At 62.4% G+C, this 46,338-nt stretch carries 39 protein-coding genes; 18 read left to right on the top strand and 21 right to left on the bottom strand.

All coding sequences use genetic code 11. The annotated features are described in order from the left end of the window. Positions 1-498: 498 nt before the first annotated feature. Complete coding sequence (locus tag F4Z81_06845) at positions 499-1,959, top strand: sulfatase-like hydrolase/transferase (GenBank protein MXW04771.1); 1,461 nt, start codon at positions 499-501, stop codon at positions 1,957-1,959. A 50-nt stretch (positions 1,960-2,009) separates the two neighbouring features. Here F4Z81_06845 and F4Z81_06840 read toward each other — a convergent pair whose 3' ends face one another. The 5 genes from F4Z81_06840 to F4Z81_06820 form a co-directional block, all read right to left on the bottom strand. After that, positions 2,010-2,924, bottom strand: coding sequence for a phytanoyl-CoA dioxygenase family protein (locus F4Z81_06840; protein ID MXW04770.1), 915 nt, complete (start codon positions 2,922-2,924; stop codon positions 2,010-2,012). Between the two features lie 19 nt (positions 2,925-2,943). Then, entirely contained in the window at positions 2,944-4,146 is a 1,203-nt protein-coding gene (locus tag F4Z81_06835) for an ABC transporter substrate-binding protein (GenBank protein ID MXW04769.1), read from the bottom strand. Further along, entirely contained in the window at positions 4,086-5,198 is a 1,113-nt protein-coding gene (locus F4Z81_06830) for an ABC transporter substrate-binding protein (GenBank protein MXW04768.1), read from the bottom strand. Before F4Z81_06830 ends, F4Z81_06835 begins: the two co-directional genes overlap by 61 nt. Positions 5,199-5,319: 121 nt before the next feature. Then, complete coding sequence (locus tag F4Z81_06825) at positions 5,320-6,201, bottom strand: DUF3883 domain-containing protein (GenBank protein MXW04767.1); 882 nt, start codon at positions 6,199-6,201, stop codon at positions 5,320-5,322. A gap of 220 nt (positions 6,202-6,421) precedes the next feature. Further along, positions 6,422-7,207: a phytanoyl-CoA dioxygenase family protein gene (locus F4Z81_06820; protein MXW04766.1), complete on the bottom strand. Its 786-nt coding sequence runs from the start codon at positions 7,205-7,207 to the stop codon at positions 6,422-6,424. A 371-nt stretch (positions 7,208-7,578) separates the two neighbouring features. Between F4Z81_06820 and F4Z81_06815 the strand changes: the two genes are divergently transcribed. The 3 genes from F4Z81_06815 (at position 7,579) to F4Z81_06805 (ending at position 8,523) form a co-directional block, all read left to right on the top strand. Next, positions 7,579-7,803, top strand: a complete 225-nt coding sequence (locus F4Z81_06815) for a hypothetical protein (protein ID MXW04765.1) — start codon at positions 7,579-7,581, stop codon at positions 7,801-7,803. 85 nt (positions 7,804-7,888) lie between these two features. After that, positions 7,889-8,179, top strand: coding sequence for a hypothetical protein (locus F4Z81_06810; GenBank protein MXW04764.1), 291 nt, complete (start codon positions 7,889-7,891; stop codon positions 8,177-8,179). Between the two features lie 86 nt (positions 8,180-8,265). Beyond that, a complete protein-coding gene (locus tag F4Z81_06805; GenBank protein MXW04763.1) occupies positions 8,266-8,523 on the top strand; it encodes a hypothetical protein in 258 nt (85 codons plus the stop codon). Positions 8,524-8,538: 15 nt separating this feature from the next. Here the strand turns inward: F4Z81_06805 and gatB are convergent, their stop codons facing one another. The 7 genes from gatB to F4Z81_06770 all read right to left on the bottom strand — a co-directional run bounded on the left by gatB (position 8,539) and on the right by F4Z81_06770 (position 16,599). Beyond that, positions 8,539-9,996: an Asp-tRNA(Asn)/Glu-tRNA(Gln) amidotransferase subunit GatB gene (gatB, locus tag F4Z81_06800; protein ID MXW04762.1), complete on the bottom strand. Its 1,458-nt coding sequence runs from the start codon at positions 9,994-9,996 to the stop codon at positions 8,539-8,541. Between the two features lie 11 nt (positions 9,997-10,007). Continuing rightward, positions 10,008-11,522 (bottom strand): Asp-tRNA(Asn)/Glu-tRNA(Gln) amidotransferase subunit GatA, encoded by a 1,515-nt coding sequence (gatA, locus tag F4Z81_06795; protein ID MXW04761.1) that lies wholly within the window; start codon positions 11,520-11,522, stop codon positions 10,008-10,010. Between the two features lie 57 nt (positions 11,523-11,579). Continuing rightward, on the bottom strand, positions 11,580-13,400 hold the full coding sequence (locus F4Z81_06790) for a VCBS repeat-containing protein (protein ID MXW04760.1): 1,821 nt from the start codon (positions 13,398-13,400) through the stop codon (positions 11,580-11,582). A 129-nt stretch (positions 13,401-13,529) separates the two neighbouring features. Continuing rightward, a complete protein-coding gene (locus F4Z81_06785; protein ID MXW04759.1) occupies positions 13,530-13,805 on the bottom strand; it encodes a DUF4321 domain-containing protein in 276 nt (91 codons plus the stop codon). Positions 13,806-13,817: 12 nt separating this feature from the next. Next, entirely contained in the window at positions 13,818-14,576 is a 759-nt protein-coding gene (gene pssA, locus F4Z81_06780) for a CDP-diacylglycerol--serine O-phosphatidyltransferase (GenBank protein MXW04758.1), read from the bottom strand. Further along, a complete protein-coding gene (locus F4Z81_06775) occupies positions 14,573-15,214 on the bottom strand; it encodes a phosphatidylserine decarboxylase (GenBank protein MXW04757.1) in 642 nt (213 codons plus the stop codon). Before F4Z81_06775 ends, pssA begins: the two co-directional genes overlap by 4 nt. Positions 15,215-15,222: 8 nt before the next feature. After that, the gene (locus F4Z81_06770; protein ID MXW04756.1) at positions 15,223-16,599 is read right to left on the bottom strand and encodes a trypsin-like serine protease; all 1,377 of its coding nucleotides are present in this window, start codon (positions 16,597-16,599) and stop codon (positions 15,223-15,225) included. Between the two features lie 523 nt (positions 16,600-17,122). On the opposite strand from F4Z81_06770, the gene glnA reads away from it, so the two are divergent. The 3 genes from glnA to F4Z81_06755 all read left to right on the top strand — a co-directional run bounded on the left by glnA (position 17,123) and on the right by F4Z81_06755 (position 22,543). Further along, the gene (glnA, locus tag F4Z81_06765; GenBank protein ID MXW04755.1) at positions 17,123-18,538 is read left to right on the top strand and encodes a type I glutamate--ammonia ligase; all 1,416 of its coding nucleotides are present in this window, start codon (positions 17,123-17,125) and stop codon (positions 18,536-18,538) included. 88 nt (positions 18,539-18,626) lie between these two features. Next, a complete protein-coding gene (locus F4Z81_06760; protein ID MXW04754.1) occupies positions 18,627-20,222 on the top strand; it encodes a hypothetical protein in 1,596 nt (531 codons plus the stop codon). Between the two features lie 68 nt (positions 20,223-20,290). Next, the gene (locus F4Z81_06755; GenBank protein MXW04753.1) at positions 20,291-22,543 is read left to right on the top strand and encodes a sigma-70 family RNA polymerase sigma factor; all 2,253 of its coding nucleotides are present in this window, start codon (positions 20,291-20,293) and stop codon (positions 22,541-22,543) included. A gap of 112 nt (positions 22,544-22,655) precedes the next feature. On the opposite strand, the gene F4Z81_06750 is transcribed toward F4Z81_06755, so the two are convergent. From F4Z81_06750 to F4Z81_06720, 7 genes are all read right to left on the bottom strand, one after another. Further along, positions 22,656-25,736 (bottom strand): efflux RND transporter permease subunit, encoded by a 3,081-nt coding sequence (locus F4Z81_06750; GenBank protein MXW04752.1) that lies wholly within the window; start codon positions 25,734-25,736, stop codon positions 22,656-22,658. Continuing rightward, positions 25,733-29,023, bottom strand: coding sequence for an efflux RND transporter permease subunit (locus F4Z81_06745; GenBank protein MXW04751.1), 3,291 nt, complete (start codon positions 29,021-29,023; stop codon positions 25,733-25,735). The genes F4Z81_06750 and F4Z81_06745 overlap by 4 nt, the downstream gene beginning before the upstream one ends. Before the next feature lie 26 nt (positions 29,024-29,049). Then, positions 29,050-29,484 (bottom strand): hypothetical protein, encoded by a 435-nt coding sequence (locus tag F4Z81_06740; protein MXW04750.1) that lies wholly within the window; start codon positions 29,482-29,484, stop codon positions 29,050-29,052. Positions 29,485-29,556: 72 nt separating this feature from the next. Then, positions 29,557-31,029 carry an efflux RND transporter periplasmic adaptor subunit gene (locus F4Z81_06735; GenBank protein ID MXW04749.1) on the bottom strand — a complete coding sequence of 491 codons (1,473 nt, stop codon included), beginning with the start codon at positions 31,027-31,029 and terminating at the stop codon, positions 29,557-29,559. Between the two features lie 26 nt (positions 31,030-31,055). Next, positions 31,056-31,514: a periplasmic heavy metal sensor gene (locus tag F4Z81_06730; protein MXW04748.1), complete on the bottom strand. Its 459-nt coding sequence runs from the start codon at positions 31,512-31,514 to the stop codon at positions 31,056-31,058. Further along, entirely contained in the window at positions 31,511-32,005 is a 495-nt protein-coding gene (locus F4Z81_06725; GenBank protein ID MXW04747.1) for a hypothetical protein, read from the bottom strand. The genes F4Z81_06730 and F4Z81_06725 overlap by 4 nt, the downstream gene beginning before the upstream one ends. Positions 32,006-32,176: 171 nt before the next feature. Then, the gene (locus F4Z81_06720) at positions 32,177-32,767 is read right to left on the bottom strand and encodes an RNA polymerase sigma factor (protein MXW04746.1); all 591 of its coding nucleotides are present in this window, start codon (positions 32,765-32,767) and stop codon (positions 32,177-32,179) included. Positions 32,768-33,065: 298 nt separating this feature from the next. Between F4Z81_06720 and F4Z81_06715 the strand changes: the two genes are divergently transcribed. Beyond that, entirely contained in the window at positions 33,066-34,037 is a 972-nt protein-coding gene (locus F4Z81_06715; protein ID MXW04745.1) for a phytanoyl-CoA dioxygenase family protein, read from the top strand. 45 nt (positions 34,038-34,082) lie between these two features. Here the strand turns inward: F4Z81_06715 and F4Z81_06710 are convergent, their stop codons facing one another. Next, entirely contained in the window at positions 34,083-34,937 is an 855-nt protein-coding gene (locus tag F4Z81_06710) for a sugar phosphate isomerase/epimerase (GenBank protein ID MXW04744.1), read from the bottom strand. Between the two features lie 188 nt (positions 34,938-35,125). Here F4Z81_06710 and F4Z81_06705 point away from each other — a divergent pair, with 188 nt between their 5' ends. From F4Z81_06705 to F4Z81_06660, 10 genes are all read left to right on the top strand, one after another. Next, the gene (locus F4Z81_06705) at positions 35,126-35,758 is read left to right on the top strand and encodes a methyltransferase domain-containing protein (GenBank protein MXW04743.1); all 633 of its coding nucleotides are present in this window, start codon (positions 35,126-35,128) and stop codon (positions 35,756-35,758) included. Positions 35,759-35,819: 61 nt separating this feature from the next. Further along, positions 35,820-37,670 carry a glucosamine-6-phosphate deaminase gene (gene nagB, locus F4Z81_06700; GenBank protein ID MXW04742.1) on the top strand — a complete coding sequence of 617 codons (1,851 nt, stop codon included), beginning with the start codon at positions 35,820-35,822 and terminating at the stop codon, positions 37,668-37,670. Positions 37,671-37,904: 234 nt separating this feature from the next. Beyond that, complete coding sequence (locus tag F4Z81_06695; GenBank protein MXW04741.1) at positions 37,905-38,852, top strand: 2-dehydropantoate 2-reductase; 948 nt, start codon at positions 37,905-37,907, stop codon at positions 38,850-38,852. Between the two features lie 15 nt (positions 38,853-38,867). Then, the gene (locus tag F4Z81_06690) at positions 38,868-39,932 is read left to right on the top strand and encodes a homocysteine S-methyltransferase family protein (GenBank protein MXW04740.1); all 1,065 of its coding nucleotides are present in this window, start codon (positions 38,868-38,870) and stop codon (positions 39,930-39,932) included. A 94-nt stretch (positions 39,933-40,026) separates the two neighbouring features. Next, on the top strand, positions 40,027-40,308 hold the full coding sequence (locus F4Z81_06685; protein MXW04739.1) for a hypothetical protein: 282 nt from the start codon (positions 40,027-40,029) through the stop codon (positions 40,306-40,308). 103 nt (positions 40,309-40,411) lie between these two features. Then, on the top strand, positions 40,412-41,050 hold the full coding sequence (locus F4Z81_06680) for a hypothetical protein (GenBank protein MXW04738.1): 639 nt from the start codon (positions 40,412-40,414) through the stop codon (positions 41,048-41,050). Between the two features lie 35 nt (positions 41,051-41,085). Continuing rightward, on the top strand, positions 41,086-42,105 hold the full coding sequence (locus F4Z81_06675) for an MtaA/CmuA family methyltransferase (protein ID MXW04737.1): 1,020 nt from the start codon (positions 41,086-41,088) through the stop codon (positions 42,103-42,105). Positions 42,106-42,247: 142 nt separating this feature from the next. Then, positions 42,248-42,895, top strand: a complete 648-nt coding sequence (locus F4Z81_06670) for a cobalamin-binding protein (protein MXW04736.1) — start codon at positions 42,248-42,250, stop codon at positions 42,893-42,895. Between the two features lie 34 nt (positions 42,896-42,929). Next, positions 42,930-44,894 carry a DUF4445 domain-containing protein gene (locus tag F4Z81_06665; protein ID MXW04735.1) on the top strand — a complete coding sequence of 655 codons (1,965 nt, stop codon included), beginning with the start codon at positions 42,930-42,932 and terminating at the stop codon, positions 44,892-44,894. Between the two features lie 54 nt (positions 44,895-44,948). After that, complete coding sequence (locus F4Z81_06660; protein MXW04734.1) at positions 44,949-45,893, top strand: GNAT family N-acetyltransferase; 945 nt, start codon at positions 44,949-44,951, stop codon at positions 45,891-45,893. A gap of 23 nt (positions 45,894-45,916) precedes the next feature. On the opposite strand, the gene F4Z81_06655 is transcribed toward F4Z81_06660, so the two are convergent. After that, positions 45,917-46,180 carry a hypothetical protein gene (locus F4Z81_06655; protein ID MXW04733.1) on the bottom strand — a complete coding sequence of 88 codons (264 nt, stop codon included), beginning with the start codon at positions 46,178-46,180 and terminating at the stop codon, positions 45,917-45,919. Positions 46,181-46,338 lie beyond the last annotated feature (158 nt).

Genomic DNA, 46,338 nt, shown 5'->3' with positions numbered 1-46,338 from the left:
GTTTCTTCGAAATCCGGCGATTCCTGGGCGGTAACGCTGATGGTAACGCAGACGGCACAGGTAATCAGCGTCGATAGTGCAAGGTAGATTTGCCATTTAATCAAGTGGCGAACTCCGTGAATTACGAACTCCACGCGATACGTTCTGGGCAGCGGGGTTTTCAGGATATTCAGGATGTAAATAGGTTCAACTGGTAATAAGTGGGGTGCTCTACGTTTCGGCAACTCGAATAATACCGTATGCCGGATTTCATTCGTGATTGGCGGGTTTACGAGGCAGTGAATATGAGTGAGCATCCTTGACCGGGACAACTAGTTTAAGTTCATTGATTGAAATGCGTTAATCAGAACACTGAATACTAAAAAAGTAAAAGCGCCCGTCGCCTTCGCCGAGTGGGCACCCATGCCTACGTAGCATGGTCACCCATCACTTCGTCTGGTGGGCGCCCATTACCTTCGTTAGAATAAAACCGACCACCGCCGCAGAGAGGAGAACCCATTGCCCAAGCAACCCAATATCGTCGTCCTGATGTCCGACCAGCAACGGCTAGACACGGTGAGTTGCTACGGGCTGAACGAGGTGTGCCGGACGCCGCATATCGACGCCCTGGCCGCGCGGGGCGTGCGTTTCGACTGGGCGTTCACGCCGACGGCGATCTGCTCGCCGGCCCGCGCCTCCTTCTACACGGGGCTCTATCCGCACAGGCACGGGGTCACGGCCAACGGCCTGTGCCTGAACGAGGGCGTGCGCGGCATAAACCACTACCTGTCGGATGCAGGTTACCGCTGCGGGTATGCCGGAAAGTGGCACGTGGACCAGGAAACCGGTCCCACGGGCTACGGGTTCACCGGCAAGGATTTCATGGGCTACGGCTTCCCCGGGGGGAATCTGCTCCCTGGCCTGCAGTTCGGCGGCAGTCTAAGCAGCCACAACTATTACGCCGACTATCTGAAAGAGCACGGTTTCGACCCGCCGCCCACGGTTTCGCACCGCTACGTCGGCACGAATCCCTCGAACCAGCGCCAGGAGATGTTCGCCCTGCACGAAGGGCCGGTCGAGTCGTGCATCGAGTACTTCGTCGCGGAGGAAGCCATCCGCGTGCTCGACGAGGTGGCCGGCAGCGAGGAACCCTTCTTCCTGTGGGCCAATTTCTGGGGTCCGCACAGCCCTTCGCTGGTCCCGGAGCCGTACTTCTCCATGTACGACCCGAAGTCTATTCCTGAGCATCCGGGGTACGCCGAGACCTTCGAGAAGAAGCCCTATCGTCAGAAGCTCATCGAAAACCTCTGGGGGCTGGGCGACTACGGCTGGGAAGGATTCCAGGAAATCGGCGCACGCTATTTCGGGCACTGCACACTCCTCGACGACATGGTGGGACGCGTCGTGGCGCACCTGGAGAAACTGGGCGAACTCGACAACACCATCATCGTATACACCGCCGACCACGGCGACTGCCTCGGCGCGCACAAGCTGATCGAGAAGGGCGAATTCATGTACGACGAGATCTACCGCATCCCCCTCGTCATTGCCCATCCCGGCTGTCATGCGCCCGGCACGGCCTGCGAGGAGTTCGTCTACCTCCACGAAATCATGCTCTCGTCCCTCGACGCTGCGGGTGTCGAAGTGCCCGCCGATCTCGATGGCCAGTCCTTTCTCCCGGCCATCGAAGGTCGCCCCTTTGCGAATGGGCGCGAGGAAGTCTACTGCGTATTCGACCGCCACTTCACCGTCGCCAATCAGCGCATGGTCCGCACCCGAACCCACCAGTTCACCTTTAATTCGGCCGATCCCGGCGAGCTGTACGATCTGCTGCGCGACCCCTACCAGCTCGACAACGTGTACGGGGAACCGGAATATGAAACTGTAAGACAGGATTTAATGGGTCGGATGGATCGCTACATGGAGAAAATGGGTGATCCACTGCACGGATGGTTCGGGCGAATCAAGGGGGCGTATTAGCCGGGGCCATGCATATTAACCCGGGCTATTCGCGAAGCGGGAACTGGAATCTAACCTTCGGCGATGCGCTCGGCCCACTCGCGGAGCGGAACGTCGTCCTTGTCTTCCGACATCCAATGCCGGGACGCGGGATGGTAATAGGGATCCGGTCCCATCGGGTCGCCCTTCGGGGACAGGGCGCCCAGCAGCTGCCGCCGGATGGGCGGGCTTCTTTCGATGAGTCCGGGATCCTGCTCGTTGAAGTCGGTCGGCCGAAGCCAGCGGTAGTGGTATCCCACGTGCATGATCTTGCGCGTCTTCCGCGAGAGGTTGGGGCCGACGCAGTGCCACACCGCAGTGCGCCACAACACGGCCGAGCCGATCGGCAACTTGAGCTCGACCGCCCCTTCCGGATCCGTCCCGTTTTCCCGTCCGAACAGTTCCGCGGGCCGGCGCCGGTGGCTGCCCGGCACCAGCCACAGGTTGCCGCAATCGGATTCGGTCATGTCGTATAGCACGTAGAAGACCTTGACCTCCATGTACGGCAGGCGTCCATCGAGGGACGGCGCCATGAACAGGTCGTCGCTCGCCAGGTCGGGATGCCAGCCGACATTGCGGTATCCCGCCTCGTGGTCTTCACCCTTGCCGACGCCTGAAATCCGCGCCTTCAGGTCCTCGGGATACGGAGGCCGGACGTCCAGGTGCGTAGTGCGGATCTGGATGTTCCAGCCGATCGCGTCCACCACCAGGGGCAGCATACGCGGGTGATCGATGAGATCGAGAAACGCATCGTGATGCGCCAGGGCATTGCGCACGGCATAGGGGTCATCGGGACCGAGGTTCTTCTCTGATCTTATCCGTTCGCCGACCTCTTCGATGGCGCTGAGCAGCCGGTCGAGTTCGGAAGGATCGAAGAACTCCTCGAGAACGATAAAGCCCCCCTCGTCAAAGTCTTGGGCCTGTTTTGGCGTCATCGCGAGAGGCATCTAAGTCTCCCTTGTCTCCTCACCGCGCCAGCCATGTGCTGAACCGCTCGTTCATCTCTTCGCCGTTGTCGCTCCACCATTCCCAGTCGTTGTGCAGGGCGCGCGCCACGTTTTCCGGACTCGTGGGCATATGCGGTTTCATGTCCACGCCAGTCTCTACGTGGGTCGAAATCAGGGGCATGGCGGAACGGCGCGTCGGGCTGTAGGCGATGTAACGGGCAAGGTTGGCCATGGACTCCGCTTTGCTGGCATACCTGAGAAACCGGCGTGCGGCTTCGAGGTTGCGCGTACCCTCGACGATGCCATAGCCGCTCGTATACAGAATCTGGCTGTTCCAGAGTATGACGAAGGGTTGTCCCTCAAGCTCCTGGGCATTGAAGATACGTCCATTGGCTGCCGTGGTCATCGTTACCTCGCCATCGGCCAGCATCTGAGGGGGATGGGCAGCCGTCTCCCACCATACGATCTGTTCCTTGATCGTGTCCAGTTTGCGGAACGCGCGGCGAACACCTTCCTCGGTGTCCAGCGTGTTATATACGTCCTCCTGTGGAACGCCGTCAGCCATAAGGGCAAACTCGAGATTGGCCACGGGCGAACGTTTCATTCCCCGTCTTCCCGGAAACTTTTCCAGATCGAAGAAGTCGGCTGTTGTGGTGGGTTTCAGGTCGCCGATACGCTCGTCGTTGTATGCGATCATCCTCGAAAAGAACAACTTGGTCGCACCGCATTCGGTGATCGTACCCTCGACGAAATCATCTGTTACGGACGCGCCGTCGGCGCCCTTTGGCAGGTCGTCGATGCTGACGGGAACGAGCAGCCCTTCGTCGCAACCCCGGACGAGTTCGGGCATGTTCAGATCAACAACATCCCAGAACACGTTACCCATCTCCACCTGGGCACGGATCTGCGCCAATCCTCCGGTGTAGTCCTCCAGGTTGATCCTGATGCCTGTTTCCGCCTCGAACCGATCGTGGTAGCTTCTATCACAGGCCCGGGCGTAAGATCCGCCGAAACTGACGACGGTGATCGTCTGGTTTTGGGCGGATACCTGGCCCGGAGGATATGCAGAGAGCCAGGCTAACACCACCAGGGCCGAAAGGACTATACGAATCATGGGGGAACTGCTCGGTCTTCTGTCTTCTGTCTCCTCACCGCGCCGACTCACCGCGCCAGCCACGTGCTGAAACGCTCGTTCATTTCTTCGCCGTTGTCGCTCCACCATTCCCAGTCGTTGTGCAAGGCGCGCGCGGCGTTCTCCGGGGTCGTGGGCATATACGGTCTCATGTCCACGCCCGTCTCGGCGTGGGTCGAGATCAGCGGCATGGCGGAACGGCGCGTCGGACTGTAGGCGATGTACCGGGCGAGGCCGGCCATGGACTCCGCCGTGGCGGCGAAGTCGAAAAACCGGAGTGCGGCTTCGAGGTTGCGCGTGCCTTCGACGATGCCGAACCCGCTCGTATCCAGGACCTGGCCGTCCCAGACGATGACGAAAGGCTGATCTTCCAGCACCTGCGCGTTGAAGATGCGCCCGTTGTAGGCCGTGGTCATCACGACCTCGCCGTCGGCCAGCAACTGCGGCGGATGGGCCCCGGTCTCCCACCATATGATGTGTTCCTTGATGGTATCCAGCTTGCGGAAGGCCCGCGCGATGCCCGCCTCCGTGTCCAGCGTGGCATATACCTCGTCCAGCGGCACCCCGTCCGCCATCAGCGCGAATTCGAGATTGACCCGCGGAACCCGCCGCATGCCCCGGCGGCCCGGGAACTTTTCCAGATCGAAGAAGTCGTCGACGGTCTTGGGCTTCACGTCGCCGATGCGTTCGTCGTTGTACGCGATAACCGTCGAAAAGAAGAGGGTCGTCACGCCGCATTCCGAGACCGTACCCTCAACGAAATCATCCGCGGCCGGCGTGCCATCAGCGCCCGGAGAAAAATCGTCGATGTTGATTGGAACGAGCAGTCCTTCATCGCAACCCCGGACGATATCGGCCACATTCATGTCAACTACGTCCCAGTATACGTTTCCCACGTCCACCTGCGCGCGGATCTGCGCCAGCCCGCCATTGTAGTCCTCGAAATTGATCTTGATGCCCGTTTCCGCTTCGAACCGCTCGTGGTATCCCTTCTCACAGGCACGGGAGTAGGAGCCGCCGAAGCTGACGACGGTGATGGTTTGGTTCTGGGCCGATGCCTGGCTTGGGGGATATGCGGCGAGCAAGGCCAATGCCACCAGGGCTGAAAGGAGGACTCGAATCTTCGGGGTGTTTCTCGACATGCGGAATGTTCTCCGGTTGATCGGGATGGGAACGTGATGGTTGGTAGGATGTACGGTTAGTTGACCTGCTGACGCTAAGTTAGGTCAATTGGCCTGATTATCAATACAATACGGGCAGGATTCATGGATAGGCCCTGTATATCGCAGGTGTAAGCCGAACACGTTCCTCCAGCGGCGGTTCCAGACGATAAGCTCGCGCTCTTCTGCGAAAGTCGAATAACCTCACAATCCTGAAGATCTTGGGATTTTCTGCGGATACACTCAATTCGTTCCTCGTAATGAAGAACGGGGTAGTCTTCGGACCGTTCGTCGTTTTGATCTCCAGCCAGCGCTCGCGGCTGGCCTCGTCACCTGTGCCTGTTCCGTGGAATGATCGGATGTCGTAGCCGTAACCGTCTCCGTCGTCCCGAGCGACCCAACGTACATCGTCTGCCAGGTCCTGCTTGCCAAGCATGGACAACCTCTTCCGCTCCAATTCGAACACGAACTCCTCGCCTGCCTTTCCAAGCATTCGATTGCGGGCATCCCGCTCGGCGGGAGATTCGAACTTCCGTACAATCCTGCTGATGTCTTCCGGTAATTGCGGCACTGTGACTTCCAGAGGTAGCGGCGCGTCTATGTAAACCTGTTCCGGGTCAATTACCTGTTCCGTATCTATGCGAAACTCGGCTAAAGGTTCCCCTACTACAGCAGCCTCTCCCGTCAAAGACGCATAAAGAACAGTGTCATCATGAAGTCGTGCCTGCACCGCCTCGAACAACGCCTGTTGGAAATTGCTGTAAGGTTTATACCCATTGATATAGGGAAGACCGAGAACGGCCAACACCGCGCTGATGTTCATATGCTTGCGCTCAATCGATCCCTTGGTGCGATCAACCGTGTCCATGAGCGCAAGACGATGCTCGGTCTTGTTGTAACGGCGTCCCTCCAGTTCGAGCGCGAGCATCTCGAAATAGTCTTCTACGATGGCGAAGATTTCGGCTTCGGACCAGTTACGGGGCATGTTTAGTCGGTTTTATTGGTCGTTAGTTGCCAGACAATTCCATTGTCAAGCAACTGCAACTGTTTGTGATCTTGAAAGTACGCCTATTTAGACTATGCGTTCGTTTGTATGAAAAACGTATACCATGTCGTAAAAAAACTATGAAATCTGACGACATGGTATACACATTTCACATTTGCTTCAGTCGAGTTCCCGCCTTTTCGACTAACCCTCTTCACACCTACCGCAGAAGCTCCCCCGGAATCCTGGATCCTGGATACTCCGCATCAGCGTCGCGTTCGGCGATGATCGCCGGCACCGGATCAGTCCAATAGGCTGGCACGGTGTCCGGGCGTCGGTGCCAGGCCAGAACCAGGGTGCGGCGCTCGTCGGTCAGGTTCCGATGCGCCGAGTGCAGCACACGGGCATCAGCCAGTACCAGGTCACCGGCCTTTACGTAGACCTCGACCTGGTCGGGGTGGTCGCTGAACATGGTGGGATGGTCTTCGGCAATGAAGCGGGCGCCTTGTTCATGAGCCGGCACCAGCTGGTCGTGCAACGGAATACGCTTCAGGTGGGTGCCGGGGATGATCTTCAGGCATCCGTTCTCACGCGACGTATCGCTCAGGTAATACGATACGAAGATGATCTGCGGCCAGGGCGAACAGCTCATCGGATCGTTCCACTGCATCCAGTCCTGGTGCCAATACAGTGCCGGTTCTCCGGGATCCTTGGTGAGGAGGATGACCCCACCGGTGCTGGCAAAGTCGCCCAGACCCATCTGTTCAAGGGCGCGCCGTGTGGCGGGCCAGTCGAGCAGCTTCTGAATGGTTGGGTTCTCAGTCCCCTGCGCGGTGACGTGCTGGCCCTGGTACTTGAAATCCGGTGGCGGCACCCAGTCTTCCATCATGCGCTCGGTCTCGATGCGCAACTCTTGAAGGAAAGTACTGCCGAGGATATCGTCGACCACGCAGAATCCGTCGCGTATTAGTTGTTGGCGTTTCTCAATAGCTTTTTCGGGGGACATGGGATCCTCGTAAGAGTGTGGTGAAGCCAGGAACTTTCGGTCTAACCCATCCAGGGATACGGTAAACAAGGTATCTACAAAGTATACACGAAACAAGATCGTCTAGTGACCCAATCGTAGATTCCCACTACCGGGTTCGCTTTTTCTTCTCCTATTACGCCCGCAGTATAACGCTCGCCCAAATCCGCTTTGTGAATCCGCACAACAGTCGCCTCAGTTACGCCAGCCCGAACGAAAAACCCCATTTTCGCACGATTGTTACCAGATTTGCCGCGATTTCTACGACTGATTCGTTATGAAGCGTTGGTCACTCACATCGATTCTACGTGCGAATGAGACCACTCACCCGAACTACATCGAAGGAGTAAACCATGGAACTTGCTCAACTTCTCATAACGCCAGGCACGTTACTGGCGGCCTTCATCTTCTTCTGGAAACAGACCAGAACCATCGGCGACGAACTGAAAAGAGATATCGTGTCGCTGCGCGAGGAGATCACATCCATCCGGGTAGAAATGCACGACATGAACGGACGCCTCGGCCGCGTTGAGGGTCTGTTGATGACCCTGGACTTTGAAAAACTGCGTAAGAAGTAGTCGAATCCCAACTGGCGCAACGGCCGGGACGAAAGCGTCTGGAACGACTGCCGGATTACGTCCCTTACAAATAGGAGGTAAGGCCATGGAACTCGCTCAACTTCTTGTCACACCAACCACGTTGTTGATGGCCTTCATCTTCTTTTGGAAGCAGGCCAAAACCGGCAGAGAAGAACTGAGACGTGAATTGAAGTCGGACATTAAGGACTTGAAGTCAGATATGAAGGGAATGAAGGAGGAGTTAAAGGAAGAAATAGCTTCGGTTCGCAACGATGTCGCTTCCATCCGGGAAGAAATGCACGACATGAACGGACGGCTCGGCCGCGTCGAGGGTCTGCTGATGACCTCCGACGTTGTTCGATCGAGCAAAGAGTAACGACAGTAAAAAAGGTGTAAGTATATGACAAACGGACCTGGAATAACCGCCGGACTGCGCCCCCAATCTAAGAAGGAGGGAAGACTATGATGGAACTCGCCCAGCTTCTCCTGACACCCGTTACGCTGCTGACGGCTTTCATCTTCTTCTGGAAACAGACCAAGGCCATAACCAACGAACTGAGAAGGGAACTGAAGGCAGATATGAAGGAATTGAAGGAGGAGTTAAAGGAAGAGATTGGATCCGTTCGTACCGAAGTTACCGCCATCCGGAAAGAGATGCACGACATGAACGGAAGGCTCGGCCGCGTCGAGGGCCTGCTGAAGATCACGGATTCCGGGTGATTCCCGGGAACGGTCTCAACCTTCCGCCAGTTTCTTCCGGAGTAATTCGTTCACCATCCTCGGATTCGCCTTGCCCTGGGTCGCGCGCATGACCTGACCCATGAAGAAGCCGAGAAGCTTGGTCTTGCCGGCCCGGTATTCGGCGACGTCGTCGGGATGTTCGGCTAGGATGCCGGCGACGACGCCCTCGAGTTCGCCGGTATCCGAGATCTGCACAAGGCCCTGTTCCTCGATGACTGAGGCCGGCGTTTCTCCGGTTTTGGCCATGATGTCCAGGACGTCCTTGCCGATCTTGCCGCTGATCTTGCCTTCCTTGATCTGTCCTAAAAGCTGGGCGAGGTGATCGGGCGGTATACGGGCTTCGAGGGTCTCTTGGGCCATGCGGTTCTCGTGCTGGACGCGCAGGAGTTCGCTGAGCATCCAGTTGCTGACGGTGCGTGCTTCGCCGGCCGCATGGGAAACGCATGCCTCGAAGTAGTCGGCCCGGGCGCGGTTCTCCGTCAGTTGCCGCGCCATGTCCTGCGGCAGTCCGTATTCGTCGACGAAGCGCCGCATGCGCGCGTCGGGGAGTTCGGGCAGGTCTTCGCCGATCTCGTCCACCCAGGCGCGGGCGATCTCGACGGTGACGAGGTCGGGGTCGGGGAAGTACCGGTAGTCGTGGGCTTCCTCCTTCGAACGCATGGGGAAGGTCTCCCGTTTCTCCTCGTCCCAGAGGCGGGTCTGGCGCACGACCCTGCCGCCGTCATCGAGCAACTCGGATTGCCGATCGATTTCGAACTCCAGGGCTCGTTCCATGGACCGCATGGAGTTCATGTTCTTGATCTCGACGAGTTCGCCCAGGGGATCGCCGGGCTTTCGGATGGACACGTTGGCGTCGCAGCGCAGGCTGCCTTCCTCCATGTTGCCGTCGCAGACGCCGATGTACTGCAGGATCTGACGCAGCCGGGCGAGATAGGCCGAGGCTTCGCGGGGGCTGCGGATGTCCGGTTCGCTGACGATCTCCATCAGGGGCACGCCCGTCCGGTTGAAATCGATGTAGCTCAGATCCGGATCGTACCCGGGTTCGTTGTGGATGGACTTGCCGGCTTCTTCTTCTAGGTGGATCCGCCGGAGCCGGACGAAGCGGGGGCCGTCCTCGCCCTCGATCTCGATGCCGCCGGCCAGGGAGATGGGTTCGCCCGCCCGGTCGTACTGCGAGATCTGGTAGCCCTTGGGCAGGTCCGGATAGAAGTAGTTCTTGCGGGCGAAGGCGCTGGTTTCGGCCACGTGGCCGTCCACGGCCAGGGCCATGCGGATCGTGTATTCGACGGCGCGGCGGTTCAGGACGGGCAGGACGCCGGGCATGCCGAGACAGATGGGGCAGACGCGGGTGTTGGGCTCACCGCCGAAGGCCACGGAGCATCCGCAGAAGATCTTCGAATTGGTGAGGAGCTGGGCGTGCACTTCCAACCCGATTACGGATTCGTATTTCATGGCCGCATCGCTCATGACCGCGTCGCCTCCTCGAAGGCGTAGGCCGCCCGCAGGATCCGCTCCTCCCCGAAGTGCGGCCCGATGATCTGCAGGCCGATGGGCATGCCGTCCGGATCCGTACCGCAGGGCAGGGAGATAGCCGGCACGCCGGCGAGGTTGATGGGCACGGTATATACGTCGGACAGGTACATCTGCAGTGGATCGTCGATCTTCTCGCCGATGCGGAAGGCGGTGGTGGGCGTGGTGGGCGCCACCAGGAGATCGACCTTCTCGAAGGCCTGGTCGAAGTCGTCCTTGATGAGCGTGCGCACGCGCTGGGCCTTGTCGTAGTAGGCGTCGTAGTAGCCGGCGCTGAGTACGTAGGTGCCGAGCATAATGCGGCGCTTCACCTCCAGGCCGAACCCCCCGCTGCGGGTCGATCCGTACATGGCGTCCAGCCGGTCATCGGGCGCGAGCGGCTGCGCGGCCGTCCCATCGCCTGATCCTCCGGCCGTCGCATCAACGGCAGGTGCGCCCCCATCCTCACCCCGGTACCCGTACTTCACCCCGTCATACCGGGCCAGGTTGGAGGAGGCTTCCGCGGTGACCAGGATATAGTACGCGGCCACGGCGTATTCGGTGTGGGGCAGGTGGACGCTTTCCACGCGGGCGCCCAGGGATTCCATGCGTTCGATCGCCCGGCTTACGCTCTCTTTAACGGATGGGTCGAGGCCCTCCGCCAGGTATTCTTCGGGTACGCCGATGCGCAGGCCAGCAATGTCCTGTTTGAGAGTGGCCGTGTAGTCCGGCACCGCTTCCGATGCCGACGTGGTATCCATGGGGTCGTGACCCGCGATGACACCCAGGAGGCGCGCACAGTCTTCCACGTTCCGGGCCATGGGACCGACCTGGTCGAAGGAGGATCCGTAGGCGATGATGCCGTAGCGGGAGACCCGTCCGTAGGTGGGCTTGAGTCCCACGACGCCGCAGAAAGCCGCGGGCTGGCGGATCGAACCGCCCGTGTCCTCTCCCAGGGCCAGGACCGCCGTGCCCGCCGCCAGGGCCGCGGCGGAACCCCCGCTCGAGCCGCCCGGTACACGGGAGGTGTCCAGGGGATTCCGGCAGATGTCGAACCCGGTGTTCTCGTTGGAGGACCCCATGCCGAACTGATCCATGTTGGTCTTGCCGACGATCACGGCATCCGCCGCGCGCAGCCGCGCGATGACGGTAGCGTCGTAGGGCGGCACGAATCCCTCGAGGATCCGGGAAGCGCAGGTGGTTTCCAGGCCCTTCGTGCAGATGGCGTCCTTGATGGCGATGGGCATGCCGGCCAGCGGTCCGGTGGCTTCGCCGGCGGCGATACGACGGTCGACGTCCCGCGCGTCTTCGATCACCGACTCCCGATCGACCGCGAGAAAGGCGTTTATGGCGGGGTCTTTCTCTTCGATCAGACGCAGGACTTCACGGGCTACCTCTTCCGCGGTCACTTCGCCGGACCTGATCCGAGGCGCCAGGTCGTGGGCTGCCAACTCGTTTAGGTGTTCCAATTCACACTCCTGAACAGCCAGCAAATTGTGCGCTGTTCGATATTCCCCATCAGCCTTTTACCGAGCGATCAACAGGGTCACGCGCTGAGACTCCGAACCGGGCAGCTCCATCGGCGCGCCATGCGCGTCCCGTTTCGTAAATGGATGGTGCATGACGATGTCCTGGCGGCCGTCCCGGTTGAGATCGGTCATCCAGGCGAATTCCTCGTCATTGGGCAGTTCGATCGCTACCTTCCGCGGCACGTCGGCGAACAGGCCTGGACCGGGGATGCCCTCGTAGACATGCAGTTCCCGGTGGGTCCACTCGATCAGCAGGTCGGCGCGGCCGTTTCCCGTCACGTCCCCGATGAACAGGTTCTTGTTGAACGCGCGTGAGTACTGCTCGCGGTCCCTCCGCCGTGCGTGTTTTCCGCCCTGCAGCACGACGTCCAGGGGAACCCAACCCGGCTCCCGCGGACTCGGAGCGCCGTCCAGCTGGATGCGCCGCATGACCGTAGCGCGGTCCGGGATGCGGCCGTCACGCACGTGGTAGAAGTCGAGATTCAACCAGACGTCATCACCCATGAAGCCCTTGATTCGTTTGAAGAGGCTGCCTTCGAGGTACTTGTTCTCGATCGAGGTGACGATGAGGTCGCCTTCGCCGTCCCCGTCGAGATCGCGGCGCTCCATGACAAGCTGAACCTGATTTTCGGTCTGGATCGTGACATCTGGCATGGACGCGAATCGGATGGGGCTGCCGGGCCCACGTGCATCAGGACCACGGGCGCCGGATCCGCTGTCACCAGTTCCGAGCGTGCCACCTGGTCCACCCGCGCCATCGACTCCGTGCGCGCCAAAGTGCACTTCGTAAGCGGACCGTTTGTCTTTGATCCGTGCTCCCTCGAGGACGTAGACCACCATGTCGGCGATGCTGTCGCCGTTCAGGTCATCGAACGAGTGAAGCGCCCGGCCCGTCATTTCCCCGACGGCAAGCGCGGTAACTTCGTCGGTGTCGAATCGCACGTCGGTGGTAAAGGTTAACGGTTGGGGGCCAAAGAGGCCCTGACTGTCCTGGACCTGCGCTTCGAAGTGGTCCCCGTTCCAGGACACCAGATCGATCCGGCCGTCGCCGTTGAAGTCGAATTCGTGGATCCGGCTCACGCTCCAGGGGTCGTATCGGTATCCGTCGGCGCCGAGAATCGGATCCAGGCCGGGCGGATGGCCGACTACCACCGGATCGGCGAAGGTGCCGCTTTCCAATTGTACGTAAACCTGGAATCCACTGTCGCCGGGAACGACCAGGTCGATCCGGCCATCGCCGTTCGCGTCCCGGGTGACGTCCACGTGAGGTACCTCACCCTCGCGAGGTGCCTGGAAACCGGCCGTGGCATTCGCGACGGACACGAGTTCGTGCTCCGTGCCCGAGTCGGGATCCCACACGTTAAGCCGTCCCGGTTCGCCGGTAATCAGGCGGTCGAGGTCTCCGATGCGAGCAACGTCGACGAAGGTCACACCGGAACGCAGCCGCGTATCCATCCGCAGTGCCCAGGTACCATCTGCAGGGGGCGACGAGCGTGCTTCAGCCATCCCCGGTCCACCATCATCGGGTTCTTCCTCTAACGCATAGACACGCAGGCGGCGACCGCCATCTTCATCGACCTTTACCACCGCCAGGTCCGCCACTTCGCCACCCAGCAGGAATCCCGTCAGCACCGTCTGCCGGACCGCCGGCCCAATGTTGATCTCGTGCCGGTCGAATGCGTAACTGGCGGATTGTGCGGCGGCGACGTTAGCGTGATCAAGATCACCGGCGTTGCCCTGAGCACCACGAGCCGGGCTGGCCTCGCCCCTGTCCCACGCGAGAAACACCGCAACGACCGCAACAACAATCGGCAGCATGACCGCCCGCCCGAAAACGCGCCCATTAGTTTGCCTGGACGAACGCCGCTGGTGATGGTGTGTCGAAGGAAGGGAACTGCAGTTTGGAATGATACTGCTGGAAAGTGGTTTCGTCATCTCGTCAGGGTGCTAGTACCAGCGATAGTAATAGGTGGCGAAACCGATCCCGAGGAGGCTGATGACGTTCACCTTGACCGTGAAGCCGAAGGTGAGGGAGAAGATGACGAGCGGCAGCGTGGCGGGCGGGAAAGTGTAGACGAAGGCTTCCAGGAAAAACTTCTCCACCATGCTGCCGGGCATGAAGTGTCCGAACAGGAGTCCGATCAATTCACCGACCACCCCTCCGACGATGGCGCCTACCAGGATGTAGAACACCAGCAGGCCCATCCCTTTACGCTGTGCCATGAACGGACTCCCTTACTCTTCCACGGATAGCGCCATGTCCTCGTCGTGACGGACCATGTGGACGCCCCAGGCCGCGATGCCGGAGAGGATGTACAGCAGCACGATGGGGAAGATCGTGAGCTGCGGATTCCAGACCAGGGCCGCCAGGGCCACGGCGATGGCGAACAGCTTCAGGATGGACCACTTGCTCTTGAAGGCGAGGGAAGGCAGGGTGCGGTAGGACAGGGGACTGATCATGAGAATGGACAGGAGGAGCATGAATCCCATGAACGGGCCTTCCAGGTGCAGTTCCTCCCACCGGTCCCAGCAGAAGATGACGTAGGACGCCACGGCGATGGCCGCCACGGGAATCGGCAGGCCCATGAAGTTGTCCTTCTCCTGGTTGATCCGCTCGACGCGGCGCAGCGTCATCACGTTGTATCGGGCCAGGCGTATGGCGCCGCACATCAGGAAGAGGAGGCATAGCACCCAGGTGATCTCGCCGAAAGGCTTCAGCGTATACACGAGAACTATGGGCGCGACCCCGAAGGAGATCACGTCCGCCAGCGAATCCAGTTCGATGCCGAAGCGGGTCGCCCCCTGGCTGTAGCGCGCGACCTTGCCGTCGATGCTGTCCAGGAGGGCGGCGGCTATGATGAGCCATGGCGCGCGGCCGGGGTCGCCGGTAAGTGCGTTAAACCCGTCGATACAGTAGAAGATGGCGGAAACCCCGCAGAAGATGCTGCCCAGCGTGAACACGTTCGGTAACGCGACGCGCACCCAGTTTTTCATTGAAGTACTCCCAGTATCGTTTCACCGCCCCGGACCCGGTCTCCGTTCTTAACCCGGATCTCAGCGCCGGCCGGCACGATGACGTCTATCCTCGATCCGAAGCGTATCAGGCCGAACCGGTCGCCTATACGCACTTCGTCGCCCTCGTTTACGTTGCAGACGATCCGCCGGGCCACGAAACCGACGATCTGCTTGATCAGGACGCGGCCCTTTTCTCCTTCGATGCCCAAGACCATCTGGGCGTTGTCGCCCGAGGCCTCGTCCTTGAAGGCGAGTTTGAACTTCCCTTCGATCCGCCGGCGCAATCTGACCACTCCGGTGATGGGAATCCGGTTGACGTGCACGTCCACGATGGACAGGAACACGCTGATCTGCGTGGCCGGTCCGCCGATGAAGGCGTCGTGCTCAATATCCTCGACGGTCACGACCTTGCCGTCGCCGCCGGAAATCACCAGGCCGTCGCCCGGAGGCACCTGCCTGACCGGGTCCCGGAAGAAGAACCCGACGAACAGGGCCAGGCCGCCAAACACCGCCGCCAGTATGATCCAGACCGCACCGGGGGCCAGGAATCCGATCACCACACTGACGGCCGCAAGCGCAGCCAGGGGGATGACCATGACCCAACCGTCACGTACCATTCAATTCCTCACAACTCGGCGATATGCAGGACCAGGGGCATGAGGCGGCCGTCCCGCTCGACCTCCAGTTCGATGGAATCGCCCACCAGGCTGCCGTACAGCGCTTCCCGCGCTTCGGGGTAGCTGGCGACTACTTCCCCGTTGATCTTCCTGATCACGTCCATGACCAGGATGCCGGCCGCGTCCGCCGGGCTGTCCGGATCAATCTCGTTCACCAGCACGCCCTGTCGATTGGCGATGTTCAACTCCTGGGCCACGTACTCCGTGATGTCGATCACCGACAAGCCCGTCCATCCCCGTCTCGGTCCGCCGTACTGGATCAGCTCGTCCGCGACGCGCCGGACCCGGTCGATGGGTATGGCGAAACCCACGCCCTCCGAGCCGCCGCTTTCGGACAGGATGAACGTGTTGATACCGATGACCTCGCCGAAGGCGTTGACCAGCGGACCGCCGCTGTTGCCCGGATTGATGGTCGCGTCGGTCTGTATCATGTCCCGGTAGACCGTCCTCGATCCCTGCTGCCGGCGGAAGTTCCGTCCCAGCGCACTGACCACGCCGACGGCCACGGCCGGTTGGGCGTCCTCCACGGCCAGACCCAGCGGATTGCCGATGGTTATAGCCCACTCGCCGGTCATGATGTCGTCGGACCGGCCCAGCGCCGCCACCGGGATGTCTTCACCTTCCACGTGGAGCACGGCCAGGTCCGACATGACGTCCACGCCAACCAGGGTGCAGGCCAGGCTTCGGCCGTCGGTCAGGACGGCCCGGATCCGCCTGGCCGTGTAGTCGCCAAGCTGAACCACGTGGGCGTTGGTGACGATGTAGCCCGCTTCGTCGATAATTACGCCCGACCCCGTGTTCGGCTCTTCTCGGGTGTACAACCGCGGCACCACGAAATGGCCGAAGAAGGGGTCGTCGAACATCGAGGAGAATCCGCGCCGCTGCATCTGGAACGTCGCGACGATGCTCACGACGGCTGGTCCCGCCCGTTCCACCGCGGATACGATGGAAGTGCGCCGGGACGTGGTGATCGCTTCGTTTGCGGCGATCAGTCTCGCCGGCGAACGCCGGGATTCCGCACGGGGGTCCGCGATTCCACCGGTCCCTGGCGCCCCGAAAGCACTGCCGCGCCCGGGCTGGCCAGTTTGACCATCCGATCCAGGCTGACCGGACGATGCCGGGCTTTCATGTATAGACGTTTGCGTTGAATTCGCGTTCCCGGCGGCCGGTCCCCCGCCGAGCGTACTCAACGCTTCGGGATAGGCCACGACCAGGAAGACGATACCCAACAACGCGCCAACGAAGGCCGCCAGGATGTACCACACCGCCATCGGGGTCCGTCTGGCCGTCGCGTAGCCCGAATGGCGTTCTCCCAAGTTCTGCATCGATCGGCACCGGGCATCCGCACCGCAACCATGCAGGGCTGAACAACGCTGATTTCAGTCGGAAATGCCTGGAAAAGTCGTGCGTTTGAAAGACCCGGAAACACCATGCTCCAATCGGTTTTCCGGCTCCTGAAACAGTTACCTCATTATATGCGCGGAGGGGTATGGAGTCAATACCTTTTTCCGGGGTCCGGAGCACCGTCAACCGCGCCGCGACCGGCATGATACCGCGCCACAGACCGGCATTATGCTCGGTATCCAATCCGGGCCGGCAACGGTGAAATATCCACGAGGTGCAAAATAAAAAAATCGCGAATTAACAAGGATTTAACCTCGGGGAAACACTTGCGAAACAATGACCGTATACATTAAGTTTGCTAAGTTGTTCCAGCTGAGTTCGTGTACGAGGATGTGCAAATTGCCGCGGTGATCCGGCGGCCCGGTTTGGATCCACCTGGTCCTTTCCGGGCTCGGTTTCCCGGTCATCGATTCATCGAATAATCAACAGGGAGGAGCAATACTCGTGACCCCAATTGACGTAATCGCATTTGCAAGGGACCAGGGCGCGGAAATGGTCGACTTCCGGTTCATCGACGTACCGGGAACCTGGCAGCATTTCTCGGCGCCGATCGAAACGCTGGAGGAAGACACGTTCGAGGAAGGTGTCGGGTTCGACGGTTCGAGCGTCCGGGGATTCCAGACCATCGACAAGAGCGACATGATCCTGATCCCGGATCCGCTGTCGGCCAAGATCGATCCCTTCATGGAGGCGAAGACGCTGATCCTGGTCTGCAATGTCAAGGACCCGGTGACGCTTGAGATGTATACACGCGACCCGCGGTACGTCGCCCAGAAGGCCGAGGCCTACATGCAGTCCGTGGGCATTGCCGACACGGCCTACTTCGGCCCGGAAGCCGAGTTCTACATCTTCGACGACGTGCGGTTCGCCCAGAAGCCGAACGCCAGTTTCCACCGGGTCGACGCTGGCGAGGGCTGGTGGAACACGGGACGGAACGAGGGACCGAACCTCGGCAACAAGATCCCGTACAAGCGCGGGTATTTCCCCGTGCCCCCCAACGACACCCACCAGGACCTGCGCACGCGCATGGTGCTGACGCTCCGGAGCATGGGCATCGAGTCGGAAGTGCACCACCACGAGGTGGGCACGGCGGGGCAGGCCGAGATCGACATCCGCTTCAACACGCTGCTGCGCATGTCCGACGACTTGCTCATGTACAAATACATCGTCAAGAACGTCGCCCGGCAGGCGGGCAAGACGGTGACCTTCATGCCGAAGCCGATCTTCGAAGACAACGGCTCGGGCATGCACGTGCACCAGAGCCTCTGGAAGGAAGGCAAGAACCTCTTCTTCGAGGCCGGCACGTACGCCGACCTGAGCGACATGGCACGGCACTACATCGGCGGCCTGCTCCATCACTGCGCCTCCGTGCTGGCCTTCGCCGCGCCGACGACGAACTCCTACCGGAGGCTCGTCCCGGGTTACGAAGCGCCGATCAACCTGATCTACTCGCAGCGCAACCGAAGCGCCTGCGTGCGGATCCCCATGTATTCGAAGAGCGAGAAGGCCAAGCGGATCGAGTTCCGCACGCCGGATCCGGGCGCCAATCCCTATCTGGCCTTCACGGCCATGATGATGGCCGGCCTGGACGGTATCGAGAACCGGATCGAGCCGCCGGAGCCGATCGACCTCGACCTCTACGATCTCGAGCCGGAACAGGCCGCGGAAGTGGCCCACACGCCGCAGGACCTCGGCGAGGCGCTGGACGCCCTGGAGGACGATCACGACTACCTCCTCAAGGGTGACGTGTTCACGCCGGACCTGGTCGAGACCTACCTCGATTACAAGCGGGAGAACGAGCTGGACCAGATTCGCCTGCGTCCGCACCCGTGGGAGTTCGGTCTCTACTACGATATCTAGTCCGGATCGCAGGGCAGTAGCGTTTCATCGTAACGCGCGCCTCCTCCGTTTCGACGCGGGGAGGCGCGGTCTTTTTCAGGCCACGACCATGACGACCCTCTCATTTGACCGCGACGCGCTTTCCTCGCCGTTGCCGGCCGCGGTATCCGACCATCTGCGCACCTCCGGGTTCGAGCAGCCGGAAGACACCTGGCGCATGCTGGGACAGATCGATGCGCGGCTGGCCCCGCTGGGCGCGGGCGCTCGGCAAGGCGAAGGCGCCCCGGAGCACCTCATGCCGGCGCTGGTCGAGGCAGCGGGCAGTTCCCTGCAACCCGACCGGGCCCTCATCAGTCTGCACACGCTCATTACGCGAAGCGATGATGAAAAGATCCCGGCCCTGATGGACCTGCTGGCCGTACCGTCGGCGTCCCGGGACGCGCTGCTCACTATCCTTTCGGCCAGTCCGTATCTCACCACGACACTCGTCCAGGACGTGGGGTTCCTGCTCGGCACTTTCGCGGGCGACGCGTGGCGCACGCTGCAGCCGGCAGAGGAACTGGACGCGGTACTGACGGGCATGCTCGACGGCGCGTCAACACCCGACGAGGCCATGAAACCCCTGCGCACGTTCAAGCAGCAGGCCTACCTGCGCATCGCCGTGTGCGACCTGATGCGGCAGTCCGGAACGCCGGCGGTCCTGGAACGGCTCACGGACGTGGCCGACCTCTGCCTGCAGGCGGCCCACGACGTGTGCGGCGCGAAACTGCAGGCCCGTCACGGCCGGCCGATGCTCGAGGAATCGAAGCCGAGCGGCTTCGCCGTCATCGGCATGGGGAAACTCGGCGGCCGGGACCTGAACTTCAGCTCGGACATCGACCTGCTCTATGTCTACGACGTCACGAACGGGCGCACCGAGAAGGACGGGACCTCCACCTACGAGTACTATCCCAAGCTGGCCCGGACCATCACCGACCTCATCAGCCGGCTCACGCCGGACGGCCAGGTGTTCCGCGTCGATCTGCGCCTGCGACCGGAGGGTCGGGCCGGCGACATCGCCAACTCCATCGAAGGCTACCGCTGGCACTACGAAATCCAGGGACAGGCCTGGCAGCGCCAGGCGCTCCTGAAGGCCCGGCACTCGGCAGGGAGCAGGGAGGTCGGCGAACGGTTCCTCGATACGATCCAGCCCTTCGTGTTCTACCCCGCCCTCGACCAGCCGTTGATCCTGGAAGATATCAACCACATGCGGGAACGTATCGCGAAGGCGTTGATCGAACGGGGCAGCGGCGACTACCACGTCAAACTGGGTAAGGGCGGCATCCGGGAGATCGAGTTCATCGCCCAGGGATTCCAGCTGGTGTACGGCGGGTTCCAGGGCTGGCCCTGGGAACGGGGCACCCGAAGGATGCTGGCCGCGCTGGAGGAAAAGGGGTATCTGTCCGATGAAGAAGCGTCCGACCTGGACGAAGCCTATCTCTTCCTGCGGGACCTGGAGAACCGCATCCAGATGACCTCGGGCCACCAGACCCACGAGATCCCCCGGGAACACGGCGCCCAGGCCGTCCTGGCCGGCATGATGGGGCTGTCCGGACCGACCCCCCGGGAACGGCAGGCCGGACCCGGACGTATGCTCGAAGCCTACGGGAAGCACACCGCCCGCGTCCACCAGATCTACGACCGGGTCTTCCATTCGGCGATGTGACGGTACGATCGCCCGGCCATTCCAAAAAATCCTACCAGAACGCCATTGTCGACGGTGCTTATGGGTGTATGCCTATGAGCGACACCAATCTCTCTTCCCTGGTCGTTCGTGCCCAGACCGGCGACCGCGCGGCCTACGACGACATCGTCCTCCGGTTCCAGGACATGGCGGTGGGCTACGCCTCCGCGCTGCTGGGCGATTTCCACCTGGCCGAAGACGCCGCGCAGGAGGCCTTTGTCGGCGCCTGGACCGAACTGCCGCGCCTGCACGAACCGGCGGCATTCCCCGGATGGTTCAAGCGGATCGTCTTCATGCGCTGCAGCCGCGTATTGCGCAAGCGGCAAACCGTGGCCATTGAGCACGCCGCGGCAATCGAACACGCGGCGGCGGAATCGCTCGCGGGAAGCGATCCGGTGGAGGAACTGGAAACGCGCGACGAGAAAACCCGCGTCATGGCCGCGATCGGCCGGCTGCCCGATGAAGAGCGCATGGCGACGCTGCTCTATTACATTTCGACCTATACACACCGGGAAGTCGGCTCGTTTCTGGACCTGTCGGCGTCGACGGTCAACAACCGGCTGCGCTCGGCCCGCAAACGGCTAAGAAAGGAGATGCTGAAAATGGCTGAAAGGGAAATACCCGGACAGGCACCCTCGCGTGACGATCGCTTCGCGCAACGGATCGCAAGTCTGCTCCAGCCCGATGACCTGAAGACCGAACGCTACCAGTATGGTATTGAAGCCGTGGACGGCCACCAGGCCTGGGCGCTATTCTGCGCCAGCGGGGCCGGCGACCTGGCGCGGGTCAGCGCGATGCTGGACCGCGACCCCCGGCTGGTCAATGCCCAGTACTGGTACCAGTTTCCCATCCACATGGCGGTGCGCGAGGGCCATGCCGAGGTGGTCCAACTGCTGTTGCAGGCCGGTGCCGACCCGGGCCAGTCGCGATACACGTACAATTCGTGGGACAAGCTGCTGGACATCTCGCTGGAGCGCGGCTTCAACAGCGTACAGGCGCTGCTCGAGGCGGCGATGCGGGAACGATTCGGGTACGATCCAGCTTTCGAGGAGCTGGCGGACGCGATAAAAAGCCGTGACCAGGCGCGTGTGGAGGCGGTGCTGGCCGCCCGGGCCGACTTGATGCACGCATCAGACGCATTGGGCAACGGCCCCCTTCACTGGGCGGTGATCACGCGGCAGAACGACCTGGTGGATATCTTCGTTGCTCGGGGCGCCAGCCTGGAAGCCCGCCGCGCCGACGGCCAGACCCCATTGCTGGTCTCACTCAACGGGGACTACTGGTTCCGATCGCGCGATCTGCCGGCGGAGGCTCCGAAAGACACCTGGGTCATCACACGGCACCTTCTCGCCTGCGGCGCGGAATACGCCCTGAGCGTCGCCTGTGCGGCCGGTGATGTAGAACGGGTCGAGGCGGTACTGGTATCCGATCCGGTCCAGGCCCGCACGCTCGATGCCGGCAGACGCAGTCCGCTTGCCTATGCCGCCGGCAGGGGACACACACAGATCGTCGAAACGCTGCTGGACCTGGGTGCCGACCCCAACCTGCCGGAAGAAAACGCACCGCGCGGCGGGGCACTATTCGGCGCCTGCTCGGGCAACCACATTGAGACGGCGAGACTGCTGCTCGAACGCGGGGCCGATCCAAACGCCGAGGTGGACTCATCCGGATCTTGTTTGACTACTGTCGAGTACAATCATGGCACAGACGGCCATCGGATGCAGGCCATGTTGCACGAGTATGGCGCCGTGGCGCCACCCTTTGCCATGGTGGACGACGCGGAACTGGAACGGGCCGTGCGCGAGGGCGGAGCCGTCGTTTCGCATCCTCAGTTTCTGCATGAACTGATGGGACGGAACAACAAAGAACTCATCACCGCCTTCCTGGAGTCCACGCCGGACGTCGGCGGTCTTTTCCGCCTGACGGACATCTGGGGCGGCAACTACCCTTCGGATCCCGATACGATCCGGGCCCTGGCCAGCCACGGAGTCGACCTGTGCCGCGCCAACTGGATCGGCCGGACCTTTCTGCATGGCTGTGCGGAGAAAGGCGATGTCGAAGCCGCCCGTGTTTTCCTGGAACTTGGGGCCGATATTGACGCCATCGAGTTGGAATACGGGGGAACACCCCTGGCGGCAGCGGCGCGCAGCGGGAAGGCGGAAATGGTGCGTTATCTGCTGGACCAGGGCGCCAATCCGACCGTACCGGCCGAGTCGGTTTGGGCCCAACCGCTCTACGGTGCCGAGAAGGAAGGGCATGACGAGGTTGCGGCTTTGATCAAAAACCGCATCAATCCTGAATAGGATGGTGTTTGGGAGAGTGACGAAAACCAAAACGCCCGGTCCTGGTTTCAACGATTCCAGGACCGGGCGTTTTTCTGAATTCAGACCGTGCTTGCGCGCTACCCCTCCACGCCTACGCCCAGGCCCGCTTGACGCTTGATGTGACCCAGTTGCTCAGGTCGTTGAAGATGGTTTTTATCGTCGGCAGCAGGATGAGCGTCAGGATGCCGGAGGTGGTCAGGCCGCCCACCAGGGCCAGGCTCACCGGGCCCCACTGATTTGCGCCACGGTCTTCCACGGGTCCAAAGAACTCGGGGAAGAAGAGGGGGGCCACCATGGGCAGCAGGCCGAAGATGGTCGTCAGCGACGTCATCAGGATCGGCCGCAGCCGGTGCCGGCCGCCCAGGAGCAGGGCCTCCGTGCGGGTCATCCCCTCCCGGCGCAAATGGTTCACGTGGTCGATGAGCACAATGGCATTGTTGACCGCCAGCCCGGACAGGACGATGACACCGAGGTACGAGTTCGTGTTCAGCGTCGTCCCCGACAGGTAGAACACGATGAAGGCGCCCACCAGTCCGCAGAGCACCGACAACAGGATCGTGAAGGGCTGGATGAAGGACTCCGATATGGCCGCCATGATCAGGTAGATGAGGACCACGGACAGCATGATGGCGAAGAGGAACTCGCCCTGGGATTCCCGCATCATGTTCCAGTTCCGGCCCATGCTCCACGAATAGCCCGGCGGCAGTTCCATGTTTTCCATCATCTCCGTCACCTGGGTGTTAATGGCACGTGTGCCCGGTCCCGTCGTGTTGCCGCCCACTTCCACCTGCGATTCCCGATCCTTCCGCTCGATGGCGTCGGGTCCTTTCTGCTTGGTAAAACTGGCCAGGTTCCCCACGGGAATCATGCCGCCTTCGGCCCGCTCGAACGTCATGTTCTGGAGCTTCTGCATGCTCGCGCGGTCCGCTTCCTCGAGTTGCAGCAGGATGTCCACCTCGCGGTCGTCGGCCTTGAACTTGCCCCGCGCCCGGCTGCTCAGCGCCGCCTGCACCGTACGGGCCGCCTGTCTCGGCGAAATCCCGTACGTCTGCGCCACGGCACGGTCGACCTGTACCTGGATCTCTTCGTCGCCCCGCTCCAGGCTCGTATCCACGTCCTTGAGGCCCGGGATGACCTCCATCCGGTTCCGGATATCCTCGGCGATATTGGAAAGTACCGCCATGTTGTCGCCCTTCAGCTCGACGTCCACACCCGATTGCCCGCCGCCGTAACGCCGCATGCGGCCGGGTCTCCACTGTACGCCGGCGATTTCAGGCAGCGCGCTGGTGATCCGGGTCTGAAGCTGCGTGGCCGACTCCTGCCGTTCCTCCGGCGGGGTCAGCACGATACGGATATTGGCCCGGCGCAGGCTGCCGTAGGACGAGATGGATTCGATGTGAAAGTCCTCCTTGCGGTCCAGCAGGAGCGTCTCCACGTCCGTGAAGACGGCCTTGACGTCCTCGATGCTGTAGCTGCTCGGCAGGTCCGCGGCGATCGCGATGTCCCGCGTAGGCGCCATGGGCTGAAACTCCATCTCGATGTTCTGGTACAGCCAGTAGCTGCCGTAGAGTATCGCGGCAAAAGAGACCACCGTGACGAACCGGTGCTTGAGGTTCCAGGCCAGGACCGACGTGTACAGCCCCGACATCCTCGCGAAGAACGCCGAGGGCTTGCCCAGCGGCCTGTTGAACAACCTCGACGAAACCAGTGGAATGAGCGTCAGCGCGATGAAGACGGCCGCCACCATGACGATGCAGAAGGTGACGACGAAGTCCTTCATGAAAAGCATGAACCGGCTGCCGCCGCCCAGGAAGACCAGGGGCATGAAAACGCAGAGGGTCGTCGCCGTTGCCGCGATGATGGCCATGGTCACCTCGCGGGTGCCCACGACGGCCGCGATCCGCGCCGGCAGGTTGCCCTCCTGGCGATGGCGGTAGATGCTTTCGAGCACCACCACGGCGGCGTCCACGAGCATGCCCACCGCCAGCATCAGGCCCATGAGCGAGATCAGGTTGATGGAAACCGTGGACCCGGCGCCCTGGCGCAGCAGGTACATGAAGGTGAAGGTGCAGATGATCGAAATGGGGATGGCCAGGCTGATGATCAAGGTGCTCCGCACGTTCCGCAGGAAGAGGAACAGCACGATGACGGCCAGCATGCCGCCCAGCAGTCCCGTGTTCCGCAGGTCCGAAAGCCGGTCCCGGATGCTCTGCGACTGGTCGAAGAAGACCCGCGTTTCCAGGTCCGCGAACTGGGGCTGTGTCTGGAGTTCATCCAGCACGAGCTGGGTGCGCTGCGCCACGTCCACGATGTTGGCAGTGGACGTCTTGTACACCCGGATCGTGACCGCGTCGACCCCGTTCAGCCGCTGGAAACTGTTGTCTTCCGGGTAGTCGAAGGTCACCTCCGCCACGTCGCGGAGCGACAGGGTCGTGCCCGGTATGGGCAGGTTCGCCACCTCTTCGGCGGCCCGGTATTCGTTCACGGAGCGCACCGAGTACTTCTTTCCGCCCTCGGTGACGGTCCCGGCCGTCATGGTGACGTTGTTCTGCGTCAGGGTCTGGCTGAGATTGAACAGATCCAGGTTGTGGGACTGCAGCTTCTCGCTGTCCACGTGCACGAGCAGCTGCTTGTCGATCATCCCGCTGATTTCCACGTTCGCCACGCCGTCCACGCGCTGGATGCGCGGCTGGATCACCTTGGTGACGATGTTGTAGAACTCGGCGGGGTCCCCGCTCCATGCGACGCTGAAATTGTAGATGGGCATATCGTTCGGGTTCCAGCGACGGATGCGGATGCGTTCCACGTCGGCGGGCAGCTCGCCCCGGACCTGGTCGATCCGGTCCCGGACCTCCATGGCCGCCATGTTCATGTCCGTCCCGGTCTCGAACTCGATGCGGACCCGCGCATTGTCGTCACTGGAATTGGACTCCATGCTCTTCATGTTGCTGAGCGTCCCGAAGGCGTCCTCCAGCGGTCGCGTGATCAGCCGTTCCACTTCCTCGGGCGACGAGGACGGATACGGCACGCTGACGTTCAGGGACGGGAAGGACATGTCCGGCAGGAACATCAGCGGCAGTCTGGTATAGGAAATCATACCCAGGGTGACGACACTGACGATGATCATGATCGTCGTCACCGGTCGGTTCACGGAAAACTCGGCAATGCTCATGCCTCTACCACCTCCTGGGACACCGGTTGCCCGGCGGTTCTTGTAAACAGCCCGTACACGCTTGCCATAGCCGATTCTATCGTCATGTAGATGAGCGGTACCAGGACCAGCGTCACCATCGTTCCGGCAATCAGGCCGCCGATCACGGTGATGGCCATAGGCGCGCGCAACTCGGCGCCTTCACCGACGCCGATGGCCATCGGCAGCAGGCCGAGGACCGTGGTCGCCGTCGTCATCATGATGGGCCAGAGGCGCGTCTGCGCCGCCTCGACGATGGCCTCCTGCAGTTCCGTGCCCCTGCGCCGAAGCTGGTTGATATAGTCCACCAGTACGATGGCGTTGTTCACCACGATCCCGCAGAGCATGATCACCCCGATCAGTACGACGACGCTGATCGTCTGGCCCGTGAGCACCAGCGTCGCGATGACGCCGATGATCGAGAAGGGGAAAGTGAACATGATCACGAAGGGATGGAGCAGCGATTCGAACTGGGACGCCATGACCAGGTAGACGAGAAAGATCGAGAGCAGAATGGCGAATTGCAGGCTCGCGAAGGCCACCTGCATTTCCTCGTTCTGCCCCTTGATGCCCACGACGAAATCGATGGGCAACATGAAGCCGTCGATGATCCCCTGGATGTCTTCGGCCGCGTCACCGAGCGAACGGCCCGTTAGACCCGCGGACACGATGGCCACCCGCTGCTGGTTGACCCGCCGGATCTCACTCGGTCCCTGGGCGACGCGGACTTCCGCCACGGCCGCCAGCGGTACGGGCACCGTGCCTTCCGGGTTCACCACCAGCCGCCGTATGGCGTCCAGGCTGAGCCGGGTCTCGTCCTCCGCCCACACGCGGATGTCGATCTTCCGGTCGCGGCGGGTGAGTTCCGTGGCCACGTTGCCCTGGACCTTGTTCTGCACGATCTGCGTGACCGTGCCCAGGTTGAGTCCCAGGTTGGCGAGCTTCCGGCGGTCGAAGAGGATCTGCACTTCCGGATTCCCGCCCTCCATGCTGGCTTTCACGTCGGTCAAGCCGGGTACCGTGGACATCTCCGCCGCGAGTTCCTCGGAAACTTCCGTGAGCCGGGTCAGGTTGTACCCGCTGACTTCCACCTCCACCGGGTTCTTGAAGCTGAAGAGCGCGGGACGGGCGAACTCGGGCGCCTCGATGCCCGGAATGGGCGCGAAGCTGTCCCGCAGGCGGTTCATGACGCCCTCTTCCGCCGCGCCGCGAAGGCCCGGCTCCAGCCGGATGTGCAACTGCCCGATGTTCTCCCGCTCCTCGCCCGCGTTGCCGCCGGACTGGCCCATGGTTCCCGCCAGTACGTACACCGTGCTTACTTCAGGGTAGTCCCGGGCAATTTCCGACATGCGATTCAACGCGTCCTCGGTAGCGGGCAGCGGCGTGCCCACGGGCAGCTTAACGTTGACGAAGAACTCGCCCTGGCTCATCTGGGGGATCAGCTCGATGCCGATCGTGGGAACGACATAGAGGGAGCCCGCCAGCAAGGCAGTCCCGGTGAACAGGGTAAGCACGCGGTTGGCCAGTGCCCAGCGGAGGAAGGGCGGGTAGGCCCGGCGGATGATCGGAAAGATCCGGTCGAACACCCAGCCCGCGGGCCAGAGCAGGACGCGCACCAGTCCCCAGGCCGTGAATAGCACCCACCTGACGAGGTAGAATACGCCGGTTACGACGTACCCCAGTCCGCTGGAGAATACGTTCCAGACGGTCCCGATCACGGACCGGACCTTGCCCATCACCGTGGTCGGATCCTGTGCGGACGGTTCGTCCCCGCCGACCGGGAGCACTTCCCGGTCGCGATGCAGGATCGACGATATGACCGGAATCAGGGTGACGGCCACCAGGGTGGCCACGATGAGCGAGAAGGTGACGGCCAGCGCCAGGTCCCGGAACAGCTGCCCGGCGATGCCTTCCACGAAGACGATGGGCACGAACACGCACACCGTGGTCAGCGTCGCGGCCACGACGGCCTGTCCCACCTCGGACGCGCCGAGGCGCACCCGTTCCGCAACGGGCTGGTCGCCCCCTCGCCTCCGGTGCCGGTCGATGCCTTCCAGGACCACGATGGAGTTGTCCACCAGCATCCCGACCCCCAGGGCCAGGCCGCCGAGGGACATGATGTTCAGCGAGACATCGAAGGCGTAGAGGAAGAAAAAGGTGGTGACCACCGAAATGGGGATGGACACGCCGATGATGAGACTGCTCGAACTGCGCAGGAACAGGTACAGGACCAGGATGGCGAGTATGCCGCCGTACATGGCCGTCTTGAGCACCTCGTCCACCGACTGCTGGATGAAGATCGACTGGTCGAAGACGACCTCCAGGTTCACTCCGGAGGTGAGTCCCGTCACGGTTTCCCGCACCGAATCCAACCGGTCCTTGACCACGCGACCCACCTGGATGGTATTGGTCCCGGCTTCCTTGTAGATGGCGATCTCGATGCTCTCCCGGCTGTTGATGCGGGCGGAAAGCTTGCGTTCCTTGTGACTCTTCGTAACCGAGGCGACGTCGGAAAGCAGGATCGGCACGGTGTTGACCTGCCCGACGATGATGTCGCCGATCTCGTCCACGGCCTGGAACTCGTTCAGGATGCGCACCAGGTATTCCGTCTCGCCGTCCTTGATGGTGCCGCCCGCGAGATTGACGTTCTCCTGTTCGAGCCGAGTGGCCACCTGGGTGATGGGTATGCCGAGGCTCGCCAGCCTGGACTCGTCCAGCTCCACGTGGATTTCCTCTTCCAGGCCGCCGCTGATCTTGACGGCGGCGACGCCCTCGAGGGCTTCCAGCTCGCGCTTGATCTCCTCTTCCGCCATGATCCGCAGGGCGGTGAGACTCTCATTGCCGGAAAGGGCGATGCGCAGGATGGGGTCGAGGCTCGGATCGAACCGAAGCAGGATGGGTTTCTCCGCCGCCTGGGGCAGGTTGAGCAGGTCGATCTTCTCCCGCACGTTCAGGCTGGCGAAATCCATGTTGGTGCCCCACTCGAACTCCAGGATGACGTCGGACCGCTCGGGACGGGAAACGGAGCTGACGCGCACCACGCCGGTGACCACGCCCACCGCTTCCTCGATGGGCTCGGAGATGAGGTTCTCGATCTCGTTCGGCGCGGCGCCGACGTACTCGGTGCGCACCGTCAGGGTCGGGTACGTGATGTCCGGGAGCAGATTGATGGGCAGCCGCGAGAAGGCGATGGTGCCGAAGAGCAGCATCGCCGTCATCAGCATGATGATCGTCACGGGCCTGCCGATGGAGAAACCGATGATTTTCATGAATCCTCTACCGTGTTACTTTTCGTTTAATGCTCGTCGCCGATCAGATTGTGGATCATCTCAACCAGCGCCTTTCTCGCGTCATCCATGGTCGCCGACTCGCGGCGGGCGGAGACGTAGAGATTTGCATACTGCTGACAGATTTCAAGTGACGGCGTGTAGGCGCCGGCCGAATCCAGCTCGCTGCGAACGCCGTCCAGCGTCAGTTGAAACATCTCCACCGTCTCGAGGAAACCGTCCTTGAGTTCCGCCTTTCGTACTTCATCCCATGCCTTGGCCAGCACATCGCCTATATCGGCCGGTTCGCAGTTGCATAGGTCGTGCAGTTTCGCATAGGCGGTCCGAAACTGTTTTTCGACCGCTTCGCGCTGGGCCGGATCGGGGCTTTCCATGGTCAGGGACCGCTGGATCAGTTCCTCGAGTTTCTGGTCGTCCTGGGCCGCGGCCGGTAACGCAATCACCAATATGAGTGCAGTAATCAAACAACGCATAACTCACCTCCCACGAATGTGAAAGTTGATAGAGCGTACATGCTACTGCTGCCGTCCCCCTCCGCGCTGCGCACGCATCTGGCGCATCTGCTGGATAAGGAACGTACGTTGCCTTTCTTCGTCTTCCGCGAAGCTCGGATCTTCTTCCACCTGCTTGTCATAAGCCGCCTTGATGTCCGGGTTCTGGAACATCCGCTCCTTCATCTGATCGAGGTCCATGGCCATCATGCGTCCGCCGCCCGTACCTCCGGGCCGGCCGCTGTCTTGGTTCTCGCCGGCCATGCCGGGCCTGCCGGACCCGCCGGACCCGCCGGTTCCTTCTCCTGCGCTCGCCGGCCGCGCGGCGGGCGCCTGGGACGCTTCACCGGCTGAACCGCCCATGCCCGCCGGTCCACCGCCCATGCCTTCCGCGGCGGGCGGGATCTGTCCCGCGATGCGGACGGGCGCGCCGTTTCGGAGTCCCTCCTGGCCCACGGTGATGATGGAGTCGCCGTCGGACAGACCCGACAGCACCTCCACGTAATCCCCTTCCGCGATGCCGATTTCAAGGAGCCGCTTTTCGGCCGTACCGTCCTGGAACAGGAAGGCGTAGGATCCCTCGGCCTCGGCTACCAGGGCCTTCTTCTCGACCTGCAGCACGTTCTCCTGGATCGCGATCACCAGGTTCACCGTGGTAAACATTCCCGGTCTCAACGTGCCCATCCTGTCCCGGATTTCCACCGTGACCTTCACCGTACCGCTCTCGGGATCCACGATGGGACTGATCAGAGCGACCCGGCCCGTGTGGGTCTGGTCCGACCCTTCCACGTTGATGCGCACCGACTGCCCCGGCCGAACCTGTCCGATGTCCTTCTCGGGCACGTGAATGCGGGCGAGCAGCGGATCGAGGTCCGCCGTCCGGAATACCACGTCATTCGCGTTCACCAGGTTGCCGACCTCGACCAGCCGCTCCGTGACGATGCCGGAGAAAGGGCTGCGGACCGTGGCGTATTCCAGTTGAAGCTTCGCCGACTCGTACTGGGTCGCGGCGGCCTCGTACTGGAACTTGGTCTGCTCGAATTCCTGGCTGCTGAGCAGCTCCTGCTCCACCAGTTCCTGGGACCGCTTGTAGTTCGATTCCAGGCTGTTCATGTTCACTTCCCGCTCCCTGAGCGTCAATTCCAGTGCGTCGGTGTCGAGCTGGGCCAGCGGCTGCCCCTCCGTCACCCGGTCTCCTTCCTCGACCAGGATCGATTTCACGAGCCCCTGCGTGCGCGAGACCACGTCCACGTGCCGCTCCGCTTCGAGCGAGGTGTAGGTCAGCAGCGTCGCGGCGATGTTGCCGCGGCCCACGGTCTTCACCTCCACCGGTATGGAAGCGCCGGTACGCGCCATGGCGCCCATCCCGGGCCGACCGCCGCGCTGACTCTGCGCCGTGTCTTCCGCTTCCTCCTCGCCGCCGCAGGCGAGCGCGCCTGCGATCGCCAGCACAACGGGCAAGTACGCCAGTTTCCTTATCCCAAGCCGCTTGAACATGAACTGCTCCTCCGATGGTAGATCCTTCACCTCCGACGGTATCCGCTTCGGAACCGTTCCTTGATCATCGTAAAAAACGTCGTCTGCTGTTCCGGGGTAAGCACTTCCTTGTGCGCCACGATGTAGTCGAAGACGATGGCTTCCCGCTCCGCCTGGAGCGAATCCATCTGCGCTTTCACGCGGTCGATCTCCCCGCGGTCGACGTCCGGCGCCATGAGCAGATCGTACAACTGGTCCCGTTTTTCGCGGTAACCATCCCGGTAGGGCGTCAGTTGATCTCCGAGTTCGGTCCGCATCTGCCTGACCTGCTCCGCCTGGGCCTCGGTGAGGCCGAGCCGTTCGGTGATGGACATCCTTGCCTCGCGCCGGTCACCCCGGCTGCGGCGATCGTCGTCGCCCCAGCGATGGTATGCGCGCGTCGCCAGCGAAGCCAGGTTGATGACCGTCAGCAAGACCACGCCCCATATGATCAGCTTCTTCTTCATCGTCCGGTATCGTCCGCGTTTTCGACCCAGTCCAGCAGCAGGAATTCCTGCTCCACCGGCTCGGACGAGATTTCCTGCAGGTCATTGGCAAAAGAGTAAGCCACTACGCCGGTTTGCACGGGTAACGGTTCGATCCCCGCCGTATCTCCGTTGGTGCCACTGCCGAGATAGGCCCCGATCAGTATGCCCGCGACCAGCGTAACGGCCATCAGCGCCGGACGGGCAAGCCAGGCGATCCGCGTCCCCACCGTCGGTCCGGTTTCGATGATGTCTTCGCCCCGGAGTGCGGCCTCGAAACGCGTCCGCAGACGCAGGGTAGGCCCGGTCACGTTAAGCAGGTTATCCGAATACCAGGCCTGACGAAGCGCGTCGACCCGCTCGCGGAATCGCGGATGGGTACGCAGGTATTCTTCGCACCGGGCCCTTTCATCGGGCGGAAGATCTCCGTCGATATAGAGCATGATCCGGTCTTCGAAGTACCGTTGATTCATGATGTTCGCCCGCCTGTTGATGATCCTGTGGGTCCGTGGGACGGTGCGGTCGCTTCACGGACTGTCCCTGTCTGTACGCTTAGACAACCCGATCGCCCGATCCATTCGTTTTTTGTGCAACTCGATGCGGCTGGACCGGCCAACGTATTCCGGCGGAGCCGCGCGAACGAATCACAATTCCCCCAGGTGCGGACGCAGGCGCCTGGCGAGATTGGTCTTGGCCCGGTGCAGCAGGGACTCCACCGCGGAGGGCGTGCAGTCCATGGTTTCGGCGATGGACTTGTAGGACATCCTCTCGAAATGGGAGAGGATCAGGGCTGTGCGCTGCCGTTCGGGGAGTGCGTCGATGGCCTTCCCGACGATGCGCTCCCGGTCCGACTGCTGAAGGTCGTCCTCGACCCCGCCGCTCCTGTTCCCGGTCCATGTCGTCTCGTCAACGCCTTCGTTCCAGAAGTCCAGGGCCAGCCACTGCAGCCGGCGTTTTCGGCGCCGGACGTTGAGGCACTGGTTCACCGCGATACGGTAAAGCCACGTGCCCGGGTCGGCGTCGCCCCGGAACCGGTCGTAAGCCTGCATGGCCCGTACGAAGACGTCCTGTGTGATGTCCTCGGCCTCCTGCGGGTGTCCCATGAGCCGGAAGCAGGTCTGGTAGATGCGTCCGTGCCACGCGTCGAAGAGTCTTTGAAAGACCTCCTGCCGGTCATCCGGCGCATCATCCCGTCCCGGTCCGGATCGATGGTTTTCGGCCACGGTCAACGGCACCTTTCAGTCAATGCGGCGGATCGGGCATGACGCGGGCGCCGCCAACACAAACAACGGTTGCGAAATTAGGGAACCGCTATCGACAACCGCGAGCCATCTTCCCTTGCGCGCGGTCCGAACGGCCGCTATAATAAGACCGGCAGACTACACTTGCAGACTATACAATATGAATAGTACAGCGTCGAACCCGGTTCCACCCAGAATATACCGCTGACGCGCCGAATTCTTGTCTATATGTTGACGCGTCCTGACGCGGACGACCCGCCAGACCCCGGCGAAAGGCGACAGGGAGGTTGTAATGTCACCCATTTCCGACGAACAGATGGCCTTCTTCGAAGACCAGGGATACCTGATGGTGCGGGGCCTGCTGGACCAGGAATCTGTACTCGACCCCGTGATCGAGGAGTACGGAACCGTGCTCGATCAACTGGCGGAAGAGCTCTTCCTGGCCGGTAGGATCGAATCCAGGTACGAAGACCTGCCGTTCGGCGAACGCATCACGAAAGTCTGGGGTGAGAGCGGCATGGTTCACCAGCAGTATTTCGATTTCACCTTGCCCCAGGGTAATATCAAGGAAGACACACCGTTCTGGTGCGGTCCGGCGGTGTTCAACGTCCTGACCAACCCCCGGCTGCTCGACGCCGTAGAGGCCTTTATCGGCCCCGAAATCTACTCCAACCCGGTCCAGCACGTGCGCATCAAGCTGCCCGAGCACCTGACGCCGATCAACCCCAACACGGGACGCATTCAACTCGGCATCTCGCCGTGGCACCAGGACAATGGGGTCGTCACGAAGGAGGCCGACGACACCGACATGCTGACCGTCTGGTTCTCGCTGAAGGAGGCGACTGCCGAGCAGGGATGCCTGACCGTCATCCCCGAAAGCCACCGCGACGGCCTGCTCCACCACTGCCCCGATATCTGGGGCCTCGAAATCCCCGAGAAAGTGAAGGACCGGTCCGCCGCCGTTCCCCAGCCGACAAAGCCCGGCGACGTGCTCTTCCTGCACAAGCACACCTGCCACTCGTCGCTGCCCAACAAGAGCAACGAGATCCGGTGGAGCTACGACTTGCGCTACAACCCCATCGGCCAGGCGTCCGGACGAGGCGCTTTCCCGGGATTCGTGGCCCGCAGTCAGGCCAACCCGGAGCGTATCCTGACTGATCCCGTGGCCTGGAACCAGATGTGGGTGGATGCCAGGGACGCCCTCGCCGGTCTGCCCAACCCGTCCTTCAACCGGTGGAGCAAAGACCACGAGCTCTGCGCGTAGGAGCAAAGACCACGAGTTCTGCGCGCAGGAGCCGCCCGCGGCCGGTTACTCGAACCGCACGCCCGCCTTTTCGGCCGTTTCCACCAGGAACCGCCTCACCGCATCCACCTGTCCGTAATCGGTCAGGTGCTCCACGACGATGCACGTCCACTCCGGCAGAGATGCCGCGCGGCGCAACAGGCGATCGTAGTCCAGCACGCCCTGTCCGGCGGGCAGTTCCTCGAGATGCACGATGAGCGGCACGTTCCGGGCCGCCGCGTCCTTGGCGTGGACGTTCACGATTCGGCTTCCCAGGCGGTTGATGGCATCGTCCACGAACGCGCCGGAATCGAACAGGGACAGGGGATCCAGTATGTTGGCGGGATCGAAGTTGACCCCGACGCCGGGGTGGCCGACTTCCGCAACCATGGCTTCCGCCCGGGCTACCGTAGACAGGATCGTCATCAGCGACATCTCCGGCGCGATGATAACGCCGTGGTCCGCGGCGAGTGACGCGACCTCCTTTAACGCCGCGACGAGGCGTGCCAGCGCTTCTTCGCCGTGGTTCTCCGGGTGGGGATACCAGGCGTTCGCCGGGTGCATGCCGCCGGCCTCCGTGAGCAGCACCCGGCAGCCGAGAGCCGCGGCCAGGGACACGCGCTCGCGCAGGACCTCGAGATGGGTCGCGGATTCATCGGGATCCGGACGCACGAGCGGCGTGCCCACGCTCCAGACCTGTCCGATGGAGACGCCTTCCCCCTCGAGGATCGTGCGGACTGCGCGGCAGGCGTTCCCATCGACCGGCACGTCCGGTTCCAGGTCCACGCCGATGACGTCGAAACCCAGCTCCCCGACCCAGCTTGCGGTCCCCTTCGTGATCCGGTCGAGCGGCGGGACGAAACTATCCAGGCAAAGTCTCATGAGGGATGGTAAATGAAGAGTTAACTCTTGTTGTTTATATCAGTTACGTGAACGACCGGGCACGGGTACGCGAAGGAATTGACACTTTTGCGTGTAATTTCATACTATATGTATATTGAACGTAAGCAACTATATCAAGGTGCCGGTTGCGATTCCGCAGGAAGGCGCACTCAGGGAAAGGCTTACCATTGAGCAGCAAGGACTTCTTCGATCGCGTCGCCCAGGACTGGGACGAAATGCGCGAAGGGTATTACTCCGACGACGTCCGGGTTAGCGCTCTTGCGGCCGCCTCGGTCGAACCGGGCAAAGTCGCCGCCGACATCGGCGCCGGCACGGGTTTTATCTCGCAGGGCCTGATCGAGGAAGGGCTGCGGGTGATCGCCGTCGACCAGTCCGAAGTCATCCTGGACGAAATGAAGACGAAATTCGCCGGGTACCCGGCGATCGACTATCGCGTCGGAAACGCCGAGGACCTGCCCATTTCCGGTGAAGCGGTCGACTACGCCTTCGCCAACATGTGTCTCCATCACGTTGAATCCCCGCCGGACGCCGTCCGGGAAATGGCAAGAATCCTGAAACCGGGCGGAAAACTGGTGATCACGGACGCGGACGAGCACGAGTTCGAGTTTCTGCGCGAAGAGCACCACGACCGCTGGCTGGGGTTCAAGCGAACCGATCTCAGGACCTGGTTCGAGGCGGCGGGGCTGCGGGACGTCCGCGTGGGCGACGCCGGCACCTGCTGCGAAGTGCAGTCGACCTGCCGTGAAGATTTCGCCCGCATCGGGATCTTCGTGGCCTCGGGGCAGAAACCCACGGCGTAACCGTCGCCGCACGGCGTAACCGTCGCCACACATTGTCAGACGTTTGACCGGATCGTTGTTTATGCATCCTGACACCGAACACATTCCCGTCGCCATCTGTCCCGACCACAAGGCGCTTTCGCGGACCGTCGCCAGGGAGATCGTCGATTACGCGCAGGCGCGCGCCGAGGCGGGGAAGACGGCCGTGCTGGGTCTCTGTACGGGTTCCACGCCCATCGACGTGTACGGGGAACTGATCGCGCTGCACCGCGGCGGCGTCAGTTTCGAGAACATCGTCACCTTCAACCTCGACGAGTACTACCCCATGTCGCGGCAGTCGGCCCAGAGCTATCACCGCTACATGCACGAGTATCTCTTCGACCACGTCGACATACCCTCGGACCAGGTCCACATCCCCCTGGGCGACCTGGCCCCGGAGGAAATCGAGGATCACTGCGCCTGGTTCGAGGAACGGATCCGGTCCGTGGGCGGCATCGGCATCCAGCTCCTGGGCATCGGGCGCACTGGCCACATCGGATTCAACGAGCCAGGCTCCCTGCCGAACACCCGCACCCGGCTGATCCGGCTGGACGAGAGCACGCGCAAGGACGCCGCCTCCGATTTCTTCGGCGAGGACAACGTGCCCATCGAGGCGGTGACCATGGGCGTTGGAACCATTCTCGACGCGGAACGCATCATCCTCATGGCCACGGGCGAACACAAGGCGCCCATCGTCCGCCAGGCGGTGGAGGGCGAGGTCAGCCCCCTCGTGGCGGCCAGCTACCTCCAGAACCACCCGAACGCGACGGTCTTCATCGATCCGCCCGCGTCCACCGAACTGACCCGGGTCAAGCGTCCCTGGCTGAACAACCACGCGGTGGATTGGACCGACCAGCTTTCGCAACGGGCCGTACTCTGGCTGTGCGAGCAGGTGGAGAAACCGGTCTTGCACCTGCAGCGGAGGGACTACAACGCCTGTGACCTCTACTCCCTGGTCGATACCGTCCCTTCGGTCGACGAGCTCAACCGGAAGACCTTCGACGCGGTCCGCGCCAAGATCTACGGCCGCGAGGACTTCTTCTCCAACAAGCGGTGCATCTGCTTCTCGCCCCACCCGGACGACGACGTCATCTCCATGGGCGGCACGCTGTACCGCCTGTCCGGCGCCGGGAACGACATCACCATCGCCTACATGACCAGCGGAAACATCGCCGTCTTCGACGAGGACGTGAAGCGGCTCATCGATTTCATCGGCCTGACCTTCCGGGACCTGGGATGCGCCCACGCGAAGTTCGACGGCATCGTGGATAAGGTACGGTCCTTCATCGAGACGAAACAGGCCGGCCAGGTGGACATCCCCGAAGTCCAGGTCATCAAGACCAACATCCGCCGGTCCGAAGCCATCGCGGCGGCTTCGACGCTCGACATCCCGCCGGAAAAAACACGGTTCCTGGACCTGCCCTTCTACAAGACCGGCCAGGTAAAGAAGCTTCCCATCGGCGAAGAAGACGTGGGGATCGTCCTCGATCTGCTCAACGACATCCGTCCCGAAGTCGTCTTCGTCGCCGGAGACCTGTCCGATCCCCACGGCACCCATCGCATGTGCAAGGAGGTCATCGACCAGGCCCTCGCCGTCTACGACCGGACGGACCCGGACGTGTGGCTCTACCGCGGCGCCTGGCAGGAGTGGGAAGTGGACGAGGCGGACGTTTTCATCCCCCTGTCCTATGAAGACCTCCAGCGCAAGATCCAGGCCATCTTCCGGCACGAATCCCAGAAGGACACCGCCATGTTCCCCGGAGCGTACGACGACCGGGAATTCTGGGAGCGGGTGCAGGACCGCAACACCCACACGGCCCGGCGTCTCGACAAGCTGGGCTTCCCCCAGTACTACGCCATGGAAGCCTTCGTCCTCGAGCGCGGCGGGGGTTGACAAACACAGCGGCACGAGCGAGTTGTACTCCGTGCGTCTCACCGGCCGCGGTCTCCCGCCGGATCACTTGAAAAGCAGTTGCTCTCCCGAACTTCATTCCATTATATTGGCCTGCTTGCTTGACGGAGCCGGACCGGAGTCGAAGGCGGCTACCGACCCGGCGCGGCGTCCTATGGAAGGCGTCATAAGGAAATAGATTCATCGACCGGGATTCCCGGACCAGCGGAGGCACATGTGCGTATTGCGGTATTCGGTACAGGAGGCGTAGGCGGTTATTACGGCGGACGGCTTGCCGAGGCGGGGGAAGAAGTCGTTTTCATCGCGCGCGGCGAGCACCTGGAAGCCCTCCAGCGGGACGGTCTCCGCGTGGAAAGCACCAAGGGCGACTTTACGCTGCCCTCCATCGAGGCCATCGGAGATTCCAGGCAGGCCGGCGACGTGGACGTCGTCATGCTCTGCGTCAAGTGCTGGCAGGTGCCCGACGCCCTCGACGGTCTCCGGCCCCTGCTCGGACCGAATACCTGCATCCTGCCCATGGAAAACGGGGTGGAGACCCCGGAGCAACTCGCAAAGGAATTCGGCTGGCGTCACGTGCTCGGCGGCGTATGCGGGATCGTCTCGTTCATCGCCGAACCGGGACTCATCCGGCACGTCGCCTACGAACCCTTCGTCAATTTCGGCGAATGGGACAACCGGCCCAGCGAACGGGTCGACCGGCTGCGCCGGGCCTTCGAAGGCACGAGGGGACTCATCGTCGACACGCCGGCGGATATTCAGGCCGCCATGTGGCGCAAGTACATTCTCATCGCCTCGTGGAGCGGAATCGGCGGCGTGACCCGCGCGCCGATCGGCGTCGTCCGCAGCCAGTCCGGGACGCGGCAGCTCCTCGAGACGGCCATGGAGGAAATCCACCAGGTGGCCACCGCCCTGGGGGTCAACCTCCCGGAAGACATCGTGGCCCAGACCCTGGCCATCCTGGACAGCGTGGAATACGGCGGTACCGCCTCCATGCAGCGGGACATCATGGAAGAACGGTTCTCGGAACTGGAGGCTCAGACCGGCGCGCTGGTCCGCATGGGAAGGGACGCGGGCGTGCCCACGCCGGTCAACGAATTCATCTACCATGCGCTTCGGCCGATGGAACTGCGCACCCGCGAGCAGGTGTCCTTCGAGGCGCCCTGAGCCGCGGCGGCAGCCATGCAGGCGCCAGGTGATGTCCATCCAGTCGCCCGGCGAACGGACCAGTCTTTCGGAGTATGCTGCATGATATCCTTTCTCGAACGCATCGACGACGACCGCCCCCTCCTCTACGACGGCGGTTTCGGCACCGAACTCTTCGCCCACGGCATCGAACTGGCCAACAGCGCGCTGGCCAACGAACTGTACCCCGATATTGTCAGCAGTATCCATTCCGATTATATTGAAGCGGGCGCCGAGGTTGTCGGCACCAACACATTCGTGGCTTCGTATCCTCACCTCGAAATGGCCGGGAAGGACGCGGCGGAATCCGATGGACTGATCCGGCTGGCCGTGGAACACGCCCGGACCGCCATCGAACGCAGTGGTAAGGACGTGTACCTCGCCGGATCCATCGGTCCCCTCCCGGGCGCCATCGAGGCCGACAGCGGCGATACGGAGTTCGGCATCGCGAACAGCATCGCACGGGACGCCCACGAGCGCGTGGGAACGCTCCTGGCCGAGGGCGGCGTCGATTTCTTCTGCGTCGAGACCATGTTCTCCGCCAACGAGGCGGCCCTGGCCATAGACGAATTGCGGAAGTTCGGCCTGCCCATCGCCGTGAACCTGACGTACAAGTACACGAAGGACCGATCCACGGGCGAGGTGATTTACAAGACGGACTGGGGTCATTCGGCGGCGGATCTGCTGGAGATCCTCGCGGGCGGTGCGCAGTCCGACGGGCACGACCTGCTCGGGCACGTTCAGATCGTTGGCCTGAACTGTGGCGCGGAGTCCCGGCGGGACGAGCACACGGGAATGCCCCACGCCATAAACGGCATCGGCCAGTTGAAGCATGCCATGGAAGCCAGGAAGGAACCGGCGAAACGGATGATGGCCTACCCCAACGCGGGGAAGGCCCGCCTGGATGAGCAGCACAGGACTTACTACGCCAACACGCCGGAGGAAATGGCCGCCTTCGTGCCGGACCTCCTGCAGGCCGGCGCATACTTCATCGGCGGATGCTGCGGCACGGGGGTCGCCCACATCCGGGCCTTCCGCGAGGCGATGGACCGGGCGGTATAGACACGGTTCGAGGGCCCTGGTTGAAGGGTTACGTGGCTCGGATGGTACCTCCGACGTACAACACGGGCGCGACCAGAGTACAGGATCGGTCACCATGGCGGTGTACCAGGTACTATACTGGCGGGACATCCCGGCGCAGGTGCGCGTCTATGGAGGCCGTAGTGGAAGCCGCCGGCCTCTCTCGCGCCAGATGCCCGACTGGTTCCAGCAGGAAATCGACCGGGTGGCCATGCGGGACGGGCTGACCGGCACCGACGCCTACCTGGACGAGTGGCACTGGTCCGATAAGCAGGAATGGCCGGGCGAAGAAAAAGAGGCCGAAGCGGTGGCCGAAGCTGTTCTGAAGCAGTTGGAAGACGGATACGACAGGGGATAGGCCCGACCGCGCGGTGAAGAGATGGGCCACGGCAGACGATCCGGCGAAAGGCCAACCGGGGCGGATCGTGCCGGCCGCGAACAGCCACGAACGAGGTAGGGATTTGGGTCAGACCGTCGACATAGGCAGGCGCATCGAACTGGTACCCCTCGATGCCCATTTCGGAGACATTTCGATCGGCCTGTACCGCCAGCAGGATGACTCGGGACCGGTCTACCAGGTATTCACCTACAGCCGGCGGGAAGGCGTCGAGGATCGGATCGCCTTCGTGGTGAAGGCCATGGAAGTCCTCGGAGGCATGGAACCAGCCGACGGCGGGCGTCTGAGGTTTCACTGCGGCTATGCACACCAGCTTGCGGTAAAGCGGGTTTTCCTCGAAGCCTGCAAACTTGATTCGGCCGACCCCGTCGAACCACGGCCGCTGCAGATCCTGGACAAGAAGTCGGGCTTGCAGATCCAGGTCCTGAGCGAGGGCGACGGCGTCTACCGCGTTACGGCCCACGGCGAGGGCAAGGACCGCGAGCGCCGTATCTCCTTTATCGCGGGCGGCCTGATGAAGCTGGCCGAGATGGACGAGGTAACCGGCACCCTGGACCAGGTAGCTTTCCCCTGTGGCCAGGAACACGACGCGCTGGTGGGGCTGTTGCTGGTCCGCGCACCCAACGTCCGCGCTGTCCTGCGCGAACAGGAGGCGGTCGCGAGCCGGGGCGTCCTGGCCGCGCCCAGTCAGCAGGACGGTTAAAGGAGACTGTTATGAGCGATAACACCATCAAGCAGATGAAGGGCCGGGACCGGGTACTCGCCGCCCTGAAGGGAGAGCCCGTGGACCGCACGCCCGTGTGCAATCCGACGTCCGTCGCCACGGTGGAACTGATGGATCTCGTCGACGCGCCTTTTCCGGACGCCAACCGGGACCCGGAGCTCATGGCCCGTCTCGCGGCCACGAGCTACACGGAACTCGGATTCGACACCATCATGCCGGTCTTTACCATCATCCAGGAGTCCTCCGCGCTGGGTTGCAAGATCCAGTGGGAGCAAAAGGACAACTGGCCGACCGTCCAGATGCGCGAACCCATCTGGACCGATGTGGACGATATCAAGCTCCCTTCGGATTTCCTGACGCACCGGGACACGAAGTGCGTCCTCGACGCCATCAGCAAGCTCAAGAAGGAATACGGCGACGAGGTGGCGGTCATCGGCAAGACCATGGGCCCCTGGTCCCTGGGCTACCACTGCTTCGGCGTGGAACCCTTCCTGCTCATGTCCCTCGACGACCCCGGCAGGACCCATCTCGCCCTGGACCGCATGAAGGAAGCCACGGTGGAGTTCGGCATCGCGCAGATCGAGGCCGGGGCGGACGCCCTGACCCTGCCCGACCACGCCACGGGCGACCTGGTGAGCAGTGACTACTACCGGCGGTTCCTGCGGGACCTGCACATCGAGATGGCCGAACGGATTCCCATCCCGCTGATCATGCATATCTGCGGGCGCACCGTGGACCGCATGGGCTACATCGCCGAGACAGGCTTCGCGGCCTTTCATTTCGATTCGAAGAACAAGCCTCAGGAATCCATGGAGGCCGTCGACGGCAAGATCTCCCTCGTGGGCAACATCAACAATCCCGAGACGCTTTTTGCACGGGGTCCCGAAGAAGTGGGCCAGGAAGTCTGCCAGAACCTGGAACACGGCATTCATATGGTGGGACCGGAGTGCGCGGTTCCCCTGCAGGCGTCCGTCGAGAACCTGAAGGCAATCCCGCAGGCGGTGAAGGACTGGCACAAGACTCACGCGGCATGAAACCGGGAGGACCGGACAGGAGCGCATGGCAGCACTAAACGATATCGCCAACGACTTTCTGAAGGACGAAATAGAAGAGTTCATCGAACGACCCCACGAGCGGACGCGGATCATCGACGCTTTCGCCCGGGCGACGCCCGCCATGCAGGAGATCTCCGCGGCCCTCATAGACGGGGACAACGGGACGGTCGACACGCTGACCCGGGCGGCCCTGGACGACGGGGTCGAGGCGCTGGAGGTGATGGACGACGGCCTGATCGCCGGCATGAGCGTCGTGGGCATCAAGTTCCGGGAGAACTTCATCTTCGTCCCTGAAGTCCTCGCCTGCGCCCGGGCCATGAAGGCCGGGATGGCCCACATCGAGCCCATCCTTTCCGCCTCGGGCATCGAGCCCGTCGGCACCGTCATCATGGGCACGGTCAAGGGCGACCTCCACGACATCGGCAAGAACCTGTGCATCATGATGCTGCGCGGCGCCGGGTTCGTGGTCCACGACCTGGGGGTGGACACCTCCGAGGACGAATTCATGGATGCGGTGGAGGAACACGAAGCGCCCCTGCTGGGCATGTCGGCCCTGCTCACCACGACCATGCCCAACATGGGCAAGACCATCGACGCCTTCATCGACAACGACATGCGGGAGGACGTCAAGATCATGGTGGGCGGCGCGTCGGTCACCCAGGAGTTCGCCGACGACATGGGTGCCGACGGCACCGCCGAGGACGCGGTGGGCTGCGTGGAACTGGCCCAGCGTCTCCTCGTAGAGCTCAAGCAGGAACAGGAAGCCTGACCAGCCGGTCCGGCGGTCTCCCCTACATTCTCCCATGAAAAAGATCGACAAGGCGGCGTACCAGGAGCGGCTGGACCGCATCACGGCTATCTTCAAGGACATGATGGCCCACGCGACCGAGCAGGCCACCTACCGCTGCCCCTACAAGAACCGTTTCGACGAATGCACCGCCCGGTTCGGGTGCCGCAACCAGCGCAAGCCCCGGGAAGCCGGTGGACTGCTCGTATGCGGCGGCGACGACAAGCTCGACTACCACAGCGCCTGGGAGACGGAGGAAGCGCCCTTGGATATATCCGCGGACCCGGCCGGCGGATCGGAACCGGCCGGCGGATCGGAACCGGCCGGCGGATCGGATCCAGCCAGCGGACCGGTGACCGGCGGATCGGTGACCGACGGCACGACGACCCGGCCCGCGGTTATCGGCAAGTCCATCTTCGACTACGCCGACGACCTCGCCGTGCAGGTACCCACGTCCTGCTTCCGCAACGGCATCTGCCACGAGTGCATCGTGGAAATCCAGCAGGGGATGGAAGGGCTTGCGCCCCGGACGAAGCCGGAGTCCTTCCTGCGGGAGAACTACCGCCTCGCCTGCCAGGCGCGCGTCATCGACCCGAACGTGAACGTCGCCTTCGCACCCCTGCGGCGCACGCCCAAGATCCTGACCGTTACCGAAGAAAAGGAGACGGCGCTCGACCCCGTGGTCACCCGGCGGGGCGATGACATCTTCTACGACGGCGAGCAGGTCGACCAGTTCCGCGGACACGTCTACGGGCTCGCGATCGACCTGGGCACGACCACGGTGGTCATGGACTTCGTGGACCTCGAGACCGGCAAGAGCGTCCACGTCTGCTCCTTCGAGAATCCCCAGCGCTTCGGCGGCAGCGACGTGATGCACCGGATCTCCTACGACGGCGCCTTCGAGGACGAACTCTGGAACGCCATCATCAACGCCGTCAACCACGAGATCATGGACTGGTGCGAGCGCACGGGCACGGCACGGCAGGAGATCTACGAGATCGTCGTGGCGGGCAACGCCACCATGCGGGATCTCTTCTTCCGGCTCGACGTGCAGAGCATCGGCCAGAAACCCTACAAGTCACAGATCGAGAACGAGTATCTCGCGGGCGAGCGGGAGACCACGGCGCTGACCATCGGCACGCGCCGCCTGGGGCTCCGGGCCAATCCGAAAGCCCGGGTCTACGGTATGCCCCTTATCGCCAGCCACGTGGGCGGCGACGTGGCGGCCGACCTGGCGACCGTCGAACTGGCCGCGCAACCGGGTGTATCCATGTTGGTGGACGTAGGCACCAACACCGAGGTGGTCGTGGCGGGCAACGGGCGCATGATCACGGCTTCGTGTCCCGCCGGACCGGCCTTCGAGGGCGGCGGCATCCAGTACGGCATGCCGGGCTACGAGGGCGCCATCGAATCGCTGAAATGGGAAGATGAGCGGTTTGCCTGGAGCACCATCGGCGATACCGCGCCCCAGGGCATCTGCGGCTCCGGACTGATCGACCTCCTCGCCGAACTGCGCCGCCACGGCATGATGAGTCCGAAGGGCGTGTTTTCCGACCGGAAGCAGTTCGAAGTGGACGTAGTGGCCGAGTCAGGTATCACCCTGTCCCGGCAGGACGCCAGCAACCTGGCCCAGGCCAAGGCCGCCAACTACTGCGGGCAGTACATCGTGCTGCGCACGTTCGGCGTCGCGCCCGGCGACGTGGACCGCCTCTTCCTCGCCGGGGGATTCGCCAACTACGTGGACGTGCGCAATGCCATCGACATCGGGTTCCTCGCCCCCGTGCCCGAGGACCGCATCGTCAAGGTCGGCAACGCCGCCGTCCAGGGCGCCCGAGAGGTCCTCCTGTCCCGCTCCCGCCGCGCGGAACTGGAAGCGCTGGTCAAGGACATCGAACACGTCGAGCTCGAAACCACCCCCGACTTCTTCGAGATCTTCGTCGAGGCCTGCCAGTTCAAGCCCATGCCCGGGGTGCTGGTGTAGGGAGTTCCGAAGAAGGCTTCTGGTATTCGGAATCCTACCCACAAATCCAACTTCATGTTCCGTCTCCGCCCCGCCCTTCCCTCCACCGATGAACCCGGCATCGCTTCCGTCGTCAATGCCTTCGAACAGAATCCCATATCCGTAGAGACCGTGCACGAGTGGTTGACCCACGATGCGCCGGGCAGAATCAGTTATCGCCAGGTAGCCGTAAACGGGGACGATGTCGTGGTGGGTTACGTGGTGTCGGTCCACGAAACCTGGGATCCGGAAGGACAGTTCTATGCCTGGGCAGGGGTGGCGCCGGCGTGGCGCGGACAGGGGATCGGCACGGCATTGTATGCGGAAATGCAGGCGTTTCTGCAGCACCACAACGCCGGCACGGTGACCAGCGAGGTCCGGGACGACTGCCCCGTCTCGCAGGCCTTCGCAAGGCGGCGGGGATTCGAGCGCGATCGGCATCTGTTTCAGTCGAGCCTGGACCTGGAACACTTCGACGAATCCCCTTATGCGCCGATACTCGAGGACAAAGCGGCTTCGGGTATTCGGATATACTCCCTTGCGGATTTCGGAGATACGCCGGAGGCACGGAGGAAACTCTACGAAGTCAATGCGATTACCGACCGGGACGTGCCGGGTTGGACCGGTCATGGGCTGTCCTTCGCGGAATTCAACGAGTGGGTCTACGAGTCGGGCTGGTACAGTCCGGACGGCCAGTTACTCGCGGCCGACGGCGATCGTTGGGTCGGGATCTGCGCCGTCCGGCTTTACCCGGAGGCGCACCAGGCTTTCAACGTGCATACCGGGGTTATCCGGTCATACCGCAGGCGACGTATCGCCCTGGCGTTGAAGCTCGCCGCGATACGCTATGCTCGCAGCCAGGGCGCACGATCACTCAGCACGCACAACGATTCGACGAATAGTCCCATGCTGGTGCTCAACCGCAAGCTGGGGTACGTCCCCGAACCGGGACGGTATACGCTAAGGAAGACGATGGCGTGATCCTCCCGGATTGACACAATCAGTCAACGATTCACTGTAACCCAAACGACCTCGAGCCGGACATCCACGCCTTCCTCCTGTGCGCATGGTTGCACGATCTCACCGCCGTCCTTCTCTGTTTCGATCACATAGTCCCTGAGTGCTTCTTCCGCGTTCATCAAGGCCTCGTCGATGGTGTCTCCCATGGCAACGATACCTGGAAGATCGGGGAAAGACACACCATACGCACCTTTTTCGCCATCGATCAAAGCAGGATATCGGACCGAGTTAAATCTGCGCATATCCATTCCTCCCGTAGTCTGTTTCTGCCCATTTGCCTTCGTTGCGACTGACTTTGTTTTCTAATCAGTCGAGACTCCAGCAAATCCCTCGACTAATCAATTAACGAACCAGGGTAGATACGCCCTTCGGCGGTGTGACTAAACGAGGCATCTACAACATTTAT

It is taken from the genome of Gemmatimonadota bacterium, assembly GCA_009835325.1.
Taxonomy (GTDB): Bacteria; JAAXHH01; JAAXHH01; order JAAXHH01; family JAAXHH01; genus JAAXHH01.
The sequence above is the reverse complement of the archived record's forward strand: the minus strand, read 5'-3'. Positions and strand labels throughout refer to the sequence as shown.

Excerpts from the sequence above, each read along its gene's own strand:
- F4Z81_06840 (MXW04770.1), bottom strand. The coding sequence starts at position 2,924 with ATGCCTCTCGCGATGACGCCAAAACAGGCCCAAGACTTTGACGAGGGG.
- F4Z81_06835 (MXW04769.1), bottom strand. The coding sequence starts at position 4,146 with ATGGTGGAGCGACAACGGCGAAGAAATGAACGAGCGTTTCAGCACGTG.
- F4Z81_06830 (MXW04768.1), bottom strand. The coding sequence starts at position 5,198 with ATGTCGAGAAACACCCCGAAGATTCGAGTCCTCCTTTCAGCCCTGGTG.
- F4Z81_06825 (MXW04767.1), bottom strand. The coding sequence starts at position 6,201 with ATGCCCCGTAACTGGTCCGAAGCCGAAATCTTCGCCATCGTAGAAGAC.
- F4Z81_06820 (MXW04766.1), bottom strand. The coding sequence starts at position 7,207 with ATGTCCCCCGAAAAAGCTATTGAGAAACGCCAACAACTAATACGCGAC.
- F4Z81_06815 (MXW04765.1), top strand. The coding sequence starts at position 7,579 with ATGGAACTTGCTCAACTTCTCATAACGCCAGGCACGTTACTGGCGGCC.
- F4Z81_06810 (MXW04764.1), top strand. The coding sequence starts at position 7,889 with ATGGAACTCGCTCAACTTCTTGTCACACCAACCACGTTGTTGATGGCC.
- F4Z81_06805 (MXW04763.1), top strand. The coding sequence starts at position 8,266 with ATGATGGAACTCGCCCAGCTTCTCCTGACACCCGTTACGCTGCTGACG.
- gatB (MXW04762.1), bottom strand. The coding sequence starts at position 9,996 with ATGAAATACGAATCCGTAATCGGGTTGGAAGTGCACGCCCAGCTCCTC.
- F4Z81_06790 (MXW04760.1), bottom strand. The coding sequence starts at position 13,400 with ATGCTGCCGATTGTTGTTGCGGTCGTTGCGGTGTTTCTCGCGTGGGAC.
- F4Z81_06785 (MXW04759.1), bottom strand. The coding sequence starts at position 13,805 with ATGGCACAGCGTAAAGGGATGGGCCTGCTGGTGTTCTACATCCTGGTA.
- pssA (MXW04758.1), bottom strand. The coding sequence starts at position 14,576 with ATGAAAAACTGGGTGCGCGTCGCGTTACCGAACGTGTTCACGCTGGGC.
- F4Z81_06775 (MXW04757.1), bottom strand. The coding sequence starts at position 15,214 with ATGGTACGTGACGGTTGGGTCATGGTCATCCCCCTGGCTGCGCTTGCG.
- F4Z81_06770 (MXW04756.1), bottom strand. The coding sequence starts at position 16,599 with ATGCAGAACTTGGGAGAACGCCATTCGGGCTACGCGACGGCCAGACGG.
- F4Z81_06760 (MXW04754.1), top strand. The coding sequence starts at position 18,627 with ATGACGACCCTCTCATTTGACCGCGACGCGCTTTCCTCGCCGTTGCCG.
- F4Z81_06755 (MXW04753.1), top strand. The coding sequence starts at position 20,291 with ATGCCTATGAGCGACACCAATCTCTCTTCCCTGGTCGTTCGTGCCCAG.
- F4Z81_06750 (MXW04752.1), bottom strand. The coding sequence starts at position 25,736 with ATGAGCATTGCCGAGTTTTCCGTGAACCGACCGGTGACGACGATCATG.
- F4Z81_06745 (MXW04751.1), bottom strand. The coding sequence starts at position 29,023 with ATGAAAATCATCGGTTTCTCCATCGGCAGGCCCGTGACGATCATCATG.
- F4Z81_06735 (MXW04749.1), bottom strand. The coding sequence starts at position 31,029 with ATGTTCAAGCGGCTTGGGATAAGGAAACTGGCGTACTTGCCCGTTGTG.
- F4Z81_06730 (MXW04748.1), bottom strand. The coding sequence starts at position 31,514 with ATGAAGAAGAAGCTGATCATATGGGGCGTGGTCTTGCTGACGGTCATC.
- F4Z81_06725 (MXW04747.1), bottom strand. The coding sequence starts at position 32,005 with ATGAATCAACGGTACTTCGAAGACCGGATCATGCTCTATATCGACGGA.
- F4Z81_06715 (MXW04745.1), top strand. The coding sequence starts at position 33,066 with ATGTCACCCATTTCCGACGAACAGATGGCCTTCTTCGAAGACCAGGGA.
- F4Z81_06710 (MXW04744.1), bottom strand. The coding sequence starts at position 34,937 with ATGAGACTTTGCCTGGATAGTTTCGTCCCGCCGCTCGACCGGATCACG.
- nagB (MXW04742.1), top strand. The coding sequence starts at position 35,820 with ATGCATCCTGACACCGAACACATTCCCGTCGCCATCTGTCCCGACCAC.
- F4Z81_06690 (MXW04740.1), top strand. The coding sequence starts at position 38,868 with ATGCAGGCGCCAGGTGATGTCCATCCAGTCGCCCGGCGAACGGACCAG.
- F4Z81_06685 (MXW04739.1), top strand. The coding sequence starts at position 40,027 with ATGGCGGTGTACCAGGTACTATACTGGCGGGACATCCCGGCGCAGGTG.
- F4Z81_06675 (MXW04737.1), top strand. The coding sequence starts at position 41,086 with ATGAAGGGCCGGGACCGGGTACTCGCCGCCCTGAAGGGAGAGCCCGTG.
- F4Z81_06670 (MXW04736.1), top strand. The coding sequence starts at position 42,248 with ATGCAGGAGATCTCCGCGGCCCTCATAGACGGGGACAACGGGACGGTC.
- F4Z81_06665 (MXW04735.1), top strand. The coding sequence starts at position 42,930 with ATGAAAAAGATCGACAAGGCGGCGTACCAGGAGCGGCTGGACCGCATC.
- F4Z81_06660 (MXW04734.1), top strand. The coding sequence starts at position 44,949 with ATGTTCCGTCTCCGCCCCGCCCTTCCCTCCACCGATGAACCCGGCATC.
- F4Z81_06655 (MXW04733.1), bottom strand. The coding sequence starts at position 46,180 with ATGGATATGCGCAGATTTAACTCGGTCCGATATCCTGCTTTGATCGAT.